56 protein-coding genes and 2 pseudogenes (1 of these 58 running past the window's edge) are annotated in these 56,654 nt (G+C 51.6%); 34 read left to right on the top strand and 24 right to left on the bottom strand.

Translation table 11 applies throughout. The features are described from left to right. Nucleotides 1–23: 23 nt before the first annotated feature. From LDB27_RS14200 to moeA, 4 genes are all read right to left on the bottom strand, one after another. The gene (locus LDB27_RS14200; RefSeq protein WP_225519854.1) at nt 24–2,456 is read right to left on the bottom strand and encodes a glycyl radical protein; all 2,433 of its coding nucleotides are present in this window, start codon (nt 2,454–2,456) and stop codon (nt 24–26) included. A gap of 5 nt (nt 2,457–2,461) precedes the next feature. Next, nucleotides 2,462–3,361 carry a glycyl-radical enzyme activating protein gene (locus tag LDB27_RS14195; RefSeq protein WP_000576941.1) on the bottom strand — a complete coding sequence of 300 codons (900 nt, stop codon included), beginning with the start codon at nt 3,359–3,361 and terminating at the stop codon, nt 2,462–2,464. A gap of 277 nt (nt 3,362–3,638) precedes the next feature. Continuing rightward, nucleotides 3,639–4,388 (bottom strand): molybdopterin-synthase adenylyltransferase MoeB, encoded by a 750-nt coding sequence (gene moeB, locus LDB27_RS14190; RefSeq protein ID WP_000829280.1) that lies wholly within the window; start codon nt 4,386–4,388, stop codon nt 3,639–3,641. Next, on the bottom strand, nt 4,388–5,623 hold the full coding sequence (gene moeA, locus LDB27_RS14185; RefSeq protein ID WP_000395790.1) for a molybdopterin molybdotransferase MoeA: 1,236 nt from the start codon (nt 5,621–5,623) through the stop codon (nt 4,388–4,390). The genes moeB and moeA overlap by 1 nt, the downstream gene beginning before the upstream one ends. A gap of 203 nt (nt 5,624–5,826) precedes the next feature. Between moeA and iaaA the strand changes: the two genes are divergently transcribed. From iaaA to gsiD, 5 genes are read left to right on the top strand one after another with little or no spacing between them, the layout of a single operon-like run. Continuing rightward, a complete protein-coding gene (iaaA, locus tag LDB27_RS14180; RefSeq protein WP_001030503.1) occupies nt 5,827–6,768 on the top strand; it encodes a beta-aspartyl-peptidase in 942 nt (313 codons plus the stop codon). Between the two features lie 10 nt (nt 6,769–6,778). Further along, nucleotides 6,779–8,650: a glutathione ABC transporter ATP-binding protein GsiA gene (gene gsiA, locus LDB27_RS14175; RefSeq protein ID WP_001120573.1), complete on the top strand. Its 1,872-nt coding sequence runs from the start codon at nt 6,779–6,781 to the stop codon at nt 8,648–8,650. A gap of 32 nt (nt 8,651–8,682) precedes the next feature. Continuing rightward, nucleotides 8,683–10,221, top strand: a complete 1,539-nt coding sequence (gsiB, locus tag LDB27_RS14170) for a glutathione ABC transporter substrate-binding protein GsiB (RefSeq protein WP_000191447.1) — start codon at nt 8,683–8,685, stop codon at nt 10,219–10,221. Between the two features lie 60 nt (nt 10,222–10,281). After that, nucleotides 10,282–11,202 carry a glutathione ABC transporter permease GsiC gene (gsiC, locus tag LDB27_RS14165; protein ID WP_000936067.1) on the top strand — a complete coding sequence of 307 codons (921 nt, stop codon included), beginning with the start codon at nt 10,282–10,284 and terminating at the stop codon, nt 11,200–11,202. Nucleotides 11,203–11,204: 2 nt separating this feature from the next. After that, entirely contained in the window at nt 11,205–12,116 is a 912-nt protein-coding gene (gsiD, locus tag LDB27_RS14160; protein WP_001236024.1) for a glutathione ABC transporter permease GsiD, read from the top strand. 90 nt (nt 12,117–12,206) lie between these two features. Here the strand turns inward: gsiD and rimO are convergent, their stop codons facing one another. Beyond that, nucleotides 12,207–13,532, bottom strand: a complete 1,326-nt coding sequence (rimO, locus tag LDB27_RS14155) for a 30S ribosomal protein S12 methylthiotransferase RimO (RefSeq protein WP_000073317.1) — start codon at nt 13,530–13,532, stop codon at nt 12,207–12,209. A 230-nt stretch (nt 13,533–13,762) separates the two neighbouring features. Here rimO and bssR point away from each other — a divergent pair, with 230 nt between their 5' ends. From bssR to LDB27_RS14115, 8 genes and pseudogenes are all read left to right on the top strand, one after another. After that, nucleotides 13,763–14,146: a biofilm formation regulator BssR gene (gene bssR, locus LDB27_RS14150; RefSeq protein ID WP_000259651.1), complete on the top strand. Its 384-nt coding sequence runs from the start codon at nt 13,763–13,765 to the stop codon at nt 14,144–14,146. A 102-nt stretch (nt 14,147–14,248) separates the two neighbouring features. Continuing rightward, a pseudogene (locus tag LDB27_RS14145) lies at nt 14,249–14,523 on the top strand (IS4 family transposase); the annotation flags it as partial. A 325-nt stretch (nt 14,524–14,848) separates the two neighbouring features. Beyond that, complete coding sequence (locus LDB27_RS14140) at nt 14,849–15,364, top strand: CoA ester lyase (RefSeq protein ID WP_001521476.1); 516 nt, start codon at nt 14,849–14,851, stop codon at nt 15,362–15,364. Between the two features lie 22 nt (nt 15,365–15,386). Continuing rightward, complete coding sequence (locus LDB27_RS14135) at nt 15,387–16,136, top strand: electron transfer flavoprotein subunit beta/FixA family protein (protein WP_001523061.1); 750 nt, start codon at nt 15,387–15,389, stop codon at nt 16,134–16,136. 10 nt (nt 16,137–16,146) lie between these two features. Next, entirely contained in the window at nt 16,147–17,100 is a 954-nt protein-coding gene (locus LDB27_RS14130; RefSeq protein ID WP_000157772.1) for an electron transfer flavoprotein subunit alpha/FixB family protein, read from the top strand. A 32-nt stretch (nt 17,101–17,132) separates the two neighbouring features. After that, entirely contained in the window at nt 17,133–17,396 is a 264-nt protein-coding gene (locus tag LDB27_RS14125) for a hypothetical protein (protein ID WP_001528824.1), read from the top strand. Beyond that, entirely contained in the window at nt 17,393–18,556 is a 1,164-nt protein-coding gene (locus LDB27_RS14120) for an acyl-CoA dehydrogenase family protein (protein ID WP_000835387.1), read from the top strand. Before LDB27_RS14125 ends, LDB27_RS14120 begins: the two co-directional genes overlap by 4 nt. Before the next feature lie 448 nt (nt 18,557–19,004). Continuing rightward, the gene (locus LDB27_RS14115) at nt 19,005–20,690 is read left to right on the top strand and encodes an electron transfer flavoprotein-ubiquinone oxidoreductase (RefSeq protein WP_001000306.1); all 1,686 of its coding nucleotides are present in this window, start codon (nt 19,005–19,007) and stop codon (nt 20,688–20,690) included. 5 nt (nt 20,691–20,695) lie between these two features. On the opposite strand, the gene LDB27_RS14110 is transcribed toward LDB27_RS14115, so the two are convergent. Next, a complete protein-coding gene (locus tag LDB27_RS14110; RefSeq protein ID WP_000545331.1) occupies nt 20,696–21,586 on the bottom strand; it encodes a LysR family transcriptional regulator in 891 nt (296 codons plus the stop codon). A gap of 264 nt (nt 21,587–21,850) precedes the next feature. Next, nucleotides 21,851–22,276 carry a GntP family permease gene (locus LDB27_RS14105; protein ID WP_000287110.1) on the bottom strand — a complete coding sequence of 142 codons (426 nt, stop codon included), beginning with the start codon at nt 22,274–22,276 and terminating at the stop codon, nt 21,851–21,853. Between the two features lie 343 nt (nt 22,277–22,619). On the opposite strand from LDB27_RS14105, the pseudogene LDB27_RS23955 reads away from it, so the two are divergent. Both LDB27_RS23955 and LDB27_RS14095 read left to right on the top strand, forming a co-directional pair. Beyond that, a pseudogene (locus LDB27_RS23955) lies at nt 22,620–22,715 on the top strand (IS1 family transposase); the annotation flags it as partial. A 60-nt stretch (nt 22,716–22,775) separates the two neighbouring features. Beyond that, on the top strand, nt 22,776–23,303 hold the full coding sequence (locus LDB27_RS14095; RefSeq protein WP_369700138.1) for a PQQ-dependent sugar dehydrogenase: 528 nt from the start codon (nt 22,776–22,778) through the stop codon (nt 23,301–23,303). Here the strand turns inward: LDB27_RS14095 and LDB27_RS14090 are convergent. Continuing rightward, on the bottom strand, nt 23,300–23,926 hold the full coding sequence (locus LDB27_RS14090; RefSeq protein WP_000631916.1) for a glutathione S-transferase family protein: 627 nt from the start codon (nt 23,924–23,926) through the stop codon (nt 23,300–23,302). The genes LDB27_RS14095 and LDB27_RS14090 overlap by 4 nt on opposite strands. Before the next feature lie 243 nt (nt 23,927–24,169). Here LDB27_RS14090 and dacC point away from each other — a divergent pair, with 243 nt between their 5' ends. Then, a complete protein-coding gene (gene dacC, locus LDB27_RS14085) occupies nt 24,170–25,372 on the top strand; it encodes a serine-type D-Ala-D-Ala carboxypeptidase (RefSeq protein ID WP_000195712.1) in 1,203 nt (400 codons plus the stop codon). Between the two features lie 44 nt (nt 25,373–25,416). Here the strand turns inward: dacC and deoR are convergent, their stop codons facing one another. Next, complete coding sequence (deoR, locus tag LDB27_RS14080; protein WP_000450103.1) at nt 25,417–26,175, bottom strand: DNA-binding transcriptional repressor DeoR; 759 nt, start codon at nt 26,173–26,175, stop codon at nt 25,417–25,419. A 71-nt stretch (nt 26,176–26,246) separates the two neighbouring features. Then, nucleotides 26,247–26,855, bottom strand: coding sequence for an undecaprenyl-diphosphate phosphatase (gene ybjG / locus LDB27_RS14075; protein WP_023230852.1), 609 nt, complete (start codon nt 26,853–26,855; stop codon nt 26,247–26,249). A gap of 312 nt (nt 26,856–27,167) precedes the next feature. On the opposite strand from ybjG, the gene LDB27_RS14070 reads away from it, so the two are divergent. Beyond that, nucleotides 27,168–28,400, top strand: a complete 1,233-nt coding sequence (locus LDB27_RS14070; RefSeq protein WP_001181284.1) for an MFS transporter — start codon at nt 27,168–27,170, stop codon at nt 28,398–28,400. A gap of 53 nt (nt 28,401–28,453) precedes the next feature. Here the strand turns inward: LDB27_RS14070 and LDB27_RS14065 are convergent, their stop codons facing one another. Continuing rightward, nucleotides 28,454–29,269, bottom strand: coding sequence for a Cof-type HAD-IIB family hydrolase (locus LDB27_RS14065; protein ID WP_000023542.1), 816 nt, complete (start codon nt 29,267–29,269; stop codon nt 28,454–28,456). Then, nucleotides 29,266–30,477: an MFS transporter gene (locus LDB27_RS14060; RefSeq protein ID WP_000217429.1), complete on the bottom strand. Its 1,212-nt coding sequence runs from the start codon at nt 30,475–30,477 to the stop codon at nt 29,266–29,268. The genes LDB27_RS14065 and LDB27_RS14060 overlap by 4 nt, the downstream gene beginning before the upstream one ends. A gap of 167 nt (nt 30,478–30,644) precedes the next feature. Here LDB27_RS14060 and LDB27_RS14055 point away from each other — a divergent pair, with 167 nt between their 5' ends. Continuing rightward, on the top strand, nt 30,645–31,208 hold the full coding sequence (locus tag LDB27_RS14055) for a TetR/AcrR family transcriptional regulator (RefSeq protein WP_023197650.1): 564 nt from the start codon (nt 30,645–30,647) through the stop codon (nt 31,206–31,208). Nucleotides 31,209–31,381: 173 nt separating this feature from the next. Here the strand turns inward: LDB27_RS14055 and LDB27_RS14050 are convergent, their stop codons facing one another. Continuing rightward, entirely contained in the window at nt 31,382–33,067 is a 1,686-nt protein-coding gene (locus LDB27_RS14050) for an aspartate:alanine antiporter (RefSeq protein WP_001024853.1), read from the bottom strand. 270 nt (nt 33,068–33,337) lie between these two features. Between LDB27_RS14050 and LDB27_RS14045 the strand changes: the two genes are divergently transcribed. Then, nucleotides 33,338–33,715, top strand: a complete 378-nt coding sequence (locus tag LDB27_RS14045) for an inner membrane protein YbjM (RefSeq protein WP_000680850.1) — start codon at nt 33,338–33,340, stop codon at nt 33,713–33,715. 31 nt (nt 33,716–33,746) lie between these two features. On the opposite strand, the gene LDB27_RS14040 is transcribed toward LDB27_RS14045, so the two are convergent. Beyond that, nucleotides 33,747–34,010, bottom strand: coding sequence for a GrxA family glutaredoxin (locus LDB27_RS14040; RefSeq protein WP_000495513.1), 264 nt, complete (start codon nt 34,008–34,010; stop codon nt 33,747–33,749). Nucleotides 34,011–34,179: 169 nt separating this feature from the next. Here LDB27_RS14040 and LDB27_RS14035 point away from each other — a divergent pair, with 169 nt between their 5' ends. From LDB27_RS14035 to LDB27_RS13975, 13 genes are all read left to right on the top strand, one after another. Beyond that, the gene (locus LDB27_RS14035) at nt 34,180–34,470 is read left to right on the top strand and encodes a YbjC family protein (RefSeq protein WP_001259137.1); all 291 of its coding nucleotides are present in this window, start codon (nt 34,180–34,182) and stop codon (nt 34,468–34,470) included. Further along, entirely contained in the window at nt 34,454–35,176 is a 723-nt protein-coding gene (gene nfsA, locus LDB27_RS14030; RefSeq protein ID WP_225519853.1) for a nitroreductase NfsA, read from the top strand. Before LDB27_RS14035 ends, nfsA begins: the two co-directional genes overlap by 17 nt. A gap of 57 nt (nt 35,177–35,233) precedes the next feature. After that, nucleotides 35,234–36,136, top strand: a complete 903-nt coding sequence (gene rimK / locus LDB27_RS14025) for a 30S ribosomal protein S6--L-glutamate ligase (RefSeq protein ID WP_000684366.1) — start codon at nt 35,234–35,236, stop codon at nt 36,134–36,136. A 95-nt stretch (nt 36,137–36,231) separates the two neighbouring features. Further along, entirely contained in the window at nt 36,232–36,708 is a 477-nt protein-coding gene (locus tag LDB27_RS14020) for a YbjN domain-containing protein (RefSeq protein WP_000624810.1), read from the top strand. Nucleotides 36,709–37,056: 348 nt separating this feature from the next. After that, nucleotides 37,057–38,169, top strand: coding sequence for a spermidine/putrescine ABC transporter substrate-binding protein PotF (potF, locus tag LDB27_RS14015; RefSeq protein WP_225519949.1), 1,113 nt, complete (start codon nt 37,057–37,059; stop codon nt 38,167–38,169). 87 nt (nt 38,170–38,256) lie between these two features. Beyond that, nucleotides 38,257–39,390, top strand: coding sequence for a putrescine ABC transporter ATP-binding subunit PotG (potG, locus tag LDB27_RS14010; RefSeq protein ID WP_001000698.1), 1,134 nt, complete (start codon nt 38,257–38,259; stop codon nt 39,388–39,390). 9 nt (nt 39,391–39,399) lie between these two features. Beyond that, nucleotides 39,400–40,353 carry a putrescine ABC transporter permease PotH gene (potH, locus tag LDB27_RS14005; RefSeq protein WP_000105453.1) on the top strand — a complete coding sequence of 318 codons (954 nt, stop codon included), beginning with the start codon at nt 39,400–39,402 and terminating at the stop codon, nt 40,351–40,353. Then, a complete protein-coding gene (gene potI / locus LDB27_RS14000) occupies nt 40,350–41,195 on the top strand; it encodes a putrescine ABC transporter permease PotI (protein ID WP_001528847.1) in 846 nt (281 codons plus the stop codon). Before potH ends, potI begins: the two co-directional genes overlap by 4 nt. A 73-nt stretch (nt 41,196–41,268) precedes the next feature. After that, nucleotides 41,269–41,742, top strand: a complete 474-nt coding sequence (locus tag LDB27_RS13995; protein ID WP_001668047.1) for a YbjO family protein — start codon at nt 41,269–41,271, stop codon at nt 41,740–41,742. Nucleotides 41,743–41,784: 42 nt separating this feature from the next. Beyond that, nucleotides 41,785–42,912: a 23S rRNA (uracil(747)-C(5))-methyltransferase RlmC gene (gene rlmC, locus LDB27_RS13990; RefSeq protein WP_001623325.1), complete on the top strand. Its 1,128-nt coding sequence runs from the start codon at nt 41,785–41,787 to the stop codon at nt 42,910–42,912. A gap of 292 nt (nt 42,913–43,204) precedes the next feature. Continuing rightward, nucleotides 43,205–44,548 carry a PTS sugar transporter subunit IIC gene (locus LDB27_RS13985; protein WP_000399318.1) on the top strand — a complete coding sequence of 448 codons (1,344 nt, stop codon included), beginning with the start codon at nt 43,205–43,207 and terminating at the stop codon, nt 44,546–44,548. Nucleotides 44,549–44,577: 29 nt separating this feature from the next. Continuing rightward, nucleotides 44,578–44,898: a PTS sugar transporter subunit IIB gene (locus tag LDB27_RS13980; RefSeq protein WP_000655399.1), complete on the top strand. Its 321-nt coding sequence runs from the start codon at nt 44,578–44,580 to the stop codon at nt 44,896–44,898. 9 nt (nt 44,899–44,907) lie between these two features. Further along, entirely contained in the window at nt 44,908–46,395 is a 1,488-nt protein-coding gene (locus LDB27_RS13975) for a sulfatase (RefSeq protein ID WP_000644018.1), read from the top strand. Nucleotides 46,396–46,601: 206 nt separating this feature from the next. Here LDB27_RS13975 and artJ read toward each other — a convergent pair whose 3' ends face one another. The 6 genes from artJ to LDB27_RS13945 form a co-directional block, all read right to left on the bottom strand. Next, nucleotides 46,602–47,333, bottom strand: a complete 732-nt coding sequence (artJ, locus tag LDB27_RS13970; protein WP_000737538.1) for an arginine ABC transporter substrate-binding protein ArtJ — start codon at nt 47,331–47,333, stop codon at nt 46,602–46,604. A gap of 236 nt (nt 47,334–47,569) precedes the next feature. Beyond that, nucleotides 47,570–48,238, bottom strand: a complete 669-nt coding sequence (artM, locus tag LDB27_RS13965) for an arginine ABC transporter permease ArtM (RefSeq protein ID WP_000895393.1) — start codon at nt 48,236–48,238, stop codon at nt 47,570–47,572. Next, on the bottom strand, nt 48,238–48,954 hold the full coding sequence (gene artQ / locus LDB27_RS13960; RefSeq protein WP_001001677.1) for an arginine ABC transporter permease ArtQ: 717 nt from the start codon (nt 48,952–48,954) through the stop codon (nt 48,238–48,240). The genes artM and artQ overlap by 1 nt, the downstream gene beginning before the upstream one ends. Nucleotides 48,955–48,960: 6 nt before the next feature. Continuing rightward, nucleotides 48,961–49,692, bottom strand: a complete 732-nt coding sequence (gene artI / locus LDB27_RS13955) for an arginine ABC transporter substrate-binding protein ArtI (protein ID WP_000756586.1) — start codon at nt 49,690–49,692, stop codon at nt 48,961–48,963. Between the two features lie 17 nt (nt 49,693–49,709). After that, nucleotides 49,710–50,438: an arginine ABC transporter ATP-binding protein ArtP gene (artP, locus tag LDB27_RS13950; RefSeq protein WP_000027186.1), complete on the bottom strand. Its 729-nt coding sequence runs from the start codon at nt 50,436–50,438 to the stop codon at nt 49,710–49,712. A gap of 228 nt (nt 50,439–50,666) precedes the next feature. Next, on the bottom strand, nt 50,667–51,182 hold the full coding sequence (locus tag LDB27_RS13945) for a lipoprotein (protein WP_001270726.1): 516 nt from the start codon (nt 51,180–51,182) through the stop codon (nt 50,667–50,669). A gap of 127 nt (nt 51,183–51,309) precedes the next feature. Here LDB27_RS13945 and LDB27_RS13940 point away from each other — a divergent pair, with 127 nt between their 5' ends. Both LDB27_RS13940 and LDB27_RS13935 read left to right on the top strand, forming a co-directional pair. Continuing rightward, nucleotides 51,310–51,633, top strand: coding sequence for a heavy metal-binding domain-containing protein (locus LDB27_RS13940; RefSeq protein WP_001160725.1), 324 nt, complete (start codon nt 51,310–51,312; stop codon nt 51,631–51,633). Then, nucleotides 51,630–52,460 carry an N-acetylmuramoyl-L-alanine amidase gene (locus tag LDB27_RS13935; protein WP_001202293.1) on the top strand — a complete coding sequence of 277 codons (831 nt, stop codon included), beginning with the start codon at nt 51,630–51,632 and terminating at the stop codon, nt 52,458–52,460. The genes LDB27_RS13940 and LDB27_RS13935 overlap by 4 nt, the downstream gene beginning before the upstream one ends. Here LDB27_RS13935 and LDB27_RS13930 read toward each other — a convergent pair. The 4 genes from LDB27_RS13930 to poxB form a co-directional block, all read right to left on the bottom strand. Beyond that, nucleotides 52,457–53,470, bottom strand: a complete 1,014-nt coding sequence (locus LDB27_RS13930) for an NAD-dependent epimerase/dehydratase family protein (protein ID WP_000866907.1) — start codon at nt 53,468–53,470, stop codon at nt 52,457–52,459. The two genes, LDB27_RS13935 and LDB27_RS13930, sit on opposite strands and share 4 nt — an antisense overlap. A 95-nt stretch (nt 53,471–53,565) precedes the next feature. Then, nucleotides 53,566–54,999 carry an SDR family oxidoreductase gene (locus tag LDB27_RS13925; RefSeq protein ID WP_000068994.1) on the bottom strand — a complete coding sequence of 478 codons (1,434 nt, stop codon included), beginning with the start codon at nt 54,997–54,999 and terminating at the stop codon, nt 53,566–53,568. A gap of 10 nt (nt 55,000–55,009) precedes the next feature. Next, nucleotides 55,010–56,011 carry a low-specificity L-threonine aldolase gene (gene ltaE / locus LDB27_RS13920; protein ID WP_000566346.1) on the bottom strand — a complete coding sequence of 334 codons (1,002 nt, stop codon included), beginning with the start codon at nt 56,009–56,011 and terminating at the stop codon, nt 55,010–55,012. A 38-nt stretch (nt 56,012–56,049) separates the two neighbouring features. Then, a protein-coding gene (poxB, locus tag LDB27_RS13915) for a ubiquinone-dependent pyruvate dehydrogenase (RefSeq protein ID WP_000815324.1) crosses the window boundary here: on the bottom strand, nt 56,050–56,654 show its final stretch. The gene runs 1,114 nt beyond the window's last position; only the last 605 of its 1,719 coding nucleotides appear in the window; the start codon falls outside the window, past its right edge; its stop codon occupies nt 56,050–56,052.

The following is a 56,654-nucleotide window of genomic DNA, read 5'->3' as shown; positions in this document are numbered from 1 at the left end:
ATTGCCGATGGCGCCAGGGCAAATTACAGCATATGTTCGGTACGGGCGATGATATCGTCCTGCGCATCCGGCGACAGCGCGGTGAAGAAGGCGGAGTAGCCTGCCACACGCACGACCAGATCGCGGTACTGGTCCGGATGTTTTTTCGCATCCAGCAGCGTTTCGCGTGACACGATGTTGTACTGAATATGCCAGCCTTTATGCACCTCAAAGAACGTCCGTAGCAGAACCATCAGTTTCTGTTTGTCGGATTCGTTTTCCAGCGTCGTTGGGTTCAGTTTCTGGTTGAGCAGCACGCCGCCGAGAATGGAACCGGTAGGTAATTTGCCTACGGAACCAATCACCGCCGTCGGGCCGAGATGATCCGTACCTGATGCAGGGCTTGCGCCTTCCGCCAGCGGTGTATGCGCTTTGCGACCGTCCGGGGTAGCCATGGTCGCGGCGCCAAATGGCACGTTTGCTGAGATAGAGGACGTACCGGCGTAATAGTTGCCGCCGACAGGGCCACGACCATAGCGCGGGTTATGATATTGCTTCAGCTCATCAATATAGGTCTGATAAGCGCGCGCCAGCAGGGTATCGACACTGTCATCGTCGTTACCGTACTTCGGCGCGCCGTTAATCAGACGCTGGCGCAACTGCTCGTGAGTCAGACCGTCGAAGTCATCGGCCAGCGCGGCGGCAAGCTGCTGTTGACCGATAACGCCCTGTTCGAAGACCAGTTTTTTCACGGCGGCGAGGCTGTTGCCCAGGTTGGCGATACCGACCTGCAGACCGGATACCCAGTCATATTTCGCGCCGCCTTGCTTGATACTTTTCGCTCGCTCAATACAGTCATCTACCAGCGCTGAGCAGAGAATATCGTGGACGTTCTCTTCCAGCATGGTGTCGACCACATACTCAATTTCGATCGATTTGCTCGTGTAGTAGCGAATTTGGGTATCCCAGGCGGCCATCACTTCGTCAAAATTGTTAAAGTTGCCTGCGGAGAGCGCCTTTTCCTGCGGCAGAAATACCTTGCCGCTGGTGGCGTCGCGACCGCCTTCCAGCGCCGCCAGCATGACGCGGGCGAAGTTAATAAAGCTCATGCCGGTGCAGCGATAACCCCATTTCCCGCCAACGGCGGTTTCGATACAGCCGATCGCCGCGTAATCGTAAGCGTCCTGCGGTTCGATCCCCAACTTGATAAATTCCGGGATGACGATTTCATCATTGTTAAACGCCGGCATCCCAAAGCCGCAGCGGATGACCTGGACGCAGGCGTCAAGGAAATCGTTACTCATTCCGGCGTGATAACGCACACTGAGGTTGGGCTGGGTAGAACGCAGACGTCCACAGGACTCCAGAATGGCGTAAGACAGCGGATTCACTGCGTCCACTGGCTGACCGTTGATGAGATTCTGACCGCCAATGGTGACGTTTTGATACAGCGGGCTGCCCGCGGAAGCTTTAGAGTGCGAACCGGAACGGATCTTGTTTACTTCCAGTAGTTTCAGCCAGCAGCTGTGCAGCAGTTCAATGGCGTGCTCACGATCCAGCGTCTGGTTTAGTTCGACATCGCGACGATAATAGGGATAAAGATACTGGTCCATACGACCAAATGACACCGAGTGCCCGTTAGACTCAATTTGTAGAATCAGCTGGATGAAGTAGCACAATTGCAGTGCTTGCCAGAAGGTCTGCGGCGGTTGGTGGGCGATCACCTCGCAGTTTTCGGCGATGGTAAGTAGCTCTTTACGACGGCTTTCACGGGACTCTTCGCCCGCCATCTGGCGCGCCAGCGCGGCAAAGCGCGTGATGTGCTGGCTTACCGCGTCCAGCACAATATCAATCGCCTTCAGGAACTGCTCGCCATGCAGATCTTCCAGCACGGTCAGGTTGATGCGTGAGCGGCGCTCGGCGACTTTATCGCGCAGGCCATCAAGCCCTTTTTCCAGCAGCAGCGGGAAGTTCACCGCCAGGTGCGCGTCACCGGAGGTCATATTGCCTTCGGCTTTGATAATGCCAGTCGCCAGAAGCCCTTTTTGTTCATCGGTAAACATGCCGTAGCAGCGATCCTGGACGGTTTGACCGCGCCACCACGGACAGACGTCGTGCAGAATACGCTTGTTTTCTTCACTTACGGAAAAACCTGCGCCGGGCCGGTCTGCCAGGTCGTCGATCTCTTTTTCAATCCACGAGACGGTATATTCCGGGAAAATCGGCGCGGCGCGGACTTCACTTGCCTGGTTGCCGACGATCAGTTCATCGTGTTTTATCCAGATAGTGCGTTCCGCCAGGTGATGGGCCAGCGCCAGCGCGCGGCGTACCGGAATCGGTTTATCCAGATGCTGCTGATACATTTCGGTATAATGCTGTGCGCGCTCGGTACAGACCGGCGGTTTCACGATATGTACCAGCGCGGTTTTGTGCGCCTTAATGCGGTCACTGAGCGTGTCCAGTTTCAGTTGGGTCATGATAATTATCCTCGTAGGGTCGCGGTTAAACCTTTTTGGCAGGCGTACTTCTGGGCAAAATCAAGTAACGCCGGCGCATCCAGTGGTTTATCCGGGGCATGATAGGGCTGACTGAGTAAGTGGTATTTATTGATGCCCAGCGTGTGGTAGGGCAGAAAATGAATTTCCCCGACGTGCAGTTCGTCGGCGGCAAAGTCGGTAATGGCTTTAATGGCCTCCTCATCGGCATTAAATCCCTGAATCAGCGGGACGCGAATCACCATTTTTTTGCCCGCGGCGGCGAGTTTCCTGAGATTTTCCAGCACCCGCGAGGCGCTGCCATCGGTCCACTGCTTAAACGGCCCGTCGGCGACATGCTTTAAATCAGCCAGAAACAGATCGATATAAGGCAGTGAGGGCGCAATGTATTTCCATGGGACATGCAGACAGGTCTCAACCGCAGTATGAATACCGGCGTCATGGCTGGCTTTAAACAGCTCTGCCGCCAGCTCCGGCTGCATAAACGGTTCGCCGCCGGAAAGCGTAAGACCGCCGCCGCTGCGATCGTAAAAAGGTTTATCGCGCAGTACCGTCGCCATGATCTCATCCACGCTTTTTATTTCGCCGCACACGGTTAACGCCTGTGTGGGGCAGCAATGCGCCAGGACGGAAAAATGGGCGTCGGTCAGTTTCTCGCGATGGATGAGCAGGCCGTTTAGCGCGCGCTCAATGACGTCCGGCGCGGCTTGCGCGCACAGGTCGCATCCTTCGAGACACAGTCGCGCGTCGTATAACAGATCCTGAGTGCGGGCGCGGCTTTCCGGGTTCTGGCACCAGCGACAGCCCAACGAACAGCCTTTGAAAAATACTACGGTACGGATACCGGGGCCATCGTGGGTAGAATAGCGCTGAATATTGAAGATCATAAACGGCCTCTCTTATTTCATATAAAGATTAAATTACTTTCGAATGAAAGTTATCTTGATGTGCGTCAACGAATGGAGAGGTTCTGATAAAGAGGCGTTAAATGAGGTACAACATCACGGTTTGAGGCTGTGATATGGCGTTTAAGATGATGCCGCGCTGCTTGAGCCGATCGTCAGTCGGAGCTTGGGTAAGCTGGCTTTGCGTCTGATGACAGTAATTATCTGTTGATACAGCACGGCCATAAACCGTGCTTCGGTATGTTTATCCGTAAAGTGACTACTGACCGCAGACCTCACAGCCGGGGTTGCGCATCAACTTCATTTCGCGGAACTGACAGGTCATCGCATCGTACATGACGATTTTTCCGCTGGCAGGCTGACCGTAATGCGCCAGCAGCTTAATGGCCTCCATTGCCTGTAGCGAACCGATCACGCCAATCAGCGGCGCCATCACCCCTGCCTCTACGCAGGTCAGAGCGTTTTCGCCAAACAGACGGCTCAGGCAGCGGTAACAGGGTTCGTTTTCCCGATACGTAAAGACGGTAACTTGTCCTTCCATACGAATTGCCGCGCCGGAGATTAGCGGCACTTTCGCGGTATAGCACCCGGCGTTAAGTTGATTACGTACGCTAACGTTATCGGTACAGTCCAGTACCAGCGAATGCCCGGCAATCAGGCTGGTCATGGCGTCGTCGTCCAGCCGCGCGTTAACGGGCGTAATGGTAATATGCGGGTTGATTCGCGCCAGCGCGTCGCGGGCGGACTCTACCTTTGGCTGCCCGACCGTGGCGTCGCTGTGCAAGGTTTGACGCTGGAGATTGGAAACGGAAACGGTATCAAAATCGAGTAGCGTCAGTTGCCCGACGCCAGCGCCGGCCAGATACTGCGTTGCCGCGCAGCCGAGTCCGCCCAGCCCGACCACTAATACCCGCGCATCTTTTAACGCTTCCTGCCCTTCAAAATCGAAGCCGCGCAGAATAATTTGTCGGTTATAGCGCAGCATCTCCTGGTCGCTAAGTTCCGCCATTACAGGCCTCCGAACAGAGCATTAAACGGCTCGACTTCCACCCATTCTCCCGGCTCAACATTGCCGCGTTCACGCTCCAGCACAATAAAGCAGTTGCCCAGACTAAACGAGCTGAAAATATGTGAACCCTGGTGCCCGGTGGTCGTGACCTCCAGTTCGCCGTTGGCGCTACGTTGCAGGATGCCGCGCTGGAAATCGAGACGCCCCGGCGTTTTCTTCAGGCGAGATGCTGTGCGTACACGCTGGCGCGGCGGTACAGCGCTTGCCGTGTTGCCGCCAAGCTTCGCCAGTAAAGGCTGAACCAGTTGATAAAAAGTGAGCGCCGCAGAGACTGGATTCCCCGGCAGGCCACAGAACCAGCTATTACTGAGTTTGCCGAAGGCAAACGGTTTGCCTGGCTTGATAGCCAGCTTCCAGAAGGCGATTTCGCCCAACTCCTCAAGGATGGTTTTGGTATAGTCCGCTTCACCAACCGAGACGCCGCCGGAGCTTATCACTACATCGGCCTGGCTGTCGGCGTCGATAAACGCGGCGCGGAGCTTACCAGGATCGTCAGGAATAATGCCTAAATTGATCACTTCGCAGCCAAGCTGTTGCAGCATCAAATGTATGGTTAAACGGTTAGTGTCATAAATTTGTCCCGCCTCCAGCGGCTGGCCCGGAAGCTGGAGCTCGTCGCCGGTCGAGAACAGCGCTACGCGCACTTTACGTACAACCTGCGCATCGGCAATTCCCAGCGACGCCAGCACCGGCAGTTCGGCAGTAGTCAGGCGCGTACCGGCCGGAAAGACCACCGCATCCTGGCGAATATCCTCGCCGCGGCGGCGGATGTTTTGTCCGCAACGAACATCGGCGGTAAAACGCACGCCATCATCGGTTTGTTCCGTCTGCTCTTGCATAACTACCGCCTCGCAACCTGCCGGTACCGGGGCGCCGGTCATAATGCGAATGCAGGTGCCCGCAGGCCACTCTCCCTGGTAAGGCTGACCGGCAAATGCTTTGCCGGCGACGGGCAGCGGCTTATCGGCGGACAAATCCGCCACGCGTACTGCATAACCATCCATAGCTGAATTATCAAAGCCGGGGACATCGAGGGGAGAAACGATATCGGTCGCCAGGATGCGGCCAAAGCAGTTCACCAGCGGCAACGTTTCTACGGCGGTGAGCGGGGTAATACGTGAAAGCATCTGGGTCAGCGCCGTTTCAAGCGGCATCAATCCGGCGGAAAATTCCATGAACATACTCCTGCGAGGCAAAATCGAATCCGGCTATTATGTCAGAAAACAGTGGCGGGCAGTATGCTACCTCGGTCTTAGAGACGGCCTTGCGCCTTTACATACCTTACGCATCTTTCTATATTCAAAAATCGAATGAATAACTCACAACAATTCTGATAGTTATAGTAAAAGTTGTGTGCCACCGTTAATGGACCCTAAAAATGAATAAAGCAGTGATTGCGATTCACGGCGGCGCAGGCGCGATTGCTCGCGCGCAAATGAGCCATGAGCAGGAGCTACGCTATATCCAGGCGCTGTCAGAGATTGTCGAAAGCGGGCAAAAGATGCTGGAAGCAGGTGACAGCGCGCTTGATGTAGTGACGGAAGCGGTGCGCCTGCTGGAAGCGTGTCCGCTCTTCAATGCGGGTATCGGCGCGGTCTATACCCGAGACGGGACTCATGAACTGGATGCCTGCGTGATGGACGGCAATACCCTGAAAGCCGGAGCCGTCGCGGGCGTGAGTCATGTTCGCCATCCTGTGCTCGCCGCCAGACTGGTGATGGAGCGCAGCCCGCATGTACTCATGGTGGGGGAAGGGGCGGAAAACTTTGCCTTTTCACAGGGGATGGCGCGCGTTTCGCCGGATATCTTTTCCACCCCGGCGCGTTACGAGCAATTGCTGGCGGCGCGTGCGGCGGGCGAAATGGCGCTCGATCACAGCGGCGCGCCGCTGGACGAAACGAAAAAAATGGGTACAGTCGGCGCGGTGGCGCGGGATAAATTCGGCAATCTGGCGGCGGCAACGTCTACCGGTGGGATGACCAATAAATTGCCCGGGCGCGTCGGCGACAGCCCGCTGGTCGGCGCAGGGTGTTATGCCAACAACGCCAGCGTCGCCGTTTCCTGTACCGGAACGGGAGAGGTCTTTATTCGCACGCTCGCGGCTTACGATATCGCCGCATTGATGGAATATGGCGGACTCAGCCTTGCCGATGCCTGTGAGCGCGTGGTGATGGAAAAATTACCGGCGCTGGGCGGCAGCGGTGGATTAATCGCCGTTGATCACGAAGGTAATGTCGCGTTGCCGTTTAACAGCGAAGGGATGTATCGCGCCTGGGGATATGCCGGGGATACCCCTACCACAGGAATTTACCGGGAATAAGGAGCCGCAGGTGCCGCACAGCGATGAACTGGATAGCCGCGATGTTCTGTCCGTCAGTGGCCTGAATATCGCGTTTCACCACGAAGGGCAACAGATAGACGCCGTGCGTAATGTGTCATTACGCCTGAAGCGTGGAGAGACTCTGGCGATTGTCGGCGAGTCGGGATCGGGAAAATCGGTGACGGCGCTGGCGTTAATGCGGCTGATTGAGCAGTCGGGCGCGAACGTGCGCTGCGGCGAAATGCTGTTGCGTCGGCGTAATCGCCAGGTGATTGAGTTGTCTGAGCAGAGTGACGCGCAGATGCGGCGTGTGCGCGGCGCGGATATCGCCATGATTTTCCAGGAGCCAATGACCTCGCTCAACCCGGTATTTACCGTTGGCGAGCAAATTGCCGAATCTATTCGTTTGCATCAGGGGGCCAGCCACGAAGAGGCGCTGGCGGAAGCGAAACGTATGCTCGATCAGGTACGGATCCCGGAGTCGCAGGCGATTTTATCGCGTTATCCGCATCAGCTTTCCGGCGGGATGCGCCAGCGAGTCATGATCGCGATGGCGCTATCCTGCCGTCCGGCGGTATTGATTGCCGATGAACCCACCACGGCGCTGGATGTCACTATCCAGGCGCAAATTCTGCAACTTATCAAAGTGTTGCAGCAAGAGATGTCGATGGGCGTGATTTTTATCACCCACGACATGGGCGTCGTGGCGGATATTGCCGATCGCGTGCTGGTGATGTATCAAGGCGAGGCCGTGGAAACCGGCAGCGTAGAGCAGATTTTCCATGCGCCGACGCATCCTTATACCCAAACGTTGCTGGCCGCCGTCCCTCAGCTTGGCGCGATGCGCGGCCACTCGCTGCCACGCCGTTTCCCGTTGATTTCCGCTGACGAACCGGCCCTTTATGAATCGCAGATTGAGCAAGACACGGTGGTGGAAGGCGAACCTATTCTCCAGGTTCGGGGGCTGGTGACGCGATTCCCGCTGCGTAGCGGTCTCTTTAACCGCGTTACGCGTGAAGTTCATGCCGTTGAGAATATCAGTTTCGATCTCTGGCCCGGCGAAACGTTATCGCTGGTGGGCGAGTCCGGTAGCGGAAAATCGACGACCGGACGCGCGTTGCTGCGGTTGGTTGAATCCCGGCAGGGGGAGATTATCTTTAACGGCCAGCGCATTGACTCGCTGTCTGCGGGCAAACTCCAGCCGTTGCGCCGCGATATTCAGTGTATTTTCCAGGACCCTTACGCCTCGCTCGACCCGCGCCAGACCGTGGGGTATTCCATTATGGAACCTTTACGGATTCATGGCCTGGGGCAGGGGGACGCTGCGGCAAAGCGCGTGGCCTGGTTGCTTGAGCGTGTCGGATTACGTCCTGAACATGCCTGGCGTTATCCGCATGAGTTTTCCGGCGGTCAACGTCAGCGCATCTGCATAGCTCGCGCGCTGGCATTGAATCCTAAAGTGATTATTGCCGATGAGGCGGTCTCCGCGCTGGATGTTTCCGTTCGCGGGCAGATCATTAATTTATTGCTCGATTTACAACGGGAAATGGGGATCGCCTACCTGTTTATTTCGCATGATATGGCGGTCGTGGAGCGAATTAGCCATCGCGTGGCGGTGATGTATCTTGGTCAAATTGTTGAGATGGGGCCGCGGCGCGCCGTTTTTGAAAATCCGCAGCATCCTTATACGCGTAAATTGATGGCGGCGGTGCCGGTTGCCGATCCTTCCAGACACCGGCCGCGGCGCGTTCTGCTATCAGATGATATACCCAGCAATATTCATAAACGTGGCGAAGAGACGCCCGCCGTTTCATTACAGTTGATCGGGCCGGGACATTATGTTGCGCGGCCGCTGCAGGATAATGCGCTCTCGCGCTTATAACATTCAGACTGGCAGGGTTTCAGGAGAACAACATGACGCAATTTATTACGCATAAATGGCTGGTGGCGCTGGGACTGGCCTCATCCATTGCGGCTTTTCCGGCCCTGGCGGCCAAAGATGTGGTGGTGGCGGTAGGGTCTAATTTCACCACGCTCGATCCGTATGACGCCAACGATACACTCTCGCAGGCGGTGGCGAAGTCATTTTATCAGGGGCTGTTTGGCCTGGATAAAGACATGAAGGTAAAAAACGTCCTGGCGAAAGGCTATACCGTTTCTGATGACGGTCTGACCTACACCATTACCCTACGGCAGGGGGTGAAATTTCAGGACGGCGCGGATTTTGATGCGGCGGCGGTGAAAGCGAATCTCGATCGCGCCAGCAATCCGGATAACCACCTCAAGCGTTATAACCTGTATAAAAATATCGCAAAAACGGAGGTTGTCGACCCGGCAACGGTAAAAATTACCCTGAAACAGCCGTTCTCTGCTTTCATTAATATTCTGGCGCACCCGGCGACGGCGATGATCTCGCCGCAAGCGCTGGAAAAATATGGCAAGGATATTGGTTTTCATCCGGTCGGTACCGGTCCATACCAGCTTGAAACCTGGAATCAGACCGACTTTGTCAAAGTGAAAAAGTTCGCCGGTTACTGGCAGCAGGGCTTACCCAAGCTGGATTCTATTACCTGGCGTCCGGTTACTGACAACAATACCCGCGCGGCGATGCTGCAAACCGGCGAAGCGCAATTTGCTTTTCCTATCCCTTATGAGCAGGCCGCGTTACTGGCGAAAAATAAAAACCTCGAACTGGTCGCCAGCCCGTCCATTATGCAGCGTTATATCAGTATGAATGTGACGCAGAAGCCGTTTGATAATCCTAAGGTGCGTGAGGCGTTGAATTACGCTATCAATCGTCAGGCGCTGGTTAAAGTGGCGTTTGCCGGATACGCCACGCCGGCGACGGGCGTGGTGCCGCCGTCGATAGCCTATGCGCAAAGCTATCAGCCGTGGCCCTATGATCCGGCTAAAGCGCGCGAACTGTTGAAAGAGGCGGGGTATCCAGACGGTTTCAGTACCACGCTGTGGTCATCGCACAACCATAGCACCGCGCAAAAAGTGTTGCAGTTTACCCAACAGCAACTGGCGCAGATTGGCATTAAAGCCCGGATAACCGCGATGGACGCTGGCCAGCGCGCCGCGGAAGTTGAGGGCAAAGGGCAAAAAGAGAGCGGCGTGCGAATGTTCTATACCGGCTGGTCGGCGTCGACGGGCGAAGCTGACTGGGCGTTATCGCCGCTCTTCGCATCACAAAACTGGCCGCCGACGCAGTTTAATACCGCTTTTTACAGCAACAAGCAGGTCGACAGCGATTTGGCGGCGGCCTTAAAGACCAACGATCCGCAGGAGAAAACACGATTATACAAAGAGGCGCAGGATATTATCTGGAAAGAGTCGCCCTGGATACCGTTGGTGGTGGAGAAATTGGTTTCTGCGCACAGTAAAAATTTGACCGGTTTCTGGATTATGCCGGATACCGGTTTCAGCTTTGACGATGCGGATTTGAAGTAAGTAATGCGATGGGGCTGGATGGCGCGCGCGTTGTCCGCCATCCGGTAAAAGGTTCGTGTGATGCTTAACTATGTTCTCAAGCGCCTGCTGGGATTAATTCCTACGCTGTTGATTGTGGCAGTGTTGGTGTTTTTATTTGTTCATTTGTTGCCCGGCGACCCGGCGCGGCTGATAGCCGGACCAGAAGCCGACGCGCAGGTGATCGCGCTGGTTCGTCAGCAGCTGGGGCTTGATCAGCCGCTTCATGTCCAGTTTTGGCGTTACATCACCCATGTTTTACAAGGCGATTTCGGTACGTCAATGGTTTCCCGCCGCCCGGTTTCTGAGGAGATCGCCAGCCGCTTTTTGCCGACGCTGTGGCTGACGATAACCAGTATGATATGGGCGGTTCTGTTTGGCATGGCGATCGGCATCGCCGCCGCCGTGTGGCGTAATCGCTGGCCTGACCGGTTAGGAATGACGCTTGCCGTGACCGGCATTTCTTTCCCGGCTTTTGCGCTGGGAATGTTGTTAATGCAGATTTTTTCCGTGGATCTGGGCTGGCTACCGACCGTGGGGGCGGATAGCTGGCAACATTATATTTTACCCTCCCTGACGCTTGGCGCGGCGGTGGCATCAGTCATGGCGCGTTTTACGCGCTCCTCGTTTGTCGATGTCCTGAGCGAGGATTACATGAGGACCGCGCGGGCGAAAGGCGTCAGTGAAACGTGGGTGGTGTTAAAACATGGCCTGCGCAATGCGATGATCCCGGTCGTCACCATGATGGGACTGCAATTTGGCTTTCTGCTTGGCGGATCGATCGTCGTCGAAAAAGTGTTTAACTGGCCGGGGCTTGGGCGATTACTGGTCGACTCGGTCGACATGCGCGACTACCCCGTGATTCAGGCGGAAGTGCTGCTGTTTTCTCTGGAATTTATTCTTATCAACTTAGTGGTGGATGTCCTCTATGCCGCCATTAATCCGGCTATCAGGTATAAGTAAGGATGCGATTATTTAACTGGCGCCGTCAGGCGATTTTACATGCTATGCCGGTGGTAAAACCCGACCAGATACGCACGCCATGGCGGGAGTTCTGGCGTCGTTTTCGCCGCCAGCATGTCGCGTTGGTCGCCGGGGGATTCGTACTGGCGTTAATTCTGGTGGCGATTTTTGCCCGCTGGCTGACGCCCTACGATGCGGAAAACTATTTTGACTACGATAGCCTGAACAATGGCCCCTCTTTGCAGCACTGGTTTGGCGTTGACTCGCTGGGAAGAGACATCTTTAGCCGGGTTCTCGTTGGGGCGCAGATCTCACTGGCGGCGGGCGTGTTCGCGGTATTTATCGGCGCGATAATCGGCACGGTGTTGGGATTGCTGGCGGGATATTATGAAGGCTGGTGGGATCGTTTCATTATGCGCATTTGCGATGTGCTGTTCGCCTTCCCCGGCATTTTGCTGGCGATTGCCGTTGTGGCGGTGTTAGGCAGCGGTATTGCTAATGTGATCGTTGCGGTGGCGATTTTCTCTATTCCGGCGTTTGCACGTTTGGTGCGCGGAAATACCCTGGTCTTAAAACAGCAGACGTTTATTGAGTCTGCCCGCAGTATCGGCGCCAGCGACACGACGATTTTGTTTAGCCATATCTTGCCGGGAACGGTCTCGTCAATTGTGGTTTTCTTTACGATGCGTATCGGTACGTCAATTATTTCCGCGGCAAGCCTGTCATTTCTCGGATTAGGCGCGCAGCCGCCAACGCCGGAGTGGGGAGCGATGCTCAATGAAGCGCGGGCGGATATGGTCATCGCGCCGCACGTAGCGCTCTTCCCGGCGGTGGCGATTTTCCTGACTGTGCTGGCGTTTAACCTGTTAGGCGACGGGTTGCGCGATGCGCTGGACCCGAAGATTAAGGGGTAAGCCAGCCCGGTGGCGTTGACGCCTGGCGGGCCTGGAACGGGCTCGCCAGGTGGGGTAACACATCCGACACCCGCGCCGGGGGAGGTGGCGTTAAACCCGACTGCCCCACAAATCATATTCGTCGGCGTTTTCCACTTTCACGCGCACGATATCGCCCGGCTTGACGTTGGTTTCGCCGTTCAAATAGACCGCGCCGTCAATTTCCGGCGCATCCGCCATGCTACGCCCGATAGCGCCTTCTTCGTCAACCTCATCGACGATCACCAGAATTTCGCGGCCCACTTTTTCCTGCAAGCGCTCAGCGGAGATTTGCTGTTGCAGTTGCATAAAGCGGTTCCAGCGCTCTTCTTTCACCTCTTCCGGCACCTGATCCGGCAGCTCATTCGCGCCTGCGCCTTCCACCGGGCTGTACTTGAAGCAGCCTACACGATCGAGGCGCGCCTCTTTCAGGAAGTCGAGCAGCATCTGGAAGTCTTCTTCCGTTTCGCCGGGGAAGCCAACAATAAAGGTGGAGCGTAGGGTCAGTTCCGGGCAGATTTCGCGCCACTGCTTAATGCGCGCCAGCTGGCGGTCAACGGAACCAGGACGTTTCATCAGTTTAAGAATCCGCGGGCTGGCATGTTGCAGCGGAATGTCCAGATAGGGCAGGATTTTGCCTTCCGCCATTAGCGGAATCACATCATCAACGTGTGGGTAGGGGTAGACGTAGTGCAGACGTGTCCAGACGCCCAGTTTTGATAACTGTTCGCACAGGCTCACCATACTGGTTTTCACCGGTTCGCCATTATGGAATCCGGTGCGGTGCTTCACATCTACGCCGTAGGCGGAGGTATCTTGCGAAATCACCAGAATCTCTTTGACCCCGGCATCAACCAGACGTTTCGCTTCGCTTAATACGTCGCCAATCGGACGGCTGACCAGATCCCCGCGCATCGACGGGATGATGCAGAACGTGCAGCGGTGATTACAGCCTTCAGAAATTTTCAGATACGCATAATGGCGCGGCGTCAGTTTTACACCCTGTTCCGGTACGAGGCTTAAAAATGGATTGTGCTTCGGCTTCGGTACGTAATGATGTACGTGCTGCAGAACTTGCTCATAGCTATGCGGCCCGGTGATTTCCAGTACTTTCGGATGCACTTCGCGGATCTGATCTTCTTTTGCGCCCAGGCAGCCGGTGACGATTACCTTACCGTTTTCGTTCAGCGCTTCGCCAATGGCTTCCAGCGACTCTTGTACCGCGCTGTCAATAAAGCCACAGGTATTAACGATAACCATATCCGCATCGTCATAGCGTGGCACAACGTCATAGCCTTCGGTACGCAGCTCAGTCAGGATGCGTTCCGAATCAACGAGGTTTTTCGGACAGCCCAGGGAAACGAAGCCGATCTTTGGCTGGTGGGTTACATTACTCATAGCTTAAAAAGTGTTCATTTATTGGAATGGTCAGGGCAAGGATTCTACAGATATCCGAACAAAAATTGTATCGCAATCTCATCAGGAGCGGCGGCATCAACCGTTGTGGTTGTCAGCAAAAGGTGAAAAAGGGCAATTCTAAGAAAATTCTTGATCTCTGACACCCCTTTGTCTAAAAAACGACCATACTATTAAGTTGAACCCTGGTAGAAAAGAGGAGGAAAAAAGGTATGGTCGTTGACAGACTGAGAACCGATCTTCTCAACAAGCTGATAAACGCGCGTATCGATCTTGCCGCTTATCTGCAATTGCGAAAAGCGAAGGGGTATATGTCAGTCAGCGAAAGTGACACTCTGCGTGACAATTTTTTTGAACTGAATCGCGAGCTCCACGATCACGCTTTACGGCAGGGACTGCATCTCGATCAGGAAGAGTGGAACGCGCTGCGCCGTGCCGAAGGCGCGCTTGCAGCCGCCGCCGTTTGTTTAATGAGCGGACACCATGATTGTCCGACCTTTATTGCCGTCAACGCAGATAAACTTGAAAACTGTCTGACAACTTTGACGCTGAGTATTCAGAGTCTGAAAGCACATTCACCGCTTACACAGGTCTGAATAAGGGGGAGGCGACTCCTGAGGAATCCCCAGCAAACCAGGACAGGCATAGTGTTATGTGATCTAATTGATTGCGCTAACACTTTCAAGGAAATCATCACTATGCCTGCTCGTTCATTATGCCAAAAATCCTTTAAAAATATACTACCTTTACCGCCGTCAATCTCTGATTGAGGCTACCAGTGTAGTGATTAACGGTGCATCTCTTACACTTATTCAGTATTGGGCGTGATTTGTCAGGAGTAGCATCGGTCAGGCACAAGATAAAACGTATCGATCGACTTCGGGGAAAGTCTCACTTGCAGAATGAAGTTTCAGATACTTTTTCAGCGTGTTACTAAAAAATCACGGAGGGAATGACCCGGGTTGTCATGCTCTCCTATATGCCAGCCTGTTCTCCGCCAAAGGTGACTAAATTCGGTTCACCAGACAATCGTTGATGTTCTTAGGGAACGGTATAGTCGAATTCACTCCTGAAACAGGTACGGAATGTCGGCCGTTTACTATTCTGAAACGTTATTTATATCAAATAATTAAATTTTATTTTTATCTTTGTTATTGTAACAATAAATTACATGTTTCTTTCTGTTATCAGCGAACCTGAACCAATTTTAATGGGGGGTTAGATAAAAGCTAATTCAGAAAATTATTTTTTTAAGATATATTGAATTATCAGATGCTCCATTCAAATGAGAGACGAGAATGCAAACGTTAGAACGGTTTTTTCTTTTCGTTACGGGGGACCAACCTGAACGATTTGAAAAAGCAAATAGCAGTTGTGCTGATAGCGTAATCCTTGATTTAGAAAATGCGGTGTCATCTGAGAAAAAAATAATTGCCAGAGAAAATGCTCTGAATTTCATGAGTAATGATGAAAAAGTACTGATTGCTGTACGTGCAAAAATTGTAATAACTTCACGCCTGGCTGGATCATATCCTTCTGTTGACGGTATCACAACTGAATTTATGAAAAACGAGTTGACAATACAAAATGCTATTCACTCCTGTAAAATGGGGTTCAGTGGCAAGGTATGTATTCACCCTCCACAAATTTCACATGTAAACAGAGCATTCAGCTATTTAAAACAAGAAATCGAGTGGGTTCCCCAGATTATGCGACTGGCTCAATATCCCCATGGAGCGTTTAGTCATGAAGGGCAAATGGTGGATAAACCGTTACTGGAAAAAGCAAAAAGGATTTTGGCTCATAGCATTTAGTAAATATATGAAGGAGTCACCAATGAAAGCTTTAGTTTGTGTAAAACAAGTTGTCGATCATAACGTTAGAATTAGAATAAAGCAAGATCATTCTGATGTTGATATTTCTGATTCAAAACTCAGTATCAATCCATTTGATGAAATTGCAGTTGAAGAAGCAGTACGTTTAAAAGAACGGGGATTAATCAGTGAGGTTGTTGTAGTGTCTATAGGAAACACAGGTGTAGGGGATGTATTGCGTACAGCACTGGCAGCAGGGGCAGACAGGGCAATACACATATTAACAAAAAACTCTCTTACACCACTAATTGTGGCCAAAACTATCACCGCTATTACCCGGAATGAAAAACCCGATATTATATTATTAGGCAAGCAAGCTATTGACGATGATTGTAATCAGGTAGGCCAAATGCTGGCAGCATTACTCGATCTTCCCCAAGCCACTAATGTTAGTGAAATTACTATTTCTGATAATTCATTAACTGCTGTTCGTGAGGTTGATGGAGGATTAGAAACGTTAAATTTATCCCTGCCTGCAGTACTCACTACAGATCTACGTCTGAATACACCGAGGAATATCAGCTTGCCGAATGTTATTAAAGCCAAAAAGAAACCTGTTAAGGAGATAGATTTCGATTCACTTGGTATTAACCCGTCATCCAGATTGACTATTATTAAAGTTGATGAGCCAGCAAGAAGGAAAGCAGGCATAATCGTTCCAGATATTAACACGCTGCTAGATAAATTAAAAAACGAAGAAAAAGTAATTTAAGGAGAAAAATATGGCTTCTTTAGTTATTGCTGAACATAACGGCAATACTCTTTTACCTTCAACACTCAGTACTATCACTGCGGCAAAAGCCATTAATAGTGATATAGATATACTTATGTTAGGATATGGTATAGAAAGTATTGCAGTTAAAGCCAGTCATATTCAGGGGATATCCACTGTATTTGTTGCTGACAGCCCACTATTCGAACACCTTCTGGCAGAGAATGTGGAAAAACAGATCAGCTATTTTTTGAATAGTGGGAAAAATCATTATCAGTCCATTCTTTTTCCTGCAAGCTCTTTTGGAAAAAACTGTGCGCCACGCTTAGCAGCAAAACTTGATGTATCTCAGATTAGTGATATTACGCGTGTCATTGATCAACATACCTTTGAACGTCCAATCTATGCGGGTAACGCTATTGCCACAGTACACAGTGATGATGAATATAAAGTGATAACTGTTCGTCCTACCTCATTTGCGGCTGCGGCTGCGGTTGCGGAAGATGAGGGAAAAGCCCCCATTGAATTTACAGAGGTTGTTCTTGGTTCAGATCAGGTAAAATTTATTAGCCAACATGTTAATAAAAGTAACCGTCCAGACTTACAATCCGCCAGAGTTGTAGTATCAGGTGGACGAGGAGTAGGAAGTGCACAGGCATTCAAAGAACTTGTTGATAACCTGGCAGATAAATTAGGCGCTGCCGTGGGGGCAAGCCGGGCTGCTGTAGATGCTGGTTATGCACCAAATGATTATCAGATTGGCCAGACCGGAAAAATCGTTGCGCCTCAACTTTATATTGCTCTGGGAATTTCTGGCGCCATACAACATCTTGCCGGGATGAAAGAGTCAGGCGTCATTGTCGCTATTAATAAGGATCCTGACGCTCCTATCTTTTCTATTGCGGATTATGGTTTGGTAGCTGATATTTTCAAAGCTGTACCTGAACTTATCGATAAATTATAAATCATATTTTTTCCTCCTTAAAGGTAACTTTTATGCAATATACTGATATTCAAATTTGGCAGCCTGGCATTCTGCGCAACACCGATTATCTTAACCCCGGTCCCGCTAAGCTGCTGGCCGCCACTCTGGATAAAGACATCAAAATCTTTAAAGAGGGGGGCGTTCTGCCAGAATTATGGCACTGGCTCTATTTTCTTCCTGTCGACCGCCAGTCAGATCTATCTGCTGATGGTCATCCGATAAAAGGTCATTTTCTACCCCCTGTTGGCGCTGGTTTATTGAGGAAAAAATTATGAAAAGTATTGAAAAGGATAAATATCAGGATATTCGTGATGCGGTTCGTTCATTATGTAGTGAATTTGATGATAAATATCACCGTAAGATAGATGAAGCAAAAGCCTATCCTGAAGAGTTTGTTAATAAACTAACCAAAGCTGGTTGGCTGGCTGCGCTCATCCCGGAGGAATTTGGAGGGTCAGGGCTTGGTTTAACTGAAGCATCTATTATCATGGAAGAGATCAATAGATCGGGTGGAAACTCTGGAGCCTGCCATGGTCAGATGTATAACATGAATACGTTGTTACGTCATGGATCCGATAAACAGAAAGAATTCTGGCTGCCACGGATAGCTACTGGTGAATGGCGCCTGCAGTCGATGGGCGTCACAGAACCCACAGCAGGTACAGATACCACCAGAATTAAAACTACAGCTGTAAAAAGAGAAGACCGGTATGTGATAAACGGACAAAAAGTCTGGATTTCACGTGTTCAACATTCAGACTGGATGATTCTTCTGGTTCGAACTACTCCGCTTGCAAATGTAAAACGTAAATCCGAAGGGATGTCTATTTTCATGGTTGATATTAAAGAAGCTATGAAAAATGGAATGACAGTACGACCTATTCCCAATATGGTCAATCATGAAACCAACGAGCTCTTTTTTGACAACCTGGAAATTCCCGAAGAAAATCTTATTGGTGAAGAGGGTATGGGTTTTCATTACATACTTGATGGTTTAAATGCAGAGCGTACCTTGATTGCGGCAGAATGTATAGGCGATGGATATTGGTTTATGGATCGTGTTACCCGCTATACCTGCGAGCGTGAGGTTTTTGGTCGTCCCATTGGTCAGAACCAGGGGGTGCAGTTTCCTATTGCAGAAGCATTTATTGCAGTGGAAGCGGCTAATCTGATGCGTTTTAAAGCGTGCGAGCTTTTTGATCAGCATCTTGATTGTGGAGCACAGGCTAATATGGCGAAATACCTTGCTGCGAAAGCCAGCTGGGAAGCAGCCAATGCCTGCCTGCAATTTCATGGTGGATATGGTTTTGCCTGTGAGTATGATATCGAACGAAAGTTTAGAGAAACACGTTTATATCAGGTTGCTCCCATATCTACCAACCTGATCCTGAGCTATATCGCTGAGCATGTGCTGGAGATGCCACGTTCATTCTGATGTCAAATCAATTGGAAAAATATTATGAAACAGTTACCTCTGTCCGGAGTCATTATAGTCTCGATTGAACATGTCATTGCCACTCCCTTCTGTACCCGACAGTTGGCTGATTATTTCTCGCGGGTAACTATAATAGAATGCCAAGAAAATAGGGACTTTTCCTGCAATTATGATGAACGGCTTAAAAATGATTTGTGTATATTATTTTTCATCTGAGGGAGAAAGCTAAATATAAATGTTATGGAATGCTTCATCATCACCGACATTTTTTTAATAGTTGATAACTGGCTATATAGTCTTATAGGCACCTTTTTCTAAGGTTGAACATTCCTATACCATTTCATCTGTTTTATCACTATGATATTTATTTCATTGGTTACAATATGAATGCAATTTTATTTACATAATATAGCTGTTCCTACGGTGCTGAAAAATTAAGGAGTTAATAATGAACGATACACTTTCTAATACCCAGCAATCACGTGAGACAATAGAATGTGATGTTCTTATTGTGGGAGCAGGACCCGCCGGATTATCTGCAGCTCTTAAACTTAAATTACAGGCAAATGACGCAGGAAAAGAACTGTCCATTATCGTCCTTGATAAAGGAGCTGAGCCTGGTTCTCATATTCTCAGTGGGGCAGTCATGGATCCCCGAGCGCTGAATGAACTAATTCCTGATTGGCAGGAAAGAGGCGCACCCATTAAACAGCCTGTTACTCAGGATAAATTACTGTTACTGACGAATGAAAAATGTATTAATTTGCCGGATGCATTGATTCCTGATAATTTTCGCAACCATGGAAACTTTATCGTAAGCCTCGGTAATCTCATTAAATGGCTCGCCGGTCAGGCAGAAACGTCAGGCGTGGATATTTATGCAGGCTTTTCGGCAACTGAGATACTGTATGATCAGGATACTAACATTATCGGTGTAGTAACTGGTGATATGGGACGTCATCGGGATGGCAGCAAGAAAGAGGGGTTCCAGAGTGGAATAGAAATTCTGGCAAAATATACAATTTTTGCCGAAGGGGCCCGCGGTAGTCTGGCTAAAGAACTGATCAAAAAATTTCATCTTGATACAGGCAAAGCACCCCAGAGTTTTAGCATAGGCATAAAAGAGTTGTGGGAGGTTCCATCAGACCAGTCCCATCCGGGGCTTGTAATTCACACCACAGGTTGGCCTCTGGATAAAGAGTCGTTCGGGGGTGGGTTTCTCTATCATCTTAATGATAATAAAATTGCACTAGGTTTGGTTGTGGGACTTGATTATTCAAATCCCTGGTTAAGCCCTTTTCAGGAAATGCAGCGCCTGAAAACACACCCTTCTATACGCAAATACATTGACCGGGGTAAGCGTATTGGTTATGGCGCAAGAGCAATCAATAACGGCGGGATTGCGTCTATGCCTGATCCCTGTTTACCTGGTGGTCTGCTGATTGGTTGTAATGCCGGTACGCTCAATGCAAGTAGAATCAAGGGCATCCATACAGCTATCAAAAGTGGCATGATAGCGGCTGACGCTATATTTAATGCTTTGCTGGACAACAGGAAAAACGACATACTGACAGAATATCAAACATTACTGCGACAGAGCTGGCTTTGGCAGGAACTGGAAAATGGTAGTAATTTCAAACCCTGGTTTAAAAAAGGGCGTGTGATAGGTTTTATCATGACTGGCATTGAGCATTGGCTGCTTCCCCGAATGGGTATAAAAAAAATCCCCTGGCGTGTAAAAAATAACCGACCGGACAATATCACTCTGCAACCGGCCAACAAAAGCCAGAAAAAACTGTACGACAAACCTGACGGTAAACTGACGTTTGATATTTTGTCATCCGTCTATCTCAGTAACACCTGGCATGATGACGACCAGCCAGTACATTTGAAAATCAGTGATCAGAATATCCCTATATCCATTAATCTGGATATTTATGGTGGCCCCGAAGAACGATATTGCCCTGCCGGAGTATATGAATTTTTACAGGATAGTGAAACACAAAACATGCGTCTGCAAATAAATTCACAGAACTGTATTCACTGTAAAGTTTGTGACATTAAAGATCCTAAACAAAATATAACCTGGACTACGCCTGAAGGTGGCAACGGACCAAATTATACAGGGATGTAACGCTATCACTCAGTCTGAGCTGTGAGCATAGTAACCAGTTTTTGTGTGAAGCCGGGTAATTTGTCAAAGCTTCTGGCGCAGATTTGTAATTTTCTTAATGACCAAAATTCATCAAGATCAATAATCGAAAATTCATGCAACTGACGCAAACGGGATGCAGCAGAGTGAGGCATTATACCAATGCCCACTTTTGCTTCAACCATACGGCAAAATGTTTCAAAGTTGCCGACCTGTATTCTAATTTTCAGTTTAGATGGTACTAGTTCTGCCTTTTTTCGGATAAATTCAAACATTCCTGTCCCTTCAGGCAGGCTGATTTGTTCATATTGAATTAATTCATGAAAGGTCACGCTTTTTCTGTCAGCAAAGGGATGGTCTGTCGCGGTGATAAGCACTAGCCTATCAGTACGGAACGGCAGTATTTCAAGATTATCTGTTGTAATTTTACCAGCAACAATTCCGAGATCAGTTTTCCCCTCAATAACAGAACGTACAATTTCCGGACTTGGATACTCCCTGAAATCAATATTCACATCGTTATATAGTGTAAGGAAATGGCTCAACAATGGGGGGAGATACTCTGCAATAGCAGTTATACTGGAAAATATTCTGACATGTCCTTTGATGCCTTTAACATGCTCCTGCATATCGCTACGTAACATTTCCATCTGATTCACAATAAGGCTGGCGTGGTGTTTAAATGTTTCACCAGCAGAGGATAACGTTATCCCCTTGCTACTACGATACAGCAATCTCAGATTGATACTCTGTTCAAGATTACGTATACGCACGCTACCAGATGCGGCAGACATGTAAGTTTTTTCCGCTCCACGTGTTAAGCTCCCTTCTTCACTGATAGCAAGGAATAATTTTAAATCTTTTATATCAAAGTGCATCGTTGTGGCTCATAATTAACGTATAATACAGTGTGCTGCTTTTTTATAGACTCAGTCAGACTGAGTATTTCGGCCTATCCGAATTCCTGTCATGTCGAGATAACTACAAAATGTAGGCTGACGGTGTCACCGCCCTACCATGATCCGGGGCGGATCTGGTAGGACGCTGGTGACCGCTGACAGGGGGTCAGGTCAGACATATTGTCGGAACCGTTGTAACGTAGATGCTAATACCTGCTCCCCGTGGTTATCAGGTTAACCCGTTTACAGCGGTTTTTTCAGCCCCGGCAGATTTATCATAAACTGATCACCGTAAATATGTGGAATCAGCCAAGTAAAGAACAGATTGGCAAACGCCACCACAAACAATGATACGCCTCCATAGGTCAATAAAGCGCATACAAGAATAATCATCGGCATGGCTTTGTTCTGGCCCACCATACAGGTCACAGCACTGACAATTGAGTAGTAAAAACCAGCAAATTCAATCAGCTTGCCAAATACTGCACCCAGCAGAAAGACAGGAAAATAAAGTTTTACAAAACCGATCAACTTATCCATAAATATATCACTGAAAACCGGGGCGACCGTCACTGGACGGGTGAACAGAACTGCGCCAAGTGCTACCAGCGGAGCAAAAAGGATCACACTGTAACCACGATAAGCGACCAGCATCAGTAATGAATACATTCATTGTCTTATCTCGCTAGCATGACTACCCATTTTATCCATGTTATGCAACAGCTTGTGTCATATTTTTCTGATCTCCATTTTAGATCAGACAGGCTATTACTCAGGGATTCCGGCGCGAAGAATGGAACATACTCTAAAAAGTACTCGGCGGATTCAAGTCGGTATCACTCCGTTAATAATCTTTATTCTCGACCCGCTGCATGTTGATTTTACGGTTAAACGCCGTTCTCTTATTCATCGCAGGAGTAAACCATCATGACATGCAGTGAAATCCCCAGAAAACGATCATGTATTCAATCGTTGATTATCGTTTCGAATACCGACTTTTATCGCAGGATTTATGATGGCTAAAGTCGATGTGAAATGCCCGTTTTGCGCGCAAACGGCATCCGTTAAAAAGTATGGTCCGGGGAGTGCAGGGCACCAGCATTACCGCTGTCAGGCATGTTGCCGCAGCTTTCAGGTCGACTATGAATACCGCGCCTGTCAGCCCGGCATGAAAGGGCAGGTTGTTGATCTTGCCATGTACAATGCCGGTATTCGTAATCCGCAGGGGCTGGCCATCAATCCCTGGAGCGGCGCGCTATGGCTGCATGAACACGGTCCGCGCGGCGGCGATGAAATTAACATCCCGGAAAAAGGCAAAAATTATGGCTGGCCGCTGGCCACATGGGGCGTCAACTATAGTGGTCTAAAAGTGCCGGAAGCCAAAGGTGAAATTGTCGAAGGAACGGAGCAACCGGTTTACTACTGGAAGGATTCTCCGGCGATCAGCGGGATGGCTTTTTATGCCAGCGACGTTTTTGCGCCGTGGCGGCACAAACTGTTTATCGGCGCGCTAAAAGATAAAGAGGTCATTGTGATGCGCGTCGATGGCAATACGGTGACGGAAGAAGGCCGTATTCTGGGTGACAGAAAGCAGCGTATTCGGGATGTGCGTGTCGGACCTGACGGCTACTTATATGTGTTAACCGATGAGTCCGACGGGCAGTTACTCAAGGTAAGTCCTGCAGCCACGCGTTAGGTCACCGGGATCATCACCACTTTGCGAAAAGCAGGGCGCTCGGTAAGCTGTTGATACCAGCGTTCCAGATTCGGGCGCGGCGTCCATTTCAGACCCACGTTCAGCAGGTTATAGACGAAAGGCGCAATAGCGATATCGCCGGTGCCAAAGTTATCCCCGGAGAACCACGGCTGGTGGGCCAGCGCATCATCAAGCAGCGCAAACAGGCTGTCACACTTTTCGATACCGGCTTCAATTGCCGCCTGGTCGCGTTTTTCCGGCGGGGTTCTGACCAGTCCCATCAGGATCACGCGGTGCGCCGGGCTTAACGTTTGATTCGCCCAGTCCATCCATTTTTCGCCCTCCGCACGCCGCGCCGGATTATCAACCCATAGCCGGTTCTGGCCGTATTGCGCCGCCAGATAGCGGACAATGGCATTGGATTCCCATAATAACAGGTCGGTTTCATCATCTTTAAGCAGCGGCACCAGCCCATTAGGATTCATCGCCAGATAGTCGGCATCCTGGTTAACGCCGTATTTTCCGCCTGCCAGAATTTGATCGTATGGCAGTTCCAGCTCTTCAAGCGTCCACAACACTTTTTTAACATTAGTCGAGTTGTTCCGGCCCCACAGCGTAATCATATTAACCCCTTCTGTTTTATCAGGATGATGACAGTAATCGGCCTACCGTGAGATAAACCTAACATTTACACAATGGTCTGTAAAAAAATCGTTATGAAGGAAGCGTAACGGGATGTTATTGCATAAACTTTAAAAACTTTACCAAGTTACGGTTTCTTTAACGTCGTGAGTGCGTTATTACTCACCGCACTTATTACACGGTGGTGTGACGTGTGTTTTTGGAATGGATACTCGGGTGGTACTATGACGCAATACGCTTCTTCCCTTCGTAGCCTCGCGGCAGGTTCGGTTCTCTTATTCCTTTTCGCTTCGCCTGTAAAGGCAGAGGAACAAACGATCGCGCCGCCGGGCGTTGATGCGCGAGCCTGGATCTTAATGGATTACGCCAGCGGTAAAGTACTGGCGGAAGGCAACGCCGATGAGAAACTCGACCCTGCCAGTTTGACAAAAATTATGACCAGCTACGTGGTGGGCCAGGCGCTGAAGGCAGGGAAAATCAAGCTGACCGATATGGTGACGGTGGGCAAAGATGCCTGGGCGACGGGGAACCCGGCGCTACGTGGGTCGTCGGTGATGTTTCTGAAGCCAGGCGATCAGGTGTCGGTTGCGGATCTTAATAAAGGCATCATCATTCAGTCAGGTAATGATGCCTGTATCGCGCTTGCCGACTACGTCGCCGGAAGCCAGGAGTCCTTTATCGGCCTGATGAACGCCTATGCGAAACGACTGGGGTTAACGAATACAACCTTCCAGACGGTACACGGTCTTGATGCGCCAGGGCAGTTCAGTACCGCTCGCGATATGGCGTTGCTCGGCAAGGCCTTGATTCACGATGTGCCTGACGAATACGCCATTCATAAAGAGAAAGAATTTACTTTTAATAATATTCGTCAACCGAACCGCAACCGCCTGTTGTGGAGCACCAATCTGCATGTCGACGGCATGAAAACGGGGACAACGGCAGGGGCTGGGTATAACCTTGTCGCCTCCGCCACCCAGGGCGATATGCGCCTGATCTCTGTCGTGCTGGGGGCGAAAACGGACCGTATTCGTTTTAATGAGTCAGAAAAACTGTTGACCTGGGGTTTCCGCTTCTTTGAAACGGTCACGCCGATTAAACCTGACGCGACATTCGTGACGCAACGGGTCTGGTTTGGCGATAAGCGTGAGGTCAATTTGGGGGCGGGCGATGCGGGGTCTGTGACGATTCCGCGTGGGCAGCTTAAAAACCTGAAGGCCAGCTTTACGTTGAACGAACCACAGCTCACGGCGCCGTTGAAGAAAGGGCAGGTTGTCGGCACCATCGATTTCCAGCTTAACGGAAAATCCATTGAGCAACGCCCGTTAATGGTGATGGAAAACGTCGAGGAGGGGGGATTTTTCAGCCGGATGTGGGATTTTGTGCTGATGAAACTCCATCAGTGGTTTGGCAGTTGGTTCTCGTAAAATAACCCCGTTGCCGGGTGCGCGTCGCATCCGGCAACGGGCGGTTAATACATCAGAGTAATTTGTTGCGCTTTAGCGTAGGCCACAAAGGCCTCATCGGGACGGCGGTCGCTGATAATCGTATCAAAGCGTGATAGTTCCCCCATCCGCGCCGGACGTACCTTGCCGAATTTACTGTGATCCACCACCAGTACATGGCACTGTGCCATTGTCATTGCCCAATGTTTTACCGGCAGCTCTTCCAGATTAAAGCAGGTAGCGCCTTTACTGGTATGAACGCCGGCGGCGGAATAAAACGCGATATCCGGACAAATATTGTTTAACGTTTCATGGAAATCAAGCGGTTTGAAAATGGCGTTGCTGGCGTGAAACTCCCCGCCGCTGAGAATGGCGCGGCAATGTGGTTTGTCCTGCAGCGCCAGAAAGGTATTAAGTGAATAGCACACCGCCGTAAAGGGAAGGTCATTATCAATGGCTTCAATGATCCACGGCGTGGTGGTGCCACAGTCAATAAATACCGTCTGATGCGCTTGTACCAGGCCCGCAGCCAACTGAGCGGCTCGGCGTTTTTCTTCCACCAGACGAGATTTTTGATCGCTTAACAGATAATGACTGGCGCTGCGGGGCTCCAGTACGATATAGCCGCCCAGCAACACGACAGGCGCGCTTTTATGGTTCAGGTCGCGACGAATGGTCATTTCAGAGACGCCCAACAGGGTCGCGGCTTCTTTAAGATGAAGTTTATCGCTGCGTTTTAAGGCCTGCAGCAATTGACCAATACGCTCGTCGCGTCGCGTTTCCATAGTTCCCCTGGAGAGTTAAATAAGCGCTCCGCACCATACAGAGCGCTTAATATTACTCTTTTTTTCGCTGTTTAGTCACGTACCCAGCCTTTTCGAATGGGCAACGCGAAACAGAAACGGTAACAACGTTGCAGTGCCTGGTAGAGCGGCACGCCGTACCATTGCCAGATCAATTGCGCGCTCAGGCAGCCAAGCATCGCTACCAGCAGCGCGCCAATCATATCTAACGGCCAGTGTACGCCGAGATAGACGCGCGACCAGGCGATGGTAATGGCTATCGCCATCATCACGATGCCTGACCAGAGGCGGTGCCAGAACAAAAACGCCAGCGCAAAGGTAAAAATCACCGTACCGTGATCGCTGGGGAACGAGTCATCGGCGGCATGATGCAGGAAGTTATAGCCGATATGATCGACAAACGGACGGTCGTGCGGGAAAAGGTGTCCCATTGTCCAGGAGACCGCCAGACTGATAATCAGCGCGATGCCGATTTTAACAATCAGCTGACGCTGGGCGCAGACCCGATCGCGGGGACCCCACAGCCAGAGTACAACGGCTAAGAGCGGGACGATGTTGATAAGATCTTTGGCGATAAAGATAGCGAGCGAAATTGTCCACTGCGCGGAATCAGGCGTGGCGTTAATAAAATTAAACAGCGAGTTGTTAAGGTTTTCCAGCATAACATCCAGGCTCGGAGCAATGAAATCAAAAGGGATAGCCAGCTCATCCCCGTGCAAACTGAGCATAAATGCAGCGTAACAGGGAGGAAAAGCAGTATTGTCTTATTTGGCGGCAACATGAAGAGATTTAAGACAATGGCATAAAATAATGTCGATGATAACGGCGCAAACTTAAATTAACCTTAAAGTACGCAAGCGCTAAGCGGCTTTCTGTAAAAATGTGCGCTATTTCCCTTGCAGCCTCATAATTCGCTATCTCAGTTCCCCGACTTTCATTACACTCTGCGCGGTTTTTATTGGCGAAGAGATGGTATGCAGAATCGTTTACAATCAGGCGGCAGGCTGGGACGTCAGGCGTTGCTTTTTCCTCTCTGTCTGGTGCTGTACGAATTTTCTACTTATATTGGCAACGACATGATCCAGCCGGGTATGCTGGCGGTGGTTGAGCAGTATCAGGCGGGCCTGGACTGGGTTCCGACGTCCATGACCGCTTATCTGGCGGGCGGTATGTTCTTACAGTGGCTGCTTGGCCCGTTGTCTGACCGGATTGGCCGTCGTCCTGTGATGCTGGCGGGCGTCGTGTGGTTTATTGTCACCTGCCTGGCGACGTTACTGGCGAAAAACATCGAACAATTTACCTTCCTGCGTTTTTTGCAAGGGATTAGCCTGTGTTTTATCGGCGCTGTAGGGTATGCCGCGATTCAGGAATCCTTTGAGGAGGCGGTGTGTATAAAAATTACCGCGCTGATGGCGAACGTGGCGTTAATCGCGCCGCTACTGGGACCACTGGTTGGGGCGGCATGGGTGCATGTTCTGCCGTGGGAGGGGATGTTTATTTTATTTGCCGCACTGGCCGCTATCGCCTTTTTCGGGCTACAGCGCGCAATGCCGGAGACCGCCACGCGGCGGGGCGAAACGTTGTCATTTAAGGCGCTGGGCCGGGATTATCGGCTGGTGATAAAAAACCGGCGGTTCGTCGCAGGGGCGTTAGCGCTGGGATTTGTCAGCCTGCCGCTGTTGGCCTGGATTGCGCAGTCGCCAATTATCATCATTAGCGGCGAACAGCTCAGCAGCTATGAATATGGTCTGCTACAGGTGCCCGTTTTTGGCGCGCTCATTGCCGGTAATCTGGTGTTGGCGCGTTTAACCTCCCGACGTACGGTTCGCTCGCTGATCGTGATGGGCGGCTGGCCTATCGTCGCGGGGCTGATCATCGCCGCGGCGGCGACGGTGGTTTCATCCCATGCTTATTTATGGATGACGGCGGGATTAAGCGTATACGCTTTTGGCATTGGGCTGGCGAATGCCGGACTGGTGCGTTTGACGCTCTTTTCCAGCGATATGAGTAAAGGAACGGTCTCGGCGGCGATGGGAATGCTACAAATGCTGATTTTTACCGTTGGCATTGAAGTAAGTAAACATGCCTGGTTAAGCGGCGGCAATGGGCTATTTAGCCTGTTTAATCTGGCAAACGGTATTCTTTGGCTACTGCTGATGCTGGTCTTCTTAAAAGATAAGCGGACGGGGAATTTGCAAACAGTCTGAGAGAGCGGCTACGCCTGATAAGCTTTCTGTTATCAGGCATAGAGAGGTATCCGCTAGACGTTGAACGGCGGCTCGTTGTTTAATACGCTGTCGATAATATCCAGCACGCCTTCCTGGTTGTTCGATCCGGCGCGGTATTTCGCCGCCGCCGCGACCGCTTCGCTGGCGTGCGACATGGCAAAACTAAACCCGGCCTGACGCAGCATCTCAATATCGTTGCCGCCGTCGCCGAAGACCACCACTTCACTATCATGAATGCCCCAGCGCTGCTGTAACAGACGCAGGCCGTTGGCTTTATGCACGCCGGGAATTATTAAATCAATACTGCCATAGCCGGTATGAACAGGGACCATGATATCGCCAATGGCGTCGTGCAGCGCCGCCTGTACTTCCGGTATCCGTTCATCGGTAATATTAAGGCCGAATTTGAAAAAGACATCGTTGATATTATTAAAATTATCCACAAACTCCAGACGATGATAATACATTGCCGCAACGGCTTTTAACGCATCGTTATACCGTTTCAGCGTGTAGGCGCTGTTTTTTCCACAGGCGATAATCTCCACATCGGCGCGTGTGAGCAGGTGTTCGACAACCGTCTGGAAGTCGGCTTTTGTCAGCTCGCCGTTAAAAATATCCTCTCCTTCGCTGACCACCCAGCCGCCGTTTTCCGCGACAAAAGCGATTTCGTGCGCAATTTCCGGAAAGAAGGAGATTAACTGGTAATACTGGTTGCCGCTGGCCACGACAAAGCGAATGCCTTGCCGCTTCATGTGTTGGTACTGCGCCATAAACCGGTCACGGTTATAGGTTTTTTGATCGCTCAGAAAAGTGCCGTCCATGTCGACGGCGATTAATTTGATACTCATGCGTTATGCTCCATCACCGGTTGCGGAGTCGATACAGGTTTGGCGACGGCCTTCGCCACCAGCGCCGCCAGAATAACCAGCGCCAGCACAACCATCATGGCGCTGCGTAATCCATAGTGCTCTCCCAGATAGCCCAACAGCGGCGGCCCGACCAAAAACGCCAGATAGCCGGTCGTGGCGACAACGCTCACGCGCGTCGGCGCGTCGGGACCGGTATCGCTGGCGGCGGAAATGGTCAGCGGGAAGCCGAGCGAAGCGCCTAAGCCCCAAAGAATGACCGAGACGCCGGCAACCCAGTCGCTATCGACAAAAATAATCAGACCAATGCCCAGCGCTCCCATCAACGCGCTGGCGCGAACAACCGTCACCCGGCTATAGCGGTCAATAAACCAGCCGCCGGTAAAGCGGCCAACGGTCATACCTAGCGTGAAACCGGCGTAGATCAGAGAGCCGGAGGTTGGGTTAAAACCGTGTCCGTCTACCATCAGTAGCGGCAGCCAGTCATTCGCAGAGCCTTCGGCGAATGCCATTGCCAGCACCACCACGCCAATAAGCAAAAGCTGGATGTCCCGATAAAAAGGTAATCCTTTTTCCTGAAGGTGAGCATCTTCCGATGCGTTTTTACCCGTACCGTCAGGGATCGCCCGAATGGCGATAAAAATGGGCGCGATCGCCACGGCAGCCGCGAGGATGATATGGATGTTAGCCGGGACGCTTAATGCGGTTAACGCCATGCCGACACCAGCGCCCGCCAGCGTGCCGAAACTGTAGAAACCATGCATCATCGGCAGAACGGTTTTATTCAGCTCGCGTTCGACCGCCGCGCCTTCGACATTAATCGCCACTTCGGCGGCGCCAAAACTGGCGCCGAAAACGGCTAATCCAAGGGCAAAAATCAGCGGCGAGGCGCACCACAGCGCGACGCTAAGAATAACCATCCCGGTTACTGCGCAGGTCATCGTCGTGCGAATAACCTTTCGGGTGCCAAATCGTTTCACCAGCCAGGCGGAACAAAGAATACCGCTCATTGAACCGATAGAAAGCCCGAATAAGACCGCCCCCATTTCCGCGGTAGAGACGGAAAGAATATCCCGAATAGCAGGCGTTCGGGTTGCCCAGGAGGCCATCAGCAGTCCGGGTAAAAAGAAGAACATAAACAGCGCCCAGGTACGGCGTTTTAAGGCGTTACGTGAGGAGAGGACGGTCATAGCGTCAGGCCAGAAAATAGAAGCGAGAGGTAAACATTAGCAAGCTTGTGTACATTTGTACATATCGTCGTCATACTTCGTTGTGCAGACAGTTTTTACTGTCTATTTTTTCAGCGTAAGCGGCAGGCTACTATAGCCTGCATCCTGAATGAGATGTGGAACTCATCATGAAAGAAAATGCCGTAAGACGCGCCAATGATCCTAAGCGACGGGAAAAAATAATTCAGGCCACACTGGAAGCGGTAAAGACCTATGGCGTTCATGCCGTGACGCACCGGAAAATCGCCGCTATCGCTCAGGTGCCGCTTGGCTCGATGACCTACTATTTTGCCGGTATGGATGCGTTATTGAGTGAAGCTTTTACACTTTTCACCGAGAACATGTCGCGTCAATACCAGGATTTTTTTGCGCAGGTGACGGATGCGGAGGGGGCGTGCCAGGCGATAACGGAAATGATTTACGGCTCGCAGGTTACGACGCCGGATAATATGGCGTTAATGTATCAGTTATATGCCTATGCCAGCGATAAGCCAGCGTTAAAAATAGTCATGCAAAACTGGATGCAGCGTAGCCAGAATACGCTGGCGCAGTGGTTTGACGCGCAGACCGCCCGCGCGCTGGATGCGTTTATCGAGGGGATGACGCTGCATTTTGTAACGGATCGAACGCCGCTGGCGCGTGAAGCGATTTTACAGATGGTAAAGCGAATCGCCGGAGAGTCATTGTCGTGACACTCTGCGTCGGGCAACAAAAAACCCACCAACCTTGAACCGAAATGGCGGGGTTGATGGGCTCCACAAAATGGGGACATCAAAGAAAAGCAGTGGCAATAGGTATGACTGATGCTTTAACGAAAAGTTCGACCTATTGGCAAAATTTTTTCACTTAAAGGCAAACTTCAGTTTTATCCTAACCCCGGCCAGATGATGACAATAAGCGTCCCCGCCAGCGTTAGCAGAACGTTGGCGATGGCGTAAGTCCCCGCATAACCCAGCGCTGGAATATTGCTGCGCGCCGTATCGCTAATGATTTCCATCGCCGGGGCGCAGGTACGCGCGCCCATCATGGCGCCGAACAGCAGCGCCCGGTTCATGCGCAGCACATAAGCGCCAAACAAGAAGCAGATCACCACCGGTACCAGGCTGACGACAAGCCCGGCGATCAGCATTTGTCCGCCGACCGCGCCCAGACCGTTGCTGATACCGCTGCCGGCGCTTAAACCAACGCCTGCCATAAATACCATCAAGCCGAATTCTTTCACCATGTTAAGCGCGCCCTGCGGAATATAACCAAAGGTAGGATGGTTAGCGCGCAGGAAACCGAGCATGATCCCGGCGAACAGCAATCCGGCCGCGTTGCCGATGCCGAAACTAAAATTGCTGAACTGGAAGGTAATCATCCCGATCATTAACCCGATGATAAAAAAAGCGCAGAAGGCGAGCAGGTCCGTCACCTGGCTATGGATCGAAATAAAACCAATGCGATCGGCGATGGTTTTTACGCGTCTGGCGTCGCCGCTCACCTGTAACACGTCGCCTTTATTCAGCACTACGTTATCGTCGATAGGCATTTCGATCTGGCTGCGGATGACGCGGTTAAGGAAGCAGCCATGATCGGTCAGCTTGAGCTGAGCGAGGCGGCGACCGACCGCATTGTGGTTTTTCACCACAATTTCTTCCGTTACGATGCGCATATCAAGCAGATCGCGATCAAACACTTCCTTACCATTACGGAAGCTGGGATCGAGCCTGGCGTGCGCGTCCGGATAGCCGACCAGCGCAATCTCATCGCCCATTTGCAGCACCGCATCGCCATCCGGGTTCGCCAGAATACCGTTACGACGAATACGTTCGATATAGCAACCTGTCTGGCGGTAAATACCCAGCTCGCGCAGGTTTTTGCCGTCAGTCCAGGCCACCAACTCCGGGCCAACCCGATAGGCGCGGATAACCGGCAAATAAACTTTGCGATTAGCATCGGTATCCAGACCGCGCTCGCGAGCAATTTGCTGGGCGCTGGTTTGCAAATCCTGATGCTGTAGTTTAGGCAAGTAGCGCGCGCCCACGATCAGACTGACTAGCCCAATCAGATAGGTCAGGGCATAACCCAGGCTCAGATTATCAAGAGCGGAGGAGAGTTGCGTGCTGGCGATGCCGGAATGTCGCAGGGTATCGCCTGCGCCAACCAGCACGGGCGTGGAAGTCATTGAGCCGGCCAACATACCGGCCGTCAGGCCGATATCCCAGCCGAATAGCTTACCAAGGCCTAAGGCGATTAGCAGAGCGCTACCGACCATGACCAGGGCAAGCATCAGATAATTTTTACCGTCGCGAAAAAAAATCGAAAAAAAGTTGGGGCCAGCCTCGACGCCGACACAAAAAATAAACAGCATAAATCCCAGATTTAGCGCGTCGGTGTTAATACTAAAGTGTTGCTGCCCTAATAATAGAGAGACCACTAAAACGCCAATGGAATTACCAAGTTGGACTGAACCCAGACGTAACTTGCCAAGACACAGGCCAAGAGCCAGGACCACAAATAATAACAGGATGTAATTCCCATTTAACAAATCTGCGACGTTTATATTCACGGAGACTAACTTCTTGTTTACGAGTAAGCTGTTGAAAGAAATGGTAATTTACGCTACTGTTTTTATCATGAATTAAGGGTGCAATCGTATTGCATACAGCATCCAAATAAAAACAACACAACAATATATCCTGCTAGTTTAATCTTATTGCGTACTAACGGCTATAAGAATCGTGCAGGTGTGTTTTTGGCATGGAATGCCACATGACTTTATCTGACTGGATGCCTCACGGCGGAAAGCGTGTTCGATAGAGAGTGTCAGGAGGAACGATTGAAACATAAACACGGGTGGGCAAGCGTTGTCTGCTGCTTTGTACTCTTTATTGTGGTGTGTCTTTCATTAACTATGCATGTACAAGGCGCTTTTCGCGCGGCAGGGCATCCTGAGATTGGACTGTTATTTTTTACGTTACCTGGCGCGGTGGCCAGTTTTTGTTCTCACCGACGCGAGGTGATCCGACCGCTGATCGGGGCGATGCTGGCGGCGCCGTTTTGCCTGGTGTTAATGCGCGTGGTATTTATGCCTACCCGATCGTTTTGGCAAGAACTGGCGTGGTTATTTAGCGCCGTATTCTGGTGTGCGTTAGGCGCGCTCTGTTATTTGTTTATTAGCAGCCTGTTTAGCCACCGGCGAAAAAAACGCCGATAGCGCCCTCCGGTAGAGGGCGTTGCCAGAGCAATCAGGCGAAAAGATTCAGATTTTCTTTTGCCCATGCTTCAAAATCCGTACAGCCGCCGATATGTTTTTGATCGACAAAAATCTGCGGTACGGTTTCTACAGGTTTACCTACGGTTTTTTCCAAATCCGCTTTAGTAATGCCTTCAGCATGGATATCAATATAGCGGTAGTTGAAATCGTCGCGTTCTTTGCTCAGTTTTTCCGCCAACTCTTTTGCACGCACGCAATAAGGGCACCCTGGGCGGCCAAAAATAACAGTAAACATATCTCTCCTCGAACATAAAGCCAGACGGCGAACAGGTGTTATCATGCCGCGATTTACGGCAGATGAAAAGCAGGTTACGCCTGTTCCTTTGATAACCCAGGGCTATATCTGTTAAGCACGCCGGACCAGAACGTTCTACACTGTGCGTCAGTTAACCGGGAGGCTTGATATGCGCACGATTGGCGTGTTACCCAAAAGCGTACTGATACTGGAATACCTCGGTATGATTTTGCTGGCGCTTGCTCTGCTATCGCTTAATCATTACCTTACGCTGCCCGCGCCGTTCAATACGCCGCTGGCTGGCGTGTTGATGGTTTTCCTGGGCGTCGTGTTGATCCTCCCCGCCGCGGTGGCGATGATGTGGCGTATTGCGCAGTTACTGGCGCCGCAGTTGATGAAACGTCCACCCGACATTTCTTCCCGTTCAGATAGAGAAAAGCATAATGAGTCCGACCATTGAACTTCTTTGTGGCCATCGTTCTATTCGCCATTTCACCGATGAACCCGTGGCTGACGCGCAGCGAGAAGCCATTATTGCCGCCGCGCGCAGTACGTCCAGTTCCAGTTTTTTACAGTGCAGCTCTATTATCCGTATTACCGATAGGGCGCTGCGCGAGGCGTTAGTGCCCCTGACGGGCGGGCAAAAACATGTGGCGCAGGCCGCTGAGTTCTGGGTATTTTGCGCCGATTTTAATCGTCATTTGCAGCTCTGCCCTGACGCGCAGCTGGGGCTTGCCGAACAACTGCTGCTCGGTGTCGTCGATACGGCGATGATGGGGCAAAATGCGCTGACGGCGGCGGAATCACTGGGATTAGGCGGCGTGTATATCGGCGGCATCCGTAACAATATTGAGTCTGTTACCGAACTATTAAAATTGCCGAAGCATGTATTGCCGCTCTTTGGTCTGTGTTTGGGATGGCCTGCGGATAATCCGGATCTGAAACCGCGCCTGCCTGCCGAGCTTGTGGTTCATGAGAACCAGTATCAACCGCTTGATGAAAAGCTGCTGGCGCGCTATGACGAGCAGTTGGCTGAGTATTATCTGACCCGCGGCAGTAATACGCGACGCGATATCTGGAGCGATCATATCCGTCGCACCCTGATTAAAGAAAATCGCCCATTTATCCTTGAATATTTGCATAAACAGGGCTGGGCGACGCGCTAAAACCTGCGGGCCAGTGTATGATACGCGGGCTTTTCAGGGTTTTCAGCGAGGTGCAGGGTGAAAATTGCCATATTGTCCAGGGATGGAACGCTCTATTCTTGCAAACGTCTGCGTGAAGCGGCGATGCGGCGCGGCCATCTGGTCGAGATACTCGATCCTCTTTCCTGCTATATGAATATTAATCCGGCTGCGTCGTCGATCCATTACAAGGGGCGTCGTCTGCCCCATTATGACGCCGTTATTCCCCGTATTGGTTCGGCCATTACCTTTTATGGTACCGCTGCGCTACGTCAGTTTGAGCTACTGGGTAGCTATCCGCTGAATGAATCCGTCGCCATTACCCGCGCGCGCGATAAGCTGCGATCGCTACAACTTCTGGCGCGCCAGGGGATCGATCTTCCCATTACCGGGATCGCCCATTCGCCGGATGACACCAGCGATCTTATTAAGATGGTTGGCGGGGCGCCGCTGGTCGTGAAGCTGGTAGAAGGCACGCAAGGGATCGGCGTGGTATTGGCGGAGACGCGTCAGGCTGCTGAAAGCGTTATTGATGCGTTTCGGGGGCTGAATGCCCATATTTTGGTTCAGGAATACATTGCCGAAGCTAAAGGATGCGATATTCGTTGTCTGGTCGTCGGCAATGAGGTTGTGGCGGCGATTGAGCGGTGCGCGAAAGCCGGTGATTTTCGCTCCAATCTTCATCGTGGCGGGGTGGCCAGCATCGCGACGATCACGCCCCGTGAACGGGATATCGCCATCAAAGCCGCACAGACGCTGGGGCTGGATGTGGCGGGTGTCGATATTTTACGCGCCGCGCGCGGGCCGCTGGTGATGGAGGTGAATGCCTCGCCGGGACTGGAAGGTATCGAAAAGACTACGGGCGTGGATATCGCGGGGCGAATGATTCAGTGGATAGAACGTCACGCTACGCCTGAATTTTGCCTTAAAATCGGCGGCTAATCGCAATCGTGGATTCCGCCGTAGTACGAAGCACGCTTTTTGCGTAAGCTGTGCCGGTAATTTTTCATCGTCATCGTAAGAGGTAGCACATTATTATGATATCACTGGTCGTTCCCACTCTGGATACGTTGCGTCAATGGCTCGACGACCTGGGCATGAATTTCTTCGAATGTGATACCTGCCAGGCGCTGCATTTGCCGCATATGCAGAATTTTGACGGCGTCTACGATGCTAAAATCGATTTGGTGGACAACACCATTCTTTTTTCCGCGATGGCGGAGGTCAGGCCTTCCGCGTTGCTGCCGCTGGCGGCCGATCTCTCTGCTATTAACGCCAGTTCGTTGACGGTAAAAGCCTTTCTCGATATGCAGGATGATAATCTGCCAAAACTGGTTGTGTGCCAGTCTTTATCCGTTATGCAAGGCGTCACCTACGAACAGTTCGAATGGTTTGTTCGCCAAAGTGAAGAGCAGATTTCTATGGTGATCCTTGAGGCCGGGGCGCATCAGCTTCTGTTTAACGCGGAAGAAGACGCGCAAAAAACCAGCGCGGTTGACCATTTTCTTCACTGATCCCTCCCGATAATCAGGCAGTCGCTGCCAGCGCGGCTGCTGTTTACGTTTTTTTATGCTGCCGTTAACCTTTATTTAAAGAATTATTCACCTCCTTTCTGACCATTTCGCTTTATCACATAGACAAAACCTGCATAAAAAATTGATAAAAGGCGTTTTTTAATCTGGGCTATAGCCTCAAACCTTAGCTAAAGTTATTCTTGCGAAGCTTCTATAGCGAGCTTGATGGCAGGGAGGGCGACCTCTCTTCTTCATTTGTATCAAATGAAAAGGTATGCACATTTCAGGCATGTTTTAAACCACGCCTAATGGGTTCATTTGTTAACGGATTTCAGAAGGAAAGCGATGATGACCGCCTTAAAGAAAAAATGGCTATCGGGTCTGGTTGCGGGTGCTCTGATGGTCGTCTCTGTCGGCACGCTCGCTGCCGAACAAAAAACGCTGCACATTTATAACTGGTCAGATTATATCGCGCCGGACACGGTGGCGAACTTTGAAAAAGAGACCGGGATTAACGTTATCTATGATGTCTTTGACTCTAACGAAGTGCTGGAAGGCAAGTTAATGGCAGGCAGCACCGGGTTCGATCTGGTGGTGCCATCGGCCAGTTTTCTTGAGCGCCAGCTCACCGCAGGCGTTTTTCAGCCGCTGGATAAAAGCAAACTTCCCGGCTGGAAAAACCTCGATCCTGAACTGCTGAAACTGGTAGCGAAGCACGATCCTGACAACAAATACGCCATGCCCTACATGTGGGCCACGACGGGCATTGGCTATAACGTTGATAAAGTGAAAGCGGTGCTGGGGGATGATGCTCCAGTGAATAGCTGGGATTTAGTCCTCAAGCCAGAAAATCTGGAGAAGCTAAAAAGCTGCGGCGTCTCTTTCCTTGATGCGCCTGAAGAAATTTTTGCTACCGTGCTGAACTATCTGGGTAAAGATCCGAATAGCAGCAAAGCGGATGACTACACCGGCCCGGCAACCGATCTGTTGTTGAAGCTACGGCCAAACATTCGCTATTTCCACTCCTCGCAATACATTAACGATCTGGCTAATGGCGATAGCTGTGTGGCCATCGGCTGGGCGGGCGATGTCTGGCAGGCCGCTAACCGGGCGAAAGAGGCGAAAAATGGCGTCAATATCTCTTTCTCGATCCCCAAAGAGGGGGCAATGGCATTTTTTGATGTGTTTGCCATGCCGGCTGACGCCAAAAATAAAGACGAGGCCTACCAGTTCCTTAATTATCTGTTGCGCCCTGATGTGATTGCCCATATTTCCGATCACGTTTTCTACGCCAATGCGAATAAAGAGGCGACGGCGCTGGTCAGCCAGCAGGTGCGCGATAACCCGGGAATTTATCCGCCGGCGGATGTGCGGGCCAAGTTGTTTACCCTGAAAGTGCAGGAGCCGAAGATTGATCGCGTCCGCACCCGCGCATGGACGAAGGTGAAAAGCGGTAAGTAATTTATTAACGGTATGGCCTGATAAGCGTGCGCTATCGGGCATTCCACCGTTTGTATCGTTTGATTGTGTTATGCCGGAGAGCGCCTTGTGAATGATGTCCCCCACCGCCCGCAGGTGAAAACCCGTAAAGCGCTGACGCCGCTTCTGGAAATTCGCAACCTGACGAAGTCATTCGACGGGCAACATGCTGTCGATGATGTCAGTCTGACTATCTATAAAGGCGAGATTTTTGCCCTGCTGGGCGCGTCAGGTTGTGGAAAATCGACTCTGCTACGGATGCTGGCAGGTTTTGAACCGCCGAGCAGCGGGCAAATTATGCTCGACGGCGTCGATCTGGCGCATGTTCCGCCGTATCAGCGTCCAATTAATATGATGTTTCAGTCCTATGCGTTGTTTCCGCATATGACGGTAGAGCAGAACATCGCTTTTGGTCTGAAGCAGGACAAACTGCCGAAGGCGGAGATTACCAGCCGCGTCAATGAGATGCTGGGTCTGGTGCACATGCAGGAGTTTGCGAAACGTAAGCCGCATCAGCTTTCCGGCGGTCAGCGTCAGCGCGTGGCCCTGGCTCGCAGCCTGGCGAAACGTCCTAAGCTGCTCTTGTTGGATGAACCGATGGGCGCGCTGGATAAAAAATTACGCGACCGGATGCAGCTTGAAGTGGTGGATATCCTTGAGCGCGTCGGCGTGACCTGCGTCATGGTGACACACGATCAGGAAGAAGCGATGACGATGGCGGGGCGCATTGCCATCATGAACCGTGGAAAATTTGTGCAAATTGGCGAACCGGAGGAGATTTACGAGCATCCGACGACCCGCTACAGCGCCGAATTTATCGGATCGGTAAATGTTTTTGAGGGCTTACTGAAAGCGCGTGAAGAGGACGGTCTGGTCATTGACGCGCCCGGTTTGGTTCATCCGTTAAAAGTCGATGCAGATGCCTCTGTCGTTGATAATGTGCCGGTATATGTGGCGCTACGTCCGGAAAAAATCATGCTGTGTGAGTCGCCGCCTGCCGATGGCTATAATTTCGCCGTCGGCGAAGTGGCGCATATTGCGTACCTCGGCGATCTGTCTATTTATCATGTGCGGCTAAAAAGCGGGCAGATGATCAGCGCTCAACTGCAGAATGCGCACCGTTACCGGAAAGGGTTACCGACCTGGGGCGATGAAGTGCGTTTGTGCTGGGAAGCGGATAGCTGCGTGGTCCTGACGGTATAAGGGGGAAACATGAGCACACTTGAACCTCCGGCACGCATCAGTAAACCTGGCGGCGCGGCGCTATGGTTGGCGCGAATGCAAATGAAACATGGGCGTAAGCTGGTTATTGCTTTGCCTTATATCTGGCTCATTCTGCTGTTTTTACTGCCGTTTCTTATCGTCTTTAAGATAAGCCTGGCGGAAATGGCGAGGGCGATCCCGCCGTATACCGATCTGCTGGAATGGGCTGACGGTCAGTTGTCGATTACGCTCAACCTCGGCAATTTTTTGCAACTGACCGACGATCCGCTTTATTTCGAAGCCTATCTGCAATCGTTACAAATTGCCGGTATTTCCACAATCTGCTGCCTGCTGTTGGGCTACCCGCTAGCGTGGGCGGTGGCGCACAGCAAGCCCTCCACGCGCAATATCCTGCTGCTGTTGGTGATCCTGCCCTCGTGGACGTCTTTTTTAATACGCGTCTATGCCTGGATGGGCATTTTGAAAAACAACGGCGTGCTGAACAATGTGTTGCTGTGGCTAGGGGTTATCGATCAGCCGCTGACGATCCTGCACACTAACCTGGCCGTCTATATCGGCATTGTTTATGCTTATCTGCCGTTTATGGTTCTGCCCATTTATACCGCATTGACGCGCATTGATTATTCGCTGGTGGAAGCGTCGCTGGATCTCGGCGCCCGACCGCTGAAAACGTTTTTTAGCATCATTGTACCGCTCACCAAAGGCGGAATCATCGCCGGCTCGATGCTGGTTTTTATCCCGGCGGTGGGCGAGTTCGTGATCCCGGAACTGCTTGGCGGGCCGGACAGTATCATGATTGGTCGCGTTCTGTGGCAGGAGTTTTTCAATAACCGCGACTGGCCGGTGGCTTCTGCGGTCGCCATTATTATGTTGCTGCTGCTGATAGTACCGATCATGTGGTTCCATAAACATCAGCAAAAAAGTGTGGGGGAGCACGGATGAATAACTTACCGGTCGCTCGCTCGCCCTGGCGCATTCTGATTCTGGTGCTGGGGTTTACTTTTCTCTATGCGCCGATGTTAATGTTGGTGATTTACTCGTTTAACAGTTCGAAGCTGGTGACGGTGTGGGCGGGATGGTCGACGCGTTGGTATGGCGAGCTCTTTCGGGATACCGCCATGATGAGCGCAGTGGGACTAAGCCTGACAATTGCCGCCTGCGCGGCGACGATGGCGGTGGTGCTCGGTACTATCGCCGCGGTGGTGATGGTGCGATTTGGACGGTTTCGCGGCGCAAACGGCTTTGCGTTTATGATCACCGCGCCGCTGGTGATGCCGGATGTGATTACCGGGCTGTCGCTGCTGCTGCTGTTTGTCGCGCTCGGTCATGCTATCGGCTGGCCCTCCGATCGCGGAATGCTGACCATCTGGTTGGCGCACGTCACTTTCTGTACCGCCTATGTGGCAGTGGTGATCGCTTCGCGATTACGCGAACTGGATCGTTCGATTGAAGAGGCGGCGATGGATCTTGGCGCGGCGCCGTTGAAGGTCTTTTTTGTCATTACGTTACCGATGATCATGCCAGCGGTGATCTCGGGCTGGCTGTTGGCCTTTACGCTTTCCCTTGACGATCTGGTGATTGCCAGCTTCGTTTCCGGTCCCGGCGCCACCACGCTACCGATGCTGGTTTTCTCCAGCGTGCGCATGGGCGTGAATCCGGAAATCAACGCGCTGGCGACGTTAATCCTCGGCGTGGTAGGAATCGTCGGATTTATTGCCTGGTACCTGATGGCGCGAGCGGAAAAACAGCGGATTCGCGATATCCAGCGTGCAAGACGCGGCTGAAGCCACTAAAATCTTCCACTATGGCAATGCGTTGCCGCGCGGGTCGCGGCATCATTTTCAGGGAAGACATTCATTGGGATTTATAAAGCAATCAACCTCATCACATGCCCGTTTAAATGTGCCTACGCTGGTGCAGGTTGCGGCTATGGCGATTATTTTGATTCGCGGTCTCGATGTGCTGATGATTATGAATACCCTCGGCATACGCGGGATGGGCGAGTTTATTCATCGCAGTGTGCAGACGTGGAGCTTAACCCTGGTCTTTCTGGCAAGCTTAGTGCTGGTCTTTATTGAAATTTATTGTGCGTTTTCGCTGGTGAAAGGCCGTAGCTGGGCGCGCTGGGTGTACCTGGCGACACAAATTATTGTGAGCGGATATCTGTGGGCGGCGTCGTTAGGCTACGGGTATCCGGAGTTGTTTAGCATCGCGGGAGAATCGAAGCGTGATATCCTGCATTCCCTGGTCATGCAAAAACTCCCCGATCTTTTAATTCTGTTTCTGCTGTTTATTCCCGCTCCCAGCCGTCGGTTCTTCCGGCTGCAATAATGTGTATAATCGTCGCCCCGGATAATATGAAGGTTTTTTGGTATGCAGTGCGCACTCTATGACGCGGGTCGCTGCCGTTCCTGTCAATGGATTACGCAGTCGGTTAACGAACAACTTTCCGCAAAAACAGCCGATTTACATCGTTTGCTGGCCGGGCTGCCTGTTGAACAGTGGTGCGCGCCGATTGGCGGCCCGGAACAGCATTTCCGCAACAAAGCGAAAATGGTCGTGAGCGGTAGTGTAGAAAAACCGCTCTTCGGGATGCTGCATCGCGACGGTACGCCGGTCGATCTTTGCGGCTGCCCACTGTATCCCGCCTCCTTTGCCCCCGTATTCAGCGCGCTAAAACCTTTTATTGCCCGTGCCGGACTCACGCCTTATAACGTGGCGCGAAAACGCGGCGAACTGAAATACCTGTTGCTGACGGAAAGTCAGTTTGATGGCGGCATGATGCTACGCTTCGTGTTGCGTTCAGAAACCAAACTTACGCAACTGCGCGCGGCGTTACCGTGGCTGCGTGCGCAACTGCCGCAGCTCAGGGTGATCACCGCAAATATTCAGCCGGTACATATGGCGATTATGGAAGGGGAGACGGAAATCTACCTGACGGATCAGCAGGCGCTGGCGGAACGTTTTAACGATGTGCCGCTGTGGATTCGTCCGCAAAGTTTCTTTCAGACCAACCCTACGGTCGCCAGCCGATTATATGCGACGGCGCGCGACTGGGTAGGACAACTGCCGGTACGCCATATGTGGGATCTTTTTTGCGGAGTGGGCGGATTCGGCCTGCACTGCGCGACGCCGCAGATGCAATTAACCGGTATTGAGATCGCGCCGGAGGCGATTGCCTGCGCGAAGCAATCCGCTGCCGAGCTGGGATTGACCCGCCTTCATTTCCAGGCGTTGGATTCCACCCAATTCGCCACCGCACAAGGCGAAACGCCCGACCTGGTGTTGGTGAATCCTCCCCGCCGCGGCATTGGCAAGCCGTTGTGCGATTACCTTGCACAAATGGCGCCGCGTTTTATTATTTATTCAAGCTGTAACGCGCAGACGATGGCGCAGGATATTCGTCATCTGCCGAACTACCGTATTCAACGTGTTCAGCTTTTCGATATGTTCCCGCATACCGCACATTATGAAGTGTTAACATTGCTTTGCAGGCTGTAGCGCCAAAAGCCAGACATACAATATCTATATTAACTATCTAATTATCCATAAATAATAATAACCATGATCGATCGATAAAAAACTCCGATCGATCATGGTTATATATTACCCTATTTTTGCAAATCAAATCACAAATAATCACTTTAAATCTTTTAATGACTAATTTTGATTATTACAGTGCGTGTAAGGCAAAATTAGACAAGGTGGTTTATCGGGTAACTTTCAATAGCATCAGCGAAGCAATACGTAACGTCAGTAAAGGGGTCAATCATGACAACGAATAGGCACGCTTATGGAGGGCGTTCAGACGATGTTTGCCAAATTTATAGATGTTATTCAAACGTTTTTAACTGAACCGGCAATATTAATTGGGATATTAGTCGGTGTTGGCTATGCGCTGGATAAAAAGACGCCTATAAAAATTATCACCGGTATGATCAGCGCGATGGTCGGTTTGATGATGGTGCTATTTGGCGGCTTTCAATTTTCAGCCACTTTTAAACCGGTTGCAGAGGCAGTCAGCAAGGCTTATGGCGTGCATGGATACTTAATGGATTCATACGCCATGAAAGCCGCGACGCAAATAGCGCTGGGCGATAATTTCGGCTATGTAGGATACGTTTTTGTACTGGCGTTTTTTACTAACCTGATATTAGTTTTATTTGGTCGTTATACCGGCGCAAAAGGTATATTTCTTACCGGTAATACCGGGGTCTCACATTCACAGGCGGTACTGTGGTTAATTGTCTTCTGGCTGGGGTTCGGTTGGGTACAATCCATTGTGATTGCCGGGGTATTGACCGGGGTCTTTTGGGCGTTTTCAACCACGCTTATTGTTAAACCCATCGCCAAAGTGACCAATAACGCCGGTTTTACCATCGCGCATAACCAGATGTTGGGACTGTGGTTTTTCTCGAAATTCGCGCATAAATTCGGCGATCCGGAAAAGCATGACGCCGAAAACCTGAAACTTCCCGGTTGGTTAGCCATTTTTAACCACAACGTGACGGCAATCGCCATTGTGATGACGCTCTTCGTTGGCGGTTTTTTATTGGCGACAGGGATCGATAACGTACAGTTAATGGCGAAAGGCAAACCCTGGTATATCTATATCATCAATCTGGGCCTGCAATTCTCTATGTATATGGTCATCTTGCTGCAGGGCGTGCGGATGATGGTAGGCGAAATTAACGGTTCGTTTAAAGGATGGCAGGATCGCTTTATTCCTAACGCTATACCGGCTGTGGATGTTGCTGCTTTATTACCTTTTTCGCCGAACGCGGCCACGCTGGGATTCGTCTTTTGTACCTTCGGCACGATTTTTTCCATGGGCATTCTGCTGCTCATCCATAGCCCTATTATGGTATTGCCTGGTTTTGTTCCGCTCTTCTTTTCCGGCGGTCCCATCGGCGTATTAGCCAACCGAATGGGGGGATATCGTTCCGTTATTATTTGTACTTTCCTGTTAGGGATTATTCAGACTTTCGGTACGGTATGGGCCATTCCTTTAACCGGGCTGGCAAAAGAAGGCGTGGGCTGGACGGGAATATTTGACTGGGCGACTCTGTGGCCTGCGATTTGTGAATTACTGAAATTTATTGCTTCAACGTTCCATCTTGGTCCTTATTCCATTTAATTGATTCGGTTTATATAAAGGATTTTATTATGAAAGATTCTGTAAATATTTTATTCGTATGCGGTTATGGTGTAGGCAGTAGCGTAATGTTACAGACTGTGGTTAAAAAAGCGTTAGCAAAATATGACTTCTCTTTTGATATGGAGCATACGGCAGCGGGAGAGGTCGGTGGATTTACCGACTGGGCAGATATATATGCGATTTCGAAAAAATTGCTTGATGTCGTTAGCCTCGATCCTAAACACGGACAATATCTCATTCCCATTGAAAATATCATGGATGGCGAATCAATAGGTAAACAGATTTACGATGTGGTAGAGAAAAATTTTCCGCACCTGCTCAACAAATGAGGGTGAGTCATGAAAGCGATTATTCTGCTGTTTGACAGTCTGAATAAAAACTATTTGCCGCCCTATGGCGATTTGCTAACGAAAGCGCCTAACTTTCAACGCCTGGCGGCACATGCCGCCACCTTTGACAATAGTTATGTCGGCAGTATGCCCTGTATGCCAGCCCGTCGGGAACTGCACACCGGGCGCTATAATTTCCTGCATCGTGAGTGGGGCCCGCTGGAACCCTTTGATGATTCCATGCCGGAATTATTGAAAAAAGCGGGGATCTACACCCATCTTATCAGCGATCATTTGCATTACTGGGAAGACGGCGGCGGTAACTACCATAACCGCTATAGCTCCTGGGACGTAGTACGCGGTCAGGAGGGCGATCACTGGAAGGCAAGTGTTGGCGAGCCGCCCATTCCGGAAGTACTGCGCGTTCCACAAAAACAAACCGGAGGCGGCGTTTCCGGGCTATGGCGTCATGACTGGGCGAACCGCGAATACATCCAGCAGGAAGCCGATTTTCCCCAGACGAAAGTTTTTGACGCCGGGTGCGATTTTATCCATAAAAATCATGCCGAAGATAACTGGTTATTGCAGGTTGAGACGTTCGATCCGCATGAACCGTTTTATACCACCGAGGAATATTTATCGCTCTATGACGATGAGTGGCAAGGCCCGCATTATGACTGGCCGCGCGGCAAAGTCAGTGAAAGCGAGGAGGCGATAGCGCATATTCGCTGTCGTTATCGGGCCCTGGTTTCCATGTGCGACCGCAATCTTGGACGTATCCTTGATCTGATGGATGAACACGATCTCTGGCGCGATACGATGCTGATTGTCGGTACCGATCACGGCTTCTTGCTGGGGGAGCACGGTTGGTGGGCTAAAAATCAAATGCCCTATTATAACGAGGTGGCGAATAACCCGCTGTTTATCTGGGACCCGCGCAGCGCGGTATGCGGAGCGCGGCGGCAGTCGCTGGTGCAGATGATTGACTGGGCGCCAACGCTACTGGATTATTTTCAGCAACCTATTCCCGCAGATATGCAGGGCCAACCGCTGGCGAAAGTCATTGCCAGTGATGAACCCGTCAGGGAAGGCGCGCTGTTTGGCGTGTTTAGCGGACATGTTAATGTTACCGACGGACGCTATGTTTATATGCGGGCCGCGCAACCGGGGCGTGAGCATGACATTGCGAACTACACGTTAATGCCGATCAAGATGAATGCGCGTTATGACGTGGATGAACTGGGAAAATTATCTCTGGCACCTCCGTTTAAATTCACTAAAGGGCTTCAGGTATTACGTATTCCGGCCAGGGAAAAATATAAAGGTGTGAATAGCTTTGGTCATCTCTTGTTTGATCTCAGAGACGATCCGCAGCAGCAACATCCTATTCATGATGAGGCCATCGAAGCAAGGATGATCAACTTACTTATCCGTTTGATGAAAGAAAATGATGCTCCGGCGGAGCAGTATCGCCGTCTGGGTCTGGATGTTATCTAAAAACGTAACAATGTTGTAAGCCGGGTACGCGTCAGCGTCACCCGGCAAGTATTAGTCCGAATCGCCTGTTGATGCAGGCGTTTGAGACTGATGACAAACTGTAGAATGCTCAATGGCGCTGCGCTTATCAGGCCAGGATGATTTCGTGGTCTGAATAAGGTATTTATACTGCCATTTCGCAACACGGTGGGCTAATCACATACGTCTTACTGTGGGAACCACTGATCGCTGATTTTCTGATAAGTGCCGTCCGCTTTAATGGCGGCCAGCGCATTATTCAGTTTTTCCAGCAACGCCTTATTGTCCGGGCGCACCGCGATGCCAAGTCCGGTACCGAAGTATTGCGGATCGGTCACTTTCTCTGTTGCCGGACCCAGTTGCGGATTCGTTTTCAGCCACTCATTGACCACTGCAGTATCGCCAAAGACACCGTCAATACGGCCATTTTTCAGGTCGATAATCGCATTCTGGTAGCTGTCGTAGGCCACGGTTTTGACCTCCGGATGTTTATCCTGGAGATATTTTTGATGCGTGGTGCCATTTTCCATACCGATACGCTTACCTTTTAGATCGGTAAAGGTCTTATAGGTGTCTTTTTTGGCAATCACCAGCGCGGAGTTCGCATAATAGGGATTGCTAAAGGCGACCTGCTTACTGCGCTCCGGGGTAATGTCCATTCCGGAAATGACGGCATCATATTTTCTGAATTTCAGCGCCGGGATAAGACTATCGAAAGCATGATTGGTAAAAGTACATTCTGCCTGCATTTGCTTGCATAATGCGGTTGCCAGATCGATATCGAAGCCCACAATTTTATTACTCGCATCCAGGGATTCAAACGGGGGATAGGTGGCGGAAACCCCGAAATTGATTTTTTCAGCGGCGATGCTGCCAGTGGCGAAAGAGGCGAGTAATGCGGCCAGAACTAACTTTTTCATGATGTCACTCCCGTAATCTTATGATTATGCGCCGTGTCTGCGGCATAGATTTACAATGCCATCAATTGAATTTATATGCAATAAAAATGATTAAATATTTTTAAATGGATAAAAAAAGACGGACAAGTTAACCACTTGTCCGTCGGGTTTATTCAATATTATGCATCGTAGGCTTGATAAGCGCAGCGCCATCTGACCATTGTCGAACGGCGGCGAGAATGCCTTATCCTGCCTGGTTAATTGCGCCGCTCAAATGCCAGGGCTTTACGCTCAATCAAACGCATCATCAGCGTCAATAGACCGTTGACGACCAGATAAATTACGCCTGCCGCGCCAAATACCATCACATCGTAGGTACGACCATAGAGCAACTGACTGTACCCCATGACCTCCATCAAGGTGATGGTATAGGCCAGAGAGGTACTTTTGAAGACCAGTACTACCTCATTAGAATAGGAGGAGAGGGCGCGTTTAAACGCATAGGGCAACAAAATCGCCAGCGTATCTTTCTTACTCATCCCCAGCGCGCCGCAGGACTGCCACTGACCTTCCGGAATCGCGCGAATCGCGCCATAAAATAGCTGCGTGGTATAAGCGGCGCTGTTTAGCGACAACGCGATCAGTGCGCACAGCCACGGTTCAGACAGTAGATGCCAGAGTAGCGGATACTCTTGCAGTGTCGGGAATTGACCGGGTCCGTAGTAGATCAGGAAAATTTGCACCAACAACGGCGTACCGGTAAACAACGTGATATAGCCGCGCACCAGCCACACCACGAACGGCGTTTTTAGTGTCAGGATAATGGTAAAAACTAACGCCAGCACCAAAGCGACGGCAATAGAAGCCACGGTCAGCGTCAGGCTGGTGTGTAGCCCTTTTAGCAGTTCAGGTAAGTACTCAAGCATTAGTCCGGCCTCCGCTCAAAACGTGTCGCGCGCAGGTCTATGCGTTTGAGAATGTACTGACTGATCAGCGTAATGACCAGGTAAATAGCCGCCGCAATAATGTACCAGTTAAACGGTTCCTGGGTGCGTGTGGCAATACTTTTGGTCTGTAACATCAGATCGTTAACGCTGATAAGGCTGACCAGAGCCGTATCTTTTAGCAACACCAGCCACTGATTACCCAGCCCTGGCAGGGCGTGACGCCACATCTGCGGCATCACCAGACGGAAAAAAATCGCCGTCTTTGATAATCCCAGTGCCTGACCCGACTCCCACTGACCAGACGGAACGGCTTTCAGCGCGCCGCGTAGCGTCTGCGACGCATAGGCCGCATACAGCAGGGACAACGCAATCACGCCGCACAGGAACGGACTGACGTCAAAGTTCTCAATCTCCATTTGCACCGGGATCTGTGTAAAGCCGAGATGGAGGGTAAACCCGTCAGACAGCGTAAGCAGGAGTTGCGAGGAGCCGAAATAGATAAACAGCACCACCAGAATTTCCGGCAGGCCGCGTAAAATAGTGACCAGCGCGGAGCCTATCCAGGCAATCGGGCGCCATTTTACGGACTCCCAGACGGCAAAGAACATGGCTAACGCGAGGCCAATGATCAGCGCGCAGACGGCAAGGCCGACGGTCATCCCGGCGGCGCTTGCTAAAGGAAAAAATTCGTTCATCAAAGATTACTTCTGGAACCATTTGTTATAGATGGTCTCGTAAGTCCCATCTTTCTTCACTTTTTCCAGCGCAGTATTGAATTTCTGCTGCAGCTCGGTGTTGCCCTGACGTACCGCGATACCCAGGCCGGTGCCGAAATAATCTTTATCGGTGACTTTATCGCCGACCGGCGCCAGCTTAGGATTGGCTTTCAGCCATTCGGTCACGACCGCCGTGTCGCCGAAAACAGCGTCGATACGGCCATTTTGTAGATCCAGCTTCGCGTTCTGATAGCTGTCATACGGTACGGTGGTGATTTCCGGATGCTTATCCATGATGAATTTCTGGTGCGTCGTACCGTTCTGCACGCCGACTTTCTTACCTTTCAGTTGATCGACGCTGGTGTATTTGCCCTGCTGACCCACGAACAGCGCGGAGTTGTCGTAATATGGCGTGGTAAACAGCACCTGCTTTTCACGTTCCGGCGTGATATCCATTCCCGCCATTACAGCGTCGAAGCGGCGGAATTTCAGGCTGGGGATCAGGCTGTCGAACGCCTGATTGGTAAAGGTACAGGAGGCGTCGATCTCTTTACATAGCGCGTTGGCCAGGTCGACGTCAAAGCCGACAATCTTGTTATTAGCATCCATCGATTCGAACGGCGGATAGGACGCTTCGGTCGCAAAACGAATGGTCTGGGCTGCTGTAGCGGAAAGGCTAAAGCCTGCAATTAGCGCGGCAATCAGAACTTTTTTCATTGTCATTGTCCCGAATCTTAGTGAGAGAGATAGTTTTTGAACGCTTCGGTCTGAGGGTGGGCAAAGCAACCCGCATCACCGTGCTCGACGATGTGACCATTTTCCATATAAATCACACGACTGGCGGTCTTACGCGCCACTTCGACTTCATGCGTAACGATCACCTGAGTAATGTTCGTTTCCGCCAGCTCATGAATAATACTGACGATTTGAGCGGTAATTTCCGGGTCCAGCGCGGCGGTCGGTTCATCAAACAGCAGCACCTGCGGCTCCATCATCAGCGCGCGGGCAATCGCGACGCGCTGCTGCTGACCGCCGGAAAGGTGCAACGGATAACGATCGCTATATGGCTTCAGACGTAGACGCTCCAGCAGCTTTTCTGCGCGCGCCAGCGCCTGATCTTTTGTCAGACCCAGTACGCGGCAGGGCGCTTCAATCAGATTCTGCACAACGGTGAGATGCGGCCAAAGATTATATTGCTGAAAGACCATTCCGACATTTTGACGTAGCTCACGAATCGCCTTATCGGACGGCGTTTTCGTAAAATCAAAATGGTTCCCGGCGATAGTCAGAGTGCCGGAGCGCGGCATCTCAAGCAGATTGAGTACACGCAGCAGCGAACTTTTACCCGCCCCGCTTGGGCCAAGCAACACCAGCGTTTCGCCTTCGGGGCAATCCAGCGTGATATCGAACAGCGCCTGATGCGCGCCGTAAAAGCAATTAATGCCGTTTAATTGAATACTCATTGACACTCGTATACAGGCAGTCTGATAGCTATTGAAGCCGCAGATAGTACCTTTCGCAGAATAGTTATGCAATATTTATGCGTTAAAAGTTAAATATATCCCACATTCTTCCCTAAACATAGCACAAAATAGCAGGAGGAATAGTAGGTAAGAAGAATTGTCGGCATCCCGGGCAGAATGCCAGACAATTTACGGGGGTATGGGTGCAAAAGCGGGGAATACTGGCTGTTAACGGTTTTCTATCGACTGGCGCAGCGTACCGGCAGGGGCATGGACATCTCCGCCCAGATAGCGAACGTCGTCAATCACCCAGCATGAGCCTTCGTGAATCATAAGCACTTCATCCTGCCAGCTTTGATCGCCCTGTTTTAACGCCACCCGCAGAGGAATGTTGCGCGCATCTCGGTTCGGAATGGTTGATGCGCTGGCGACGCTGGCGCTATCCGGCAGCGTAGCGCGGCTGGAGAACAGATCGCCGCTCATCAACTGACGGTGCTCCGTATCGCGGCTGGCGTCGGTCAACAATTTCGCCAGGTTATCACTCAAGTAGGGGCGAAGCGCAGCGATATCATTGCTGTGGTGTTGAATACGGTAGTCGTAAAATTGTTGAGCCACGCTGTCCGGGCCGCCTTCCACACACGCGCCGATACGCGGGCCATTATCTTTGTAGGCGGGAGTGACGGTCGTACAGGCGCTAAGCAGAAGCGCGCACGGGATGAGCAAAGAGAGTTTAGAATAGCGCATGATGATTTCCTTATAGGCGATCGAGCAAAAACCGATCTACGATAATCAATTATATCCTTTCAATGATAGCGTATCAGCTTGATAATGCGTTTGAGATCGTGTGCTTAGCTAACCTGGGAGATTCACTATGCAGTTTTCAACAACCCCAACGCTGGAAGGACAAAGCATCGTGGAGTATTGCGGTGTGGTAACGGGCGAAGCCATTTTAGGTGCCAATATTTTCCGCGATTTTTTCGCCGGCATTCGGGATATCGTCGGCGGACGTTCCGGCGCGTATGAGAAAGAGCTGCGTAAAGCGCGTGAAATCGCTTTCCAGGAACTTGGCGAGCAGGCTAAAGCGTTGGGCGCCGATGCGGTGGTAGGCATCGATATTGATTACGAAACTGTCGGCAAGGATGGCAGTATGCTGATGGTCAGCGTCAGCGGAACGGCGGTGAAAACGCGCCGATGAGAGCGCTACTGTGGCTGGTGGGTCTCGCGTTGCTGTTAACAGGCTGCGCGAGCGAAAAAGGAATTATCGATAAAGAGGGATATCAGCTTGATACCCGACATCGGGCGCAGGCGGCCTATCCGCGCATTAAAGTTCTGGTGATTCACTATACGGCGGAAAACTTTGACGTTTCGCTGGCGACGTTAACGGGTCGCAACGTCAGTTCGCATTACCTGATTCCCGCAACCCCTCCATTATATGGCGGTAAACCGCGCATCTGGCAACTGGTGCCGGAACAGGATCAGGCCTGGCATGCGGGCGTCAGTTTCTGGCGAGGCGCCACGCGTCTCAATGATACGTCTATTGGCATTGAGCTGGAAAATCGCGGCTGGCGAATGTCCGGCGGGGTGAAATCTTTCGCGCCGTTTGAATCCGCGCAAATTCAGGCATTGATTCCGTTAGCGAAGGACATTATCGCGCGCTATGACATCAAACCGCAGAATGTGGTGGCCCATGCGGATATCGCGCCGCAGCGTAAAGACGATCCCGGCCCGCGCTTCCCGTGGCGCGAGCTGGCGGCGCAGGGGATTGGCGCCTGGCCTGACGCCCAGCGTGTGGCGTTTTATCTGGCTGGACGCGCGCCGTATACGCCAGTCGATACCGCAACGGTGCTTGCGTTACTCTCGCGCTATGGTTATGAAGTCAAAGCCGATATGACGGCACGCGAGCAGCAGCGGGTGATTATGGCGTTCCAGATGCACTTCCGTCCGGCGCAATGGAACGGTATCGCAGATGCCGAAACGCAGGCGATTGCCGAAGCATTACTGGAGAAGTACGGCCAGGATTAACGCGGTAAATTTCCGTGATCGCGTAGCCAGGCGGCGGTGCGTTCAATGCCTTCGTCCAGCGTGACGATGGGCTGGTAGCCCAGCTCTTCCTGCGCGCGAGTCGTATCGAGCGTAAAATCAAAATTCAGTTTTGACACGCCGTAATGCGTTAGCGGGGGCTCTTTGGCGGATTTTTTGCCGAAGCGCTCCATACTGCGGGCGATCATATCCAGCATCGGGTAAGGCACAGAGCGAATGCGGCAGTCGATAGTCAGTTCATCTATTAACTTTTGTACGATGCTGCGTAAGGTGCGGTTTTCGCCGTTAGTGATGTTATAAGCGCGGCCAGAAGGCAGATGATCGCAGCCCGGCTGGCTGGCCAGCCACATGGCGTGGATCGCATTTTCATAGTAGGTCATATCGACCAGCGCGCTGCCCCCGTGCGGTAATAAGACGCTACCGTAATGGTGCATCATATGCGCCAGACGTGGGATAAATACTTTATCGTGTGGGCCAAACAGGCTTTGCGGACGCAACACCGTAAAACGTGTTTGCGGATTGGCCTGCGCCAGCAGATTAATCACCTCTTCGCCGGCGGCTTTACTGCGGGCGAACTCATTGGCAAACCGATGCGGACGGAAATCCTCTTTGATATCACGGTGATGGTGGTAATCAAAATAGAGCGAGGGAGAGGAGATATGAATAAAATTGCGCACGCCCCAGGCGACCGCCCATTCTCCCAGGCGGCGGGTGGCGCGAACATTCGCCAGATCGAAAGCTTGTTGGGTTCCCCAGGGCGAGGTAAAGCTGGAGCAGTGCCACAACGTGTCGATCCCGGCGAGCATCACTTTAGCCTGCGAGGAGACCAGTTCGGTTAAATCCGCATGGACGAACTCCGCGCCCATTTTTTCAAGCAGCTTGCCCATCGCTTCATTGCGACCCGTCGCTCTGACGCTGATGCCTTTATTGCGCAAAAATTCAACCGCGTTTCGACCTAAGCCGCTGGTGGCGCCGGTAACCAGTACCTTCATATCAATCCACTGTGTTTAATAAACCGTCGTGCGCATTCTTCCGTGAATTACGTCGGTATGCAATGGGAAACACGAAAGAATACAGCAACTTTTTCTCATTTTTCTGTGATTTGTTCTGCAAGTCGGGCAATACGCCTTGCCATTCCCCGGAAAATAAACAGGTGCGCCGGGATCATCAGTAGCCAGTAAATCAGGCCCGGCATTCCGTGTGGATGCCACCAGGCGCGCACGTCAATTTCGCGGTAGCAACCTTTATCGTGCAGCGTGAAGCTAAGCCGCCCCAGACCCGGCGCTTTCATGCCAAACAAGAGCGTGAGCTGTTTTTCTGGTTCGACAATGATCACTTTCCAGCTATCTACCGTATCGCCAGGCTTGAGCAAGGTATGCGACGGGCGGCCTTTCGCCAGTTTATGCCCCACCAGACGATCCATCGCGGCGCGCGTCTGCCACAAAATATTGCCGAAAAAATAGCCCTCTTTGCCACCCAGCCGATTTACGACCTGCCAGAGCGCCGATAGGCTGGCCGGGGTCTGCGCGGTAAAGCCCGCCTGCTTTGGAAAATAGCCGTATTCGGGATGCCAGCGGGCGAAGGCCAGCGCGTCGTAGCCCCAGTCGCTGGAGTTCACCAGTTTTTCTTCTTCTTTCAGCGTGCGGCGAACGGCGTCATCAAAGGTGATAAGCGTTTGGGGGATCAACTTTTTTAACGCGGCGTCATCGGCCAGCAAATCGTGCCTTAACCCCTGGATTAAGGCTTTTGCGGTAGTCGGCGGCACGGAGGTAATGACGTTTAAAAACCAGACCGAAATCCAGCGGGTCGGAAAAGGAACCGAGATTAGCGGACGCCGTTTACCGCTGACGGCCATAAAATGTTCAAACTGCTGCTGATAGCTTAATACCTGCGGCCCGGCGGCTTCCAGAATCCGATGCTCGCGCGCAGGGTGCTCCAGTAAGCCGACCAGGTAGTAGAGTAAATTTTCCAGGGCGATGGGCGTGGTGCGCGAACGCACCCAGCGCGGCGGTGTGAGTATTGGCAGGTTGTAAACCATGTCACGCATGACTTCGAAGGCGGCGGAGCCTGCGCCGACGATGATCCCGGCGCGTAATTCCGTCACCGGCACGCCTGCGTCGCGCAGCGTGTCAGCCGTAAGCTGGCGGGCGCGCAGGTGATCGGATTGCTCATGCGCCGGTGCCTGCAGTGAACTGAGGAAAATAAGTTGCTTAACCGGCGTCTGGCGCAGCGCGTCGCGCACGTTGAGCGCTGCCTGACGCTCATGGGCGATAAAATCGCCGCCTTCGCCCATGCCGTGTACCAGATAGTAAACGGTATCAATGTCGCGAAGCAGCGCGGGTAAATTTTCCGGCCAGTGCAGATCGACCTTATGACAACTGACGTTGGCGAGGCGCTGTTTTTCCAGACGTTCGACGCGCCGCGCCGCCGCCCGCACCTGATGCCCTTGCTGACTTAGCGCACAGACCAGGTGCTGGCCGATATAGCCGCTGGCGCCGAGAACCAGAATGCGTTGCGCCACGTTGCTCTCCTTAGCGGGCTAAAAAGGCGCGCCAGTGGGCGACGACGTCGGCAAGCTGTTCGCGAGAGACATCCAGATGCGTCACCAGACGCACAATCGGCGCGGCGTTAATCAGGATATTCCGTTCCCGTAAATAGTCGCCAAGCGCGGCGGCCTGTGCTTCGCCAACGCGAACAAACAGCATATTCGTTTCGTGGCGCATGACCTCCGCACCTGCTTCCCGAAGCTGCTGCGCCAGCCAGGCGGCGTTATCATGGTCCTCTTGCAGACGCGCCACGTTATGCTTCAGCGCATACAGTCCGGCCGCTGCCAGAATCCCGGCCTGACGCATTCCGCCGCCGACCATTTTACGCCAGCGCGTCGCGCGTTTAATGTAATCGCGGTTGCCGACCAGCAGCGAACCGACCGGCGTTCCGAGACCTTTTGACAGGCAGATGGTAAAAGAGTCGCAATACTGCGTAATCTCTTTTAACTCACAGCCGTAGGCAACCACCGCGTTAAAAATTCGGGCGCCGTCAACGTGCAGCGCCAGTCCACGTTCGCGGGTAAATGTCCAGGCGTCTTTCAGATACGCGCGCGGCAGCACTTTCCCGTTATGCGTATTTTCCAGACTGAGCAAGCGCGTGCGCGCGAAGTGGATGTCATCCGCTTTAATCTTCGCCGCCACGTTCTCCAGCGGCAGTGTACCGTCCGCGGCGGCGTCGATGGGCTGCGGCTGAATGCTGCCGAGCACCGCAGCGCCGCCAGCTTCATAGAGATAATTATGCGCGCCTTGACCGACGATATACTCTTCGCCGCGTTCACAATGGCTAAGTAGCGCGACCAGATTGGCCTGGGTGCCGGTGGGTAAAAAAAGCGCCGCTTCTTTACCGGAAAGGTCGGCGGCGTAGCGCTGAAGGGCGTTAACGGTAGGGTCATCGCCGTATACGTCGTCCCCGACCGGGGCGGTCATCATCGCCTCGAGCATGGCGCGGCCCGGTCGGGTAACGGTATCACTGCGTAAATCAATCATGGCACATCCCTGGATTTTAAAAGGTGATGTGCACTGTTTTACCTTAGCCAGTTCGTTTTCGCCAGTTCGATCACTTCATCGCCGCGGCCGCTAATAATGGCGCGTAGCATGTACAGGCTAAAGCCTTTCGCTTGTTCCAGTTTGATCTGCGGCGGGATCGCCAGCTCTTCTTTTGCCACGACCACGTCAACCAGTACCGGGCCGTCAATGGAAAACGCGCGCTGTAGCGCTCCGTCCACGTCTGCGGCTTTTTCCACGCGAATACCGGTAATGCCGCAGGCTTCGGCGATCCGCGCGAAATTGGTGTCGTGCAGTTCGGTACCGTCGGTAAGGTAGCCGCCGGCTTTCATTTCCATCGCCACAAAGCCCAGCACGCTGTTATTAAAGACGACGATTTTTATCGGCAGCTTCATCTGTACCACCGAGAGAAAATCGCCCATCAGCATACTGAAGCCGCCATCACCGCACATCGCGATAACCTGACGACCAGGCGCGGTGGCCTGAGCGCCGAGCGCCTGCGGCATCGCGTTGGCCATTGACCCGTGGTTAAACGAGCCCAGCAAGCGGCGCTTGCCGTTCATTTTTAGATAGCGGGCCGCCCAGACGGTCGGCGTGCCGACATCGCAGGTAAAAATAGCGTCGT

The organism is Salmonella sp. JXY0409-18 (assembly GCF_020268625.1).
Classification (GTDB): domain Bacteria; phylum Pseudomonadota; class Gammaproteobacteria; order Enterobacterales; family Enterobacteriaceae; genus Salmonella; species Salmonella enterica.
This window is presented reverse-complemented; position numbering and strand designations above follow the sequence as displayed.

What these genes read in the sequence shown, in the direction of transcription:
- LDB27_RS14135 (WP_001523061.1), top strand. Translation starts at nt 15,387, where the DNA reads ATGAAAGCTTTAGTTTGTGTAAAACAAGTTGTCGATCATAACGTTAGA.
- LDB27_RS13985 (WP_000399318.1), top strand. Translation starts at nt 43,205, where the DNA reads ATGGAGGGCGTTCAGACGATGTTTGCCAAATTTATAGATGTTATTCAA.
- bssR (WP_000259651.1), top strand. Translation starts at nt 13,763, where the DNA reads ATGGTCGTTGACAGACTGAGAACCGATCTTCTCAACAAGCTGATAAAC.
- LDB27_RS14130 (WP_000157772.1), top strand. Translation starts at nt 16,147, where the DNA reads ATGGCTTCTTTAGTTATTGCTGAACATAACGGCAATACTCTTTTACCT.
- potI (WP_001528847.1), top strand. Translation starts at nt 40,350, where the DNA reads ATGAATAACTTACCGGTCGCTCGCTCGCCCTGGCGCATTCTGATTCTG.
- LDB27_RS14090 (WP_000631916.1), bottom strand. Translation starts at nt 23,926, where the DNA reads ATGATTACGCTGTGGGGCCGGAACAACTCGACTAATGTTAAAAAAGTG.
- moeB (WP_000829280.1), bottom strand. Translation starts at nt 4,388, where the DNA reads ATGGCGGAACTTAGCGACCAGGAGATGCTGCGCTATAACCGACAAATT.
- deoR (WP_000450103.1), bottom strand. Translation starts at nt 26,175, where the DNA reads ATGGAAACGCGACGCGACGAGCGTATTGGTCAATTGCTGCAGGCCTTA.
- LDB27_RS13940 (WP_001160725.1), top strand. Translation starts at nt 51,310, where the DNA reads ATGCAGTTTTCAACAACCCCAACGCTGGAAGGACAAAGCATCGTGGAG.
- LDB27_RS14110 (WP_000545331.1), bottom strand. Translation starts at nt 21,586, where the DNA reads ATGCACTTTGATATAAAAGATTTAAAATTATTCCTTGCTATCAGTGAA.
- artM (WP_000895393.1), bottom strand. Translation starts at nt 48,238, where the DNA reads ATGCTTGAGTACTTACCTGAACTGCTAAAAGGGCTACACACCAGCCTG.
- LDB27_RS13930 (WP_000866907.1), bottom strand. Translation starts at nt 53,470, where the DNA reads ATGAAGGTACTGGTTACCGGCGCCACCAGCGGCTTAGGTCGAAACGCG.
- LDB27_RS13945 (WP_001270726.1), bottom strand. Translation starts at nt 51,182, where the DNA reads ATGCGCTATTCTAAACTCTCTTTGCTCATCCCGTGCGCGCTTCTGCTT.
- ybjG (WP_023230852.1), bottom strand. Translation starts at nt 26,855, where the DNA reads ATGCTGGAAAACCTTAACAACTCGCTGTTTAATTTTATTAACGCCACG.
- artQ (WP_001001677.1), bottom strand. Translation starts at nt 48,954, where the DNA reads ATGAACGAATTTTTTCCTTTAGCAAGCGCCGCCGGGATGACCGTCGGC.
- gsiD (WP_001236024.1), top strand. Translation starts at nt 11,205, where the DNA reads ATGCGATTATTTAACTGGCGCCGTCAGGCGATTTTACATGCTATGCCG.
- ltaE (WP_000566346.1), bottom strand. Translation starts at nt 56,011, where the DNA reads ATGATTGATTTACGCAGTGATACCGTTACCCGACCGGGCCGCGCCATG.
- LDB27_RS14095 (WP_369700138.1), top strand. Translation starts at nt 22,776, where the DNA reads ATGAAAGGGCAGGTTGTTGATCTTGCCATGTACAATGCCGGTATTCGT.
- artP (WP_000027186.1), bottom strand. Translation starts at nt 50,438, where the DNA reads ATGAGTATTCAATTAAACGGCATTAATTGCTTTTACGGCGCGCATCAG.
- potH (WP_000105453.1), top strand. Translation starts at nt 39,400, where the DNA reads ATGAGCACACTTGAACCTCCGGCACGCATCAGTAAACCTGGCGGCGCG.
- artI (WP_000756586.1), bottom strand. Translation starts at nt 49,692, where the DNA reads ATGAAAAAAGTTCTGATTGCCGCGCTAATTGCAGGCTTTAGCCTTTCC.
- LDB27_RS14065 (WP_000023542.1), bottom strand. Translation starts at nt 29,269, where the DNA reads ATGAGTATCAAATTAATCGCCGTCGACATGGACGGCACTTTTCTGAGC.
- LDB27_RS14040 (WP_000495513.1), bottom strand. Translation starts at nt 34,010, where the DNA reads ATGTTTACTGTTATTTTTGGCCGCCCAGGGTGCCCTTATTGCGTGCGT.
- LDB27_RS14120 (WP_000835387.1), top strand. Translation starts at nt 17,393, where the DNA reads ATGAAAAGTATTGAAAAGGATAAATATCAGGATATTCGTGATGCGGTT.
- LDB27_RS14140 (WP_001521476.1), top strand. Translation starts at nt 14,849, where the DNA reads ATGCAAACGTTAGAACGGTTTTTTCTTTTCGTTACGGGGGACCAACCT.
- moeA (WP_000395790.1), bottom strand. Translation starts at nt 5,623, where the DNA reads ATGGAATTTTCCGCCGGATTGATGCCGCTTGAAACGGCGCTGACCCAG.
- LDB27_RS14070 (WP_001181284.1), top strand. Translation starts at nt 27,168, where the DNA reads ATGCAGAATCGTTTACAATCAGGCGGCAGGCTGGGACGTCAGGCGTTG.
- LDB27_RS14105 (WP_000287110.1), bottom strand. Translation starts at nt 22,276, where the DNA reads ATGTATTCATTACTGATGCTGGTCGCTTATCGTGGTTACAGTGTGATC.
- dacC (WP_000195712.1), top strand. Translation starts at nt 24,170, where the DNA reads ATGACGCAATACGCTTCTTCCCTTCGTAGCCTCGCGGCAGGTTCGGTT.
- LDB27_RS13980 (WP_000655399.1), top strand. Translation starts at nt 44,578, where the DNA reads ATGAAAGATTCTGTAAATATTTTATTCGTATGCGGTTATGGTGTAGGC.
- potF (WP_225519949.1), top strand. Translation starts at nt 37,057, where the DNA reads ATGACCGCCTTAAAGAAAAAATGGCTATCGGGTCTGGTTGCGGGTGCT.
- nfsA (WP_225519853.1), top strand. Translation starts at nt 34,454, where the DNA reads ATGAGTCCGACCATTGAACTTCTTTGTGGCCATCGTTCTATTCGCCAT.
- rlmC (WP_001623325.1), top strand. Translation starts at nt 41,785, where the DNA reads ATGCAGTGCGCACTCTATGACGCGGGTCGCTGCCGTTCCTGTCAATGG.
- LDB27_RS14115 (WP_001000306.1), top strand. Translation starts at nt 19,005, where the DNA reads ATGAACGATACACTTTCTAATACCCAGCAATCACGTGAGACAATAGAA.
- iaaA (WP_001030503.1), top strand. Translation starts at nt 5,827, where the DNA reads ATGAATAAAGCAGTGATTGCGATTCACGGCGGCGCAGGCGCGATTGCT.
- LDB27_RS14020 (WP_000624810.1), top strand. Translation starts at nt 36,232, where the DNA reads ATGATATCACTGGTCGTTCCCACTCTGGATACGTTGCGTCAATGGCTC.
- LDB27_RS14035 (WP_001259137.1), top strand. Translation starts at nt 34,180, where the DNA reads ATGCGCACGATTGGCGTGTTACCCAAAAGCGTACTGATACTGGAATAC.
- LDB27_RS14200 (WP_225519854.1), bottom strand. Translation starts at nt 2,456, where the DNA reads ATGACCCAACTGAAACTGGACACGCTCAGTGACCGCATTAAGGCGCAC.
- LDB27_RS13935 (WP_001202293.1), top strand. Translation starts at nt 51,630, where the DNA reads ATGAGAGCGCTACTGTGGCTGGTGGGTCTCGCGTTGCTGTTAACAGGC.
- LDB27_RS14125 (WP_001528824.1), top strand. Translation starts at nt 17,133, where the DNA reads ATGCAATATACTGATATTCAAATTTGGCAGCCTGGCATTCTGCGCAAC.
- LDB27_RS13975 (WP_000644018.1), top strand. Translation starts at nt 44,908, where the DNA reads ATGAAAGCGATTATTCTGCTGTTTGACAGTCTGAATAAAAACTATTTG.
- gsiC (WP_000936067.1), top strand. Translation starts at nt 10,282, where the DNA reads ATGCTTAACTATGTTCTCAAGCGCCTGCTGGGATTAATTCCTACGCTG.
- rimO (WP_000073317.1), bottom strand. Translation starts at nt 13,532, where the DNA reads ATGAGTAATGTAACCCACCAGCCAAAGATCGGCTTCGTTTCCCTGGGC.
- artJ (WP_000737538.1), bottom strand. Translation starts at nt 47,333, where the DNA reads ATGAAAAAGTTAGTTCTGGCCGCATTACTCGCCTCTTTCGCCACTGGC.
- LDB27_RS14055 (WP_023197650.1), top strand. Translation starts at nt 30,645, where the DNA reads ATGAAAGAAAATGCCGTAAGACGCGCCAATGATCCTAAGCGACGGGAA.
- gsiB (WP_000191447.1), top strand. Translation starts at nt 8,683, where the DNA reads ATGACGCAATTTATTACGCATAAATGGCTGGTGGCGCTGGGACTGGCC.
- LDB27_RS14195 (WP_000576941.1), bottom strand. Translation starts at nt 3,361, where the DNA reads ATGATCTTCAATATTCAGCGCTATTCTACCCACGATGGCCCCGGTATC.
- LDB27_RS14060 (WP_000217429.1), bottom strand. Translation starts at nt 30,477, where the DNA reads ATGACCGTCCTCTCCTCACGTAACGCCTTAAAACGCCGTACCTGGGCG.